Origin of the sequence: Erysipelothrix tonsillarum DSM 14972 (assembly GCF_000373785.1) — a bacterium.
Taxonomy (GTDB): domain Bacteria; phylum Bacillota_I; class Bacilli_A; order Erysipelotrichales; family Erysipelotrichaceae; genus Erysipelothrix; species Erysipelothrix tonsillarum.
This window is the reverse complement of record NZ_KB892378.1, coordinates 384077-441747: the sequence shown is the minus strand read 5'-3', so window position 1 is coordinate 441747 and position 57671 is coordinate 384077. Positions and strand designations below refer to the sequence as shown.

Here is a 57671-nt window from a genome sequence, read left to right as displayed (position 1 = left end):
GGGTGCATCCATCATGCTTGTGACTGATCATCGTTGTACCTTAGCAGCTGTCGGAGTGTATTGTGATGCCCAAGGTTTTTATTGTGATCCGGTTGAGGTAATACCGGGTGTATGGGAAATTACAATTTGTCAAAGCCAATAATTCGACCGAATCAAAATCTTGAGGGGAACTATGAAAGATTTAGAGACTAAACAACGTTACGTTTATCTCGCAGCATTATTAATGCTGCTTTTTATTGTGTTCGTACGAGGTGGGGCACGCATTAAGATGAATCATGATGTGTTGGAATCACCAATCGCGGCAGAAACGGATATTGTGGTTTTCTTGGTCACAGCTGATGATACAACGGGAAAAATTGCGGATCGACTTGAAGCAGAAGGTGTCATTCGTTCGCATTCCTTTTTCCTCAAAGCGATGAACCGTGCGGATGTGACACATGTGAAACCAGGAAACTATTTTCTTGATCGTTCATCTACCTATGATGACCTCGTCCAAAAATTAACTAATCCTGATAATAAAGTGGGGCGGGAAGTAGATATTACCTTCTTGCCCAATGATTGGGCTAAAGACTTTGCAATGAAAATTGGGATGATTACCAACTTAAAAGCTGAGGCTATACTTGAAGCATGGTCGGATGTCGACTATCTACAAACCTTGATTAATGATTATCCATTTCTTACGGATGCGATTTTTAATGAATCATTACATGTGGGTTTGGAAGGATATCTAACTCCAGAAACTTATCGCTTTTTTACCCAAACAACCGTTGATGCGGTCACGCGAAAACTGCTGGATCAAACCAATGCGTTCTATAAGCTTTATCGCGATAAGATTGCCGCTCAACACCTCTCGGTCCATGAGGTATATACACTTGCATCGATTATAAATTTTGAAACGGATGATTTAGAAGATATGAAGCGTGTATCGGGGGTCTTTCATAACCGATTAAAAGCGGAGATGCCTTTACAATCGAGTGTAACGGTTTGTTATGCCCTGTATGAATATGATACGTGGCAACAGTGTGAAGCAAGCACGGATGTCGACTCCCCATTTAATACGTATCTGTATCGTGGTTTACCGGTAGGACCGGTGATGAATCCATCACCGCAGGCACTTCTTGCGGCAGTTGATCCGGAAGTCCATAATTATTATTATTTTGTGGGCGATATGAAGCATCATGATGTTTATTATGCTGAAACATTTGAAGACCATGAATATAATGTCGCAACGTATGTTGATCCATATCGTTAAAAAAGAGTGAGGATTTCCTCACTCTTTTTTAACACTTCGTCGCATCGACTTGATCTTCAATATAGTTCATAATTTCAAGGTGTTCTTCCATATTTTCATCTGTGATATGTTTTCGAATCAAATTATATTCGGACATAAATTCAAATCCTTCGAGGTCAATAATCTTTAACTGTTTATTGTAAACTTCTTTTTTGATTGACATATAAGGAAGGAATGCGAGTCCAAATCCTCGTACGGTGGATGTTTTAATGGATTCGGTGGTATCCAATTCATAAGGGATGCGGAGACGGGATTCGTCAACGGCACACTTCTCAAGCTGTAAACTCAAAAGTTGACGACATTTCTGAGATTTTTTAAGCATTAAAATTTGATAGTTGTATAATTCCGCTACGGACATTGAATCAGGAACATCCAAATCAGTGCTTGCAACAAGATAATAGGGATCTTGAATTAATGGACGACAATAAAGTGAATCATCAAGTGGGGTACCGATAATAAACCCGATATCAGCTTTACCATCAATAATTTGATGTTCGATTTCGATACTTGAGGCAGCCTTCATTTCTAAATCGTATGATTCGAAATTCTCTTTAATACTGTGAATGGTACAAGGCAGTGCGTAAGCATAGACAATTGGCGTCGCCATAATATTAATACGATGATTCTTGTCATGTTTTAGATTTTCGACCTCTTTAATCATTTTATCATGGCATGAAATAAGACGGGTTGCATATTTTAAGACAACTTCGCCTTCTTCGGTTAGAAGGACGCCTTTGTGCGTACGTTCAAAAAGTGTACAGTCGAGGGTGTTTTCCATTGATTTAATCTGTTGGCTTAATGCGGGTTGGGATATGTTCGCAAGTTCTGCAGCCCTTGTGATGCTTTTATATTTCGCAACATCCACAAACGCGCGATAAAAACTTATATTCATGGGGATTCTCCTTGTGTAATTTAGATAATTATATCACAAGGATGTTTGTTTGAATTATTAACAGATAAGTAATTGTTATGACAGAATGGCATTTTTGATAGTTTTAACGCAAAAGGCAAAAACCTTGTGAAAAGTGGCGTTTTCTAACGAATAATTTTCTTTAATGGCTGAAATTGCTGTGAAAAGATTTAAGTTGGGGTTAGTTAGCTGAAATATGTGATGAGATTGCTTTAAGGCAGGTATAGAAGTATCGATAGACGAACTATTGTATAATAAAAGAAAAAGGGAGTATATATGGACAAAAAACGCTGTGAATGGGCAAACCGTAATCCATTAGAAATGATGTATCATGATACTGAATGGGGACGTAAGTCCGAAGATGAACGTTATCTGTTTGAAATGTTGATTTTAGAAGGGCAACAAAGTGGTTTAAGCTGGACCACCATAATCTCAAAACGAGAGGGCATGCGAAAAGCTTATGCAAATTTCGAACCTGCACGTTTAATTCAGTTTACGGAGGCTGATGTTGATCGTCTTGTGGAAAATCCAAATATTATTCGCCATCGTTTAAAAATAAAAGCAGTCATCTCAAATGCACATGCTTACTATCGTCTCACGGATGCGCATGATAGTCTCGCAAAGTTTTTATGGCGCTATGTCGACTATAAACCGATTGTGAACCATTATGAAACAATGAGCGATGTTCCGGCATCAACGCCTTTATCAACGCAAATCAGTAAGGATTTAAAGCGATTAGGCTTTAAATTTGTTGGCCCCACAACAATTTATGCTTTAATGCAAGCAATCGGAATGGTAGATGATCATTTAGAGGATTGTTTTCTGAAGTATAAGGATTAAACAAACAATAATTGTAATAAGATGCACTATGCAAGTGATTAAAACAAAGCAATTTGTTTTCAGAAACGACACATTGCCTGATTGTGAGCATAGAATTATCGAAATGTAAGATAAAAGGACCTACGGTTAGAACGTTGGTCCTTTTATCTGCTAAAGAAAAAAAGCAATAAGGCAAAGAAACATACAATTAAAATCCAGTAGATGACAAGGGCGACACATTGTTTTTTAAAATCACTCCAGTTTTTTGCATCAACATAGAAAATTGCAATGCTACCGATTATAACTTCCATAAATGCTTCAAGCATGGTTCCCCTCCCATATTAATATTTTAAATTATAGTTTAGATAATTTAAAATTTCTAGTTATTCTTTAACCACTAATCCGTGTTTTTATTGACCTTGAGGTAAGCTTCGAGTGCTTTTTGAGTGGTTAGAGTTATTGCATCAGGCAAGTCATCAAGAGGAAACCATCCCATACCACCAAGGGCATCTGGTTCCATCAGACAGGGATTGCCCTGTTCAATGTGAGCAAGAAAGGTTGGCGCCACAAAATGGACGGATTCATTCGGTAAAATATGGTTTGTGACACAGAGCAAATCATCCAATTGAATCTCGAGATTCAGTTCTTCTTTAATCTCACGCTTCACTGCATCTTCTAAGGTTTCATAAAGTTCAACTTTTCCGCCGGGAAGACTCCAATGATCTTTTTCAGGGTTTCTTTTACGATAGACCAGTAATACTTCATCATCTTGCATAATCATGGCTCCAACACCAACACGGGGTTCTGTTTGTTTCATAATAGCCTCCATTCAACTGTGTCTAGTATAACGCAGAACGGTTACACTACTCAAAATAAAATTAGTGATTGGGTGGATATTCTTGTTTGTGAGAAGACCTCACATGTTTAACCCAATCTAAAAAGGCCCAGGGGTACTTTATCCATGGACTCTTTGGTATAATATTCTTAGAACGTTTTCAAGTTCGATTGAAATCAATGAGGAGGATATATGGACTTAAATAATAAAGTAGCGTTAGTCTTTGAAGATTACAAACGTGATTTAGGACGGCTTGTATCAATTGCGAGTGTTCTTGATGAAGAAGGTCAAAAACCTTTTGGACACGAAATTCAAGCAGCACTTGAAGAAGTGCTTGTGATTGCGAAGGAAATGGGTTTTAAAACATTTATCGATCCAGAAGGTTATTATGGCTATGCGGAAATCGGTGAAGGGGAAACGATGTTTGGTGTATTGGGACACATGGATGTTGTGCCCGCGGGCAATATCGCATCATGGAATACCAATCCCTTTGAACTTGTGGAAAAAGATGGGATGTTATTTGGCCGTGGAACATCGGACGATAAAGGACCGACCTTGGCAGCAATGTATGCTTTAAAAATCTTATTGGATGAAGGCAAGACATTAAACCAACGTGTTCGTTTTATCTTTGGAACGGATGAAGAATCACTTTGGCGTTGTATGAATGCCTATGTTGCGAAAGAAGAACTTCCAACACAAGGCTTTACACCGGATTCATCATTCCCATTAATTTATGCGGAAAAAGGATTGATTGAGTTTACGCTTACAACACATCAAATTACGGATATCAAATTCCAAGGTGGTGGTGCTTTAAATGCAGTTCCTGCCGAAGCAATGACATCCTTTGACCCAGAAGTTGTGAAAGCATTGGATGCTTTGGGATATCCTTATGAAGTTAAAGATGATGTGATTACTGTTTTAGGAAAAGCAATGCATGCCCAAGCAGCAGATCAAGGTGAAAACGCCATTACACATCTTGCACATGCGCTTTATACAGCCGGAAAACGCAATGATATGATCGACTTTATTGTGGAAAAATGTCTTGATGCAAATGGTAAACTGATCTTTGGTGATGTACAGGATGAGGTATCAGGGAAACTCATGCTTAACGTTGGGAAAGTAAGTTTTAAAGAAAACATTCAAGAAATTGGTATCGATATTCGTTTCCCAGTTACTTATCCAAAAGAAGATGTGGAAACAAATCTAAAACAAGCAGCCCACGCACATTCCGTGGTTGTGGAATTATTTGATTATCTTAAATCAATTTATGTGGAAAAAGATTCTGAATTTATTCAAAGCTTAATGGGTGCATACCAATCCGTAACCGGTGATATGGAATCCGAACCCAAAACAAGTGGTGGTGCAACCTACGCTCGTGCCATGGATAATGTGGTTGCATTTGGTGCTATTTTACCTGGGGGACTTAAAACCGAGCATCAACCCAACGAATGCATCAGTATTAACGATATGAAAATTGCGATGGCCGTTTATGCCCAAGCATTTTTAAATCTAGTCATTCAATAAATAGAAATTTATAGGGGAAAATAAGTGTATGAGTGAAACAAAAAAACGTTTTAAGATGCCTACATCTTACACGATTGTCTTTTTTGCGTTGATTATCACAGCGGTATTGAGTTATGTAGTACCTCAATCTGTTTTTGATAAAGAGGCAGGAACTATTGTGTTTAATGCGGCATTTGGTGAACAAGGGGAAATAATACGTGGTGTTGGTCTAAGACCGTTTGGTTTTTGGGATGTCTTGATGGCACCCATTCAAGGATTTCAAGCTGCCAGTGATGTTGCCATTGGTATTTTATGTGCCGGTGGGTTCTTAAATGTATTAAACCATGTGGGGGCATTGGATGCAGGAATTGGACGTATTCTAGAACGCTTTGAAGGAAATGTTCTAATTGCAGTGATGATGTTTATCTTTGCGGTTTTGGGAACATCCTTTGGCTTCTGGGAAGAAATTACAGCATTCTCTGTTGTGATTGTTCCGATGTTTGTGCTTGCAGGATATGATGTCATGACCGGCTTGGGGGTTCTCTTTCTCGGAGCAACAATTGGAAATATGTCCAGCCTCGTTAATCCGTTTTCTACGGGAGCGGCCGTTGCGGCCATTGGGAATCCAGAATTAACCATTGGGTCGGGAATTGTACTTCGAGCAATTATTTTCTTAGCACTTTATGTGGTTGGGACGATGATGATGATTCGTTATGCATCTATGGTTAAGAAAAATCCGGATAAATCTGTATTAGCCGATTGCGAAAATATTAATACATTAGTGGATAAAAATGAATCGTTACCTGAGTTTACGAAAGAACGTAAATGGTCAGCGATTGTATTGATTCTGATTGTTATTACTATCATCCTGGGGTATTTCCCATGGGAAGAAATTGCAGGGACACGCGTAGCAAATATTGTGAACAGTCCGTTCACAGCTCTTGCGAAAATACCTGTACTGGGCTCTGTTTTAGGCGCCAGTCATATTTCAAGACTGGGCACATGGGGCTTTAATGAGTTTGCGTTTCTCTTTGTATTAGGGGCATTCTTACTCAAATTTATTAATAAAATGTCGGAGACAGAATTTATAGATGTCTTTATCGATGGAATGAAAGATCTCTTTGGTGTTGTAGTGGTGCTCGCGATTGCTCGTGGGATTGCAATTATCATGGGAAGTTCTACGGAAGGAATGTCAATAACCTTTATTTATTGGATTTCCGGTGCGCTTAGTGCTGTACCAACTTGGGTATTTGGATTATTTGCAATTGCCTCCTATGTTCTGATTGGGGTTTTCCTACAATCCACAAGTGGTGTTGCCGGTATTTCAATGCCAATCCTTGGTGCGGTTGCATCAGCAGTCTTCGCTACAAGTGCAATTGGCGAATCCGGTGGACAAATCATCTTAATTAGTGCATTTGTAGCAGGCGTCAATTTTATGGCGGCAATCTATCCAAGTGCAACGCTTATGGGTACGTTGGAATTTGTAAATGTACCCTACGACAAATATCTCAAATTCTCACTTCGCATTTTATCCGTCTTATTAATTGTTGCGGCAGTTATTATATCTATTGCTTCTGCCGTTGGATTTGTAAACTAGATAGAAGGAAAAAATTATGAACTTAAATTTTAAAAAATTTACAGCAGAGCACATCCCTGCATACTATGAATGGCGTAATGATCCTGAAGTTGCGATCTTTGACCAGTCACAATTCTTGAGACCAATGTCTTTTGAAGAAGTAGAAACATGGAGTCAGATTATGGTGGATGGCATGACCTATGTGATTTGTGATGGGGAAAAACCCATTGGTACTTGTGCTTTTATGAATCTTGACCAACGAAACCGTCATGCAGAACTCGCAATTGTTATTGGGGACAAAAACTATTGGGGAAAAGGGTATGGAAAAGATATCATGGCACAACTAATCGAGTGGGGTTTTGAAGGACTTAATTTACACCGCCTTTACTTGCATGTATTTGATTTTAATAAACGTGCAATTGCACTTTATGAAAAAATGGGCTTTGTACAAGAAGGACGTATGCGTGAAATGTTGTACCGAAATGGTAAGTATCATGATGTTCTCTGTTATGGTTTGCTGAAATCTGAGCATAAGTAAAATAATGTGGCTTTAAATCCACTTTTAAACATTCAAAATAATGAACATAAAAAAGACGCAATTTAATTTAATTCGCGTCTTTTTTATGTTTTAGGTGAAAGCAACCCTGCTATACGATGCAATCTTCCAAAATTCGTACAGAAAGTTCAATGATAAATTCGTCTTCTGTTTTTACGGTAATCTCATTAATTAATAATTTTTCATAAAAGGCTTCATCCAGTTCAAAGCGATGTTTTTCAGCATAGGCAATCATCGCATCATAACCCACATGTAAGGTATCGTATGAACCGTGATGATAATATGTAAGATAAGTACCACTGGGTTTCTCATACAGCTCTACATGCTCCAAATCACCTAAGGAGATGGCATAAAGATAATCCAACTCGCGATAGCGTTTTTCAAGAATCGCTTGCTTTGATGTAATCGAGCCAACATAATTGGTAAACGTGATTCCATTATCAATACAAAAGTTTACATAAGCTTTGAGGAAACTATGCGGATCTGAATTTACGGTTTGGCGGCTAATAATCAAAGATTCTGGCTGTAAAACTTTGATTTCGCAGGTATTTGGCTTCGATTGTGCTGCTAAATCCATCAAATCAAGTGTATGTTTAATGAAACTTTGACTTAGCGTCAATCTCTTAATCTGTTCATCAATTTTTTGACTTCTTTGTGTTAGAATATGGGTAAGGTTCTCGGGGGAACGAACATCCAGATATTCTTTAATATCTGTGAGAGGCATGCCTAAATCTTTTAGGAATGTGATTACAATGAAGGCATAGTATTGATGATAGGCATAGTATCGGTAGCCATTTAAATCGGTGAATTCAGGTTTAAATAAATCGATTTCATCGTAGTAAAACAAAACATGTTTCGGAACATGACAGAGTTTTGCGAATTGGCCGGTGGTAAGTTTATCATTTTTTATGCTCATTGTGCGATTTCTCCTTGACTATAAGGTTACCTTATACCTTATTATAGTTCAGTTGCAAAAAAATGTACAGGAGGTAAAACTATGAGATTAATTATTAGATATTTAAAGAAATATAAACTATTGTTTCTATTAAATATTGTCGCAATTCTGGCCTTTGCGCTTGTTGAGTTGGGAATTCCAACCATCATGGGTACCATGATTAATGAGGGTGTCGGAACGCAGAATATGGACTTAATTAAGAGCCAAGGTTTCTTGCTCCTTGGAGTTGCCATTCTTGGAGGTTTGGGGACTATCTTACTTAATTATACGTCGAGTCGTATTGCTACACGTATCACTCGCGATATTCGTAATGATATGTTTGAAAAATCTCAAGAATTTTCACACTCTGAGTATAATGAAATCGGGGTATCATCTTTGATCACGCGTGTGTCAAATGATGTGTACCAATTACAATTATTTATACAAATGTTATTACGGATGGGGCTTCATGCACCGTTTATGATTTTATTCAGTTCGGTGATGATTTACCGTACCAACCAACGTCTCGCGTTTGTTATGGCGGGAAGTGTTCCTTTTATCTTAATTGTTGTAGGAATTGTTGGTAAGTTATCAGGACCGTTAAGCCGTAAACAACAAAATCTAATGGATACACTAAACCGTGTAACCCGTGAAAATATCACTGGTGTTCGTGTTATTCGTGCATTCCGTAAAGATAAACATGAAACAGCACGTTTCCAAAAAATCAATAAAGATTATGCAGATGTTTCGAAGAAATTATTCCGTGTTATGTCACGTGCAGAACCACTGTTCTTCTTTATTCTCGAATTATCCGTACTTACAATTATGTGGACCGCTTCCGGAATGGTTGAAGCAGGAACGCTTGAAGTCGGATCGATTGTTGCGTTTTTAGAATATCAATTCCACGCATTGTTCTCACTGCTCTTATTCTCAGTCGTGTTTATTATGTATCCACGTGCTGCCGTAAGTGCACGTCGTATCGAAGAAGTGTTGAATACAGATCCAATTATTAAAAATCCTGAAAATGGTGTTCATGAAGGTTCAGAAGAAACTTCAATCGTATTTGAGGACGTTGACTTTGCCTATCCTGATGGAGAAGCAAATGTTCTTGAAAAGATCAACTTCACAGCGAAAAAAGGTGAAACGGTAGCATTTATTGGATCAACAGGATCGGGTAAATCAACGCTTATTAACCTGATTGTTCGTTTCTATGATGTGACCAAAGGTCGTGTCTTAGTCAATGGTGTTGATGTACGTGAATGGGATTTATATTCCCTTCGTTACAAGGTTGGTTTTATTCCTCAAAAATCATTACTCTTTAGCGGAAGTATTTCTCAAAATATCCGTTATGGAAAAGAATTCGCAGATGATAAGGAAGTTGAAGAAAGTGCTCAACTTGCTTCAGCGAAAGATTTTATTGAACAAAAACCGGGTAAATATAATGAGTGGATTAGTGAAGGTGGATCAAACGTTTCAGGGGGACAAAAACAACGTCTAAGTATTGCGCGTGCGCTTGTTCGTAAGCCTGAGATTTATATTTTTGATGATAGTTTCTCTGCCCTCGATTACAAAACAGATGCACTCATTCGTAAAAACCTAAAAGATGAAACAAAAGATGCAATCATGCTTGTGGTTGCTCAACGAATTAGCTCCATTGTGGATGCGGATCGTATTATTGTTTTAAATGAAGGTAAAATTGTTGGACAAGGGACTCACTTAGAATTAATTAAGAACTGTCCAATTTACATTCAAATTGCTGAGTCTCAATTCAGTGAAAAGGAGATGGCAAAGTATGAAAAGTTATAAAAAACTCTGGCGTTTTCTGAAGCCTTATAAACTCAAACTTACAGGTGCTGTCTTGTGTCTCTTTATTGCGGCAATCTTAACCGCAGCGGCACCAATGATCGAAGGGTTTGTAACAACCCAACTTGCAAGTGATGTTAAAGACATCAGTTTAAACATCGCAGGTGCACACATTCAATTTGATGTTATTATTCGTATTATCACGATTCTCTTTGTGATTTATGCAGTGAATGCTTTATCACGTCTGTTCCTTCAATACCTTATCTCAGATGCTATTCAATCAGCAGTCTATGATATGCGTATGGAAGTGAAGGAAAAAATGGAACGTCTACCTGTGAGTTATTTTGACCAACATTCTGCTGGTGATTTAATGGCTCGAATGTCAACGGATATTGAAGCGCTCTCTGGAGCCCTCCAACAATCTTTCTCACAAGTTGTAATGGCCATTTTAGGAATTATCTTCGCGGTTATTTTGATGATTTCAATTGATTTCACCATGTCTCTTGTTGGGATTGCAATTATTCCATTAAGTATTTTGGTAGCACGCTTTATTATGAAACGTTCACAAATTCTCTTTACACGCCAACAAGAAGTCTTAGGAAATATGTTTGGGGTTGTTCAAGAGAAGTTTACAGGATTTAACGAAATTAAACTTTATAACTATCAAGAAAATGCGACTGCAGACTTTAGAAAAGCAAACGAAGAGTTATGTGAAAATGGCTTTAAAGCAAACTTTTTCTCAGGGTTAATGACACCAAGTGTTTCGATGATTACGTATATCGCAATCGCAATTGCAGTCTATATGGGTGCGATTCGTATTATCGAGGGTGCGATGGCTGTTGGGGCATTACAAGCCTTTATTCGTTATATCTGGCAAGTAAACCAACCGCTTTCGCAAATTACTCAAATGGCACCAACCATCCAAGCTTCAATCGCAGCGATGGACCGGGTCTTTGAATACCTTGAAGAACCGGATGATGTGTATGATATTGAACATTCTATTCAAATTGATGATTATGAAGGTTCTGTATCGTTTGAAAATGTATATTTTGGATACGGTGAAAAACCAGTCATTCAAGATCTCTCTGTTGAAATTAAACCAGGGGAAATGGTTGCGATTGTTGGACCTACAGGTGCAGGGAAAACAACCATTATCAACTTACTAATGCGTTTCTACGATGTCAATGATGGATCAATTAAAATTGATGGTGTTGATATTCGTGATATGAAACGGGATGATTTACGTTCTCTATTTGGAATGGTACTTCAAGACACATGGTTATTCAGTGGTAAAATTAAAGAAAATATTGCCTATGGTAAGCCAAACGCAACGGATGAGGAAATTATTGACGCTGCGAAACGAACCAATGTGCACCACTTTATCACTACCTTACCAAATGGTTATGACATGGTTCTAAACGAAGAGTCATCAAACATTTCTAATGGTGAGAAACAATTAATTACTATCGCACGTGCATTGTTGAGTGATCCGAAAATCTTAATTCTGGACGAAGCAACAAGTTCCGTCGATACCCGTCTTGATGCAATGATTCAAGAAGCTATGGCAGAGTTAATGAAAGGCCGTACGAGTTTCGTAATTGCGCACCGTCTTTCAACAATCAAAAATGCTGATAAGATTCTTGTAGTTAAAGATGGTAATATTATTGAAATGGGAAATCATCAGGAATTGATGGCAAAAGGCGGTTTCTATGCTGACCTTTATAACAGCCAATTTGCTGATGGTCAAGAATAGAAATACTTCTTATTGGGAAGTGTTGCTTAAATCGCTATAATATAATTGAAGCCGTCATCACAGCGATGTGATGACGGCTTTTCTCATTTATGTAAAGAAACCTCGATGTATTTCTAAAAGAGGATGATGGGTATTTAAAGTGTGTGTCGATTACGATATTCACTGGGTGAAATGGACTCGGCATTTTTAAAAAATTGAGAAAAATAAGAAGGGGACCGAAACCCAACGATATCTGAAATCTGTGTAATGGATAAATCAGTATTAGTAAGTAATTTTTTTGCTTCAATCATGCGTTTTCGCAAGAGATAATCAATGGGTGATAAGCCTGTTTGTTCTTTAAAAATATGCGATAAATAAAACTTATTGAGAAAGGTCAACGAAGCAAGATGATCCAGTGTTATATTTTCGCGATAATGTAAATTTAAATAGTTTTCTAAGAAAATACAATCCTTATTCTCTCCGGCATTGGCGGTATCCACATCCAAAAGGGAGGTCGTACGACGCATCGTGTTTAGGACTAAAACACGCAGCAAATGATCTACAATAAGTTCAGACATCTCATCATGAGATTTAGATTCTTCTAAGATGGCTTTAAGGTAAAAAAGAATTTCATGTTTGTAATTTTGATAGTTATGAATGGACACCCCTGGGTGTTCATTTTGTTCTGTGGAAAACTCGACACCATCAATGCCAAGCACAATGTATTCAAGACCACCCTCCGCATCACTGCATTCGGTATGCAAGACATTGGGATTGATAATAATTAAATCATCGGTTTGAATGGGTAGTTTAAGGTTATCGGCAAAGCGAAAATAGCCACTTCCCCGAACCACGTACATTAGCTCCGCAAACGGATGCGAATGTAGGGTTGAATGCCAATCAGAATCAAACCGAGAACTATCGATATAAAGCATTTTAAGACGGTTAAGACGTTTCGTTAAATCATGTTTTGTTTCCATTTTTTATCCCCTTTACTGGTTCAAGTATATTATCATTCACCAAAATAAACAAGATAGTATAAGTAAGAACCAATATCTTAATTGCTTTCGGGATGTGGCAATGGTCATAATGAAAAGACAAGGAGGTATCGTAATGAACATACTCAAACAGTTTCAATTTAAGGGGGAAGTCGTAACGTGTGAACCCTATGGCAATGGCCATATCAATGATACATATCGCGTGGAGACAACAGGTGGACTCTATATCCTGCAACGCATTAATACCCATGTTTTTAAACAACCGGATTTATTGATGGAAAATATCGGACATGTGACACGTTTTATTCAAAGTCAGGTACAACGTCAAGGAGATCGTGAAGCTTTGACACTAATCCCAACGAAAGATCAGCAAGACATGGCAATCGACGCGCAGGGGGATTCATGGCGGGCATATCGCTTTATACAGGATGCAATCTCATACGACTTAGTTCAAGATCCCCAGGATTTTTATGAAAGTGGTAAAGCTTTTGGGAACTTCCAATACTTGCTTTCAAAATTCCCGGTTGAGAAGTTGCATTATACCATTGAAGATTTTCATCACACGCCAAAACGTTTTGAACGTTTTAACACTGTCGTCCAAGAAGATATTCAAAAACGCCGTCAAACCTGTGAAAAGGAAATACAGTTTGTGAAAGAGCGGGAAGCATTTATGCATACACTGTGGGATTTAAACAAGAAAGGCTTGTTGGATTTGAAAGTGACACATAATGACACCAAGTTAAATAATGTTTTATTGGATGCAAAGACGGGAGTTGGAGTTTGTGTAATCGACTTGGATACGGTAATGCCGGGCTTTGCTTTGGATGATTTTGGTGACTCCATACGGTTTGGTGCTTCAACCGCCATGGAAGATGAACCCGACTTAAATAAAGTACATTTTGATTTAGACTTATATCGAGTGTATGTTCAAGGATTCTTGGAAGGGGCTCAAGGCAGTCTTACCGATTTAGAAGTCGCATTATTTCCCGTCGGTGCTAAGATGATGACGTTAGAATGTGGGATGCGGTTTCTTACGGATTATCTTGAAGGGGATGTCTATTTTAAAACAGCTTACCCTGAACATAACCTTTTTCGTGCTCGAACACAGTTTAAATTGGTAGCGGAAATGGAGCATGTTTGGGACCGCATGGAAGCCATAGGAAAGACGGTTTTAGAAGATTTAAAATCACGTTAAATTAAAAGAACTATGAAAAACCAATAAAAATAATAAAAGAGCAAGATACCATAAGTTAAGAACAATATCATGAAAGATTAAACGCTTACATTAATCTATAATGAAGTTATCAGGGAGGAACTGGAAATGAAAAAAATATTAGTAGTATGCCTTACTGCATTACTTGTCCTAACAGGATGTGGTAAGAAAGACGATACTTCCGCAGGGGAAGGTAAAGTCTTAAAAGTAGCCGGACTTAATAGTGGATATGGTACTGAAGGATTTAAGAAAGTCGTAGAAGCATTTGAAGAAGCTAAGGGTGACGGTACAAAAGTCGAATTAGTTTTAGAAAAAAATATTGCGGAAGTATTACGTCCTCAAATTCAATCGGGTGATGTACCCGATGTCATCTATCTCGCAATTGGATCCGAAGGAAAATTAACGGATACAATGATTTCTGAAAAGAAACTTATGGATATTTCAGACATTTTCGAAATGAATGTTTATGGTGAAGATGTTAAACTCAAAGATAAAATTAACGTTGGGGTACAAAACACCGTACGTACAAGTCCATACGGCGATGGTAAAACTTACCTCGCACCGGTATTCTATGCACCAACAGGTTTATTCTATAACCAAACATTATTGACTGAAAAAGGCTGGACAGTCCCACAAACATGGGATGAAATGTTTGCTTTAGGCGATCAAGCAAAAGCAGAAGGTATTGCACTCTTTACATATCCAACAACAGGATACTTTGATGCATTCTTCTCATCCATTTTAAATAATATGGTTGGACCTGAAAAATACGAAAAACTAATGAACTTTGATCTTGAAACGTGGAAAGATCCTCAAGTAAAAGAAACCTTTGAATTAGTAGGTAAACTCTTAACTTATACACATGAAGATACAGTAGCCCAAGCAAATGGTGAAGGATTTACCAAGAACCAACAATTGGTTTTAGATAATAAAGCACTCTTCATTCCAAATGGTACATGGTTAGCAGGTGAGATGGCTGAAGCACCTCATGCAGACGGCTTTAAATGGGGCCTAACAACAGCGCCTGTTCGTGCAAAAGGGGATGCAACCTATGCAACTACATTTGCTGAAGAAATGTACATTCCAGAAGGTGCAAAAAATGTTGAACTCGCAAAAGAATTCTTAACCTTTGTGTACTCCGATAAGGCAGTTGAACTCTTTGCAAATAATGGCAATGCAATTCAACCCGTAAAAGGTGCATCCGATCTTATTACTGATGAACTTACAAAAGATTTCTATGCAATCTATGATCGTGGCGTTATCGCTTCATCTGTAGGGTTTGCAGCTAAAGATCCTGTAGAAGGTGTCGACCTAACATCTGGGGATGGTATCTTATACGGTACTGTAAACGATGTTGTATCGGGTCAAAAAACAGCTGAACAATGGTATAACGAAGTTCTTGAAGCTGTAGCTAAATATCAATAATTTGTTTATACAAAAATAAGATGTTTAAGGAGCGATGACACCCGTGTTATCGCTCTTCTATTAAGAAGGTTTGAAATGGAGTGGGAATATGAATAAGAAACAAGCAAAAAGACGGTTTGTGATTGGCTGTTTAACACCAGCACTCATCCTCGTGGGTATCTTTATGGTATACCCAACACTCAACATCTTTATGATGTCGATGTTTAAATGGGGTGGGCTGTCCAGTACGAAAACATTCGTGGGTCTTAATAATTTCAAGATACTCTTTAATGATTTAAAATTTATTCAAGCAGTACAAAACTCAATCTTATTGATTGTGGTTGTAACTTTAATCACCTTTGGATTTGCTGTTATTTTTGCGAACATCTTGGTTCGCGAGAATATCAAAGGGAAAGGATTCTTCCGTGTTATCTTTTACATCCCCAATATTTTATCTGTCGCGATTATCTCGGCCATATTTGCACAGATTTACGCAGTGGATCAAGGGGGTCTTTTAAACAGCATCATACGTTTGTTTAAACCCGATACGTGGAAAAACATCCAATTCCTAGGAGACCCTAATATTGTGCTTTACTCCGTTGCAGGAGCGATGATATGGCAAGCTATTGGCTATTATATGGTTATGTATATGGCAAGTATCAGCAGTATTCCTGAGCACCTATATGAGTCTGCAAAGATTGAGGGGGCTTCACGGACACGTCAGTTTTTCCAAATAACGTTGCCGTTGATTTGGTCGAATCTTCGTACTACCCTTACATTCTTTATTATTAGTACCATCAATATGAGTTTCTTATTTGTAAAAGTTCTCACCAGTGGGGGACCTGGAGGCTCAAGTGAAGTCTTCTTAAGCTACTTATATAAACAAGCTTATGATAATGCATCCTATGGTTATGGGATGGCGATTGGTGTCATGATTTTCTTATTCTCGTTTGCTTTATCCGCAATTGTGAATAAGATTACCGAACGTGACCCAATCCAAATGTAGGAGGCCTTATGAAGAAACATCAAAGTATGAGTGCCGATAAAGCTTATAAATTATTTATTTATGTGGTTTTGATTGCACTCACAATTTCAATTCTGGTTCCAATTGGATGGGTATTCTTAGCATCGCTTAAAGAACCAGCAGAATTTTTTATGAACCCATGGAAATTACCACAAAACGCCAATTTCAATAATTTTATGGTTGCTTTTAAAGAAGCAAAAATGGGAGATTATTTCCTGAATTCAATCTTTGTTACTTTTATGGGAATTGCGATTCTTCTAATAACCGCACTTCCGGCCGCTTATGTCTTAGCACGATTTGATTTTAAATTCAAAAAACAAATTAATGGACTGTTTATGGCCGGTTTATTTATTAATGTAAACTATATCGTTATTCCAATTTTCTTGATGCTCTTAAAATGGAATGAGGGCAGTAAGTCTTTATTGAATATGAGTTTATTTATTAATAATCGTTTTACCCTTGCGGTGGTTTATGCTGCAACCGCACTGCCGTTTACTGTCTATCTTTTATCCGGTTATTTTAAAACTTTACCAAAGGCGTTTGAAGAAGCAGCATCAATTGATGGATGTACTTATTTTCAAACCATGACGAAGATTATGATTCCGATGGCAAAACCAAGTATCGTAACGGTTATTTTATTCAATTTCCTGTCGTTTTGGAATGAATATATTATTGCCTTAACGCTAATGCCGGGTGCCCAAAAGACGTTGCCCGTAGGTCTTATAAACTTACAACAAGCTGCACGTGGAGCCGCAAATCCCGGACCGCTTTATGCAGGGCTCGTCATCGTTATGTTACCAACATTAATTTTATATATATTTGTACAAAATAAACTCACTCAAGGGATGACTTTGGGTGGTGTTAAAGATTAGGAGACTGAAATGAAAAATACAAAAGGGAGAGTCACGCTTCCCAGCCAAAATAATTTCCTAGAGGAAACAAAGGACTTAATGGAACGATGGGGTGCAGATGCCCTGCGTGATAGTGATGGAACGAAGTTGGATGATGATCTAAAAAATCTTGATGCAAATATTTATACTACATATTTTGTAGCACGAGGGCAAAATGAATTTGCCTCCCAACATATTACGGAAGCACAACAGATTTTCTTAATGAGTGATTATAATCTTGCATTGGGGACAACGCTTGAAATTTCATTTATGGAAGGATTCCTTCGTGAGCAATTGACCCCAGATTATGCCCATGACCCGAAAGTTTGGTGGCAAGTTATTGACCGTACCAGTGATACCGTTTTAGATATCGCAACTTGGGATGTCGATAAAACACGTGATGTTGTTACACTTCATCAGGCCGAACCGTTCCACGAATATACGGTCAACTTTCTTTCTTATATGATTTGGGACCCAACACAAATGTATAACTACATTACAAACGACTGGAAAGACCGTGAAAAAGAAATTCCATTCGATGTACGTCAACCACATTCGCAACAGTTTATGATGGAGACACTTCAAGCCTTTCTTGAAACAAATCCCAAAACAGATGTGATTCGATTTACGACTTTCTATTACCACTTTACGTTGTTCTTTAATGATCAACGTAAAGAGAAGTTCGTAGATTGGTTTGGTTATGGATCCAGTGTATCGCCCCGCGCTTTAGAAGCATTTGAAGCAGAGTATGGTTACCGTTTAACGGCTGAAGATTTTATTCGCAATGGATACTATAATTCAACGTTTGCAATGCCAACACAAGCTTATAAAGACTATATTGACTTTCAACAGCGTTTTGTCGCTGAACAAGCCAAAGCAATGGTTGATTTAGTCCACAGTTATGGCAAAGAAGCAATGATGTTTTTAGGGGATAACTGGATTGGTGTTGAACCTTATGGGAAATACTTCCATACCATCGGGTTGGATGCCGTAGTAGGGAGTGTCGGCGGTGGAATGACCTTACGTCTGATTTCTGATATCCCGCATGTGAAATATACAGAAGGTCGTTTCTTGCCTTACTTCTTCCCTGACACATTTTTTGAAGGTAATGATAAAGCAATCTTAAAAGAAGCAAACGATAATTGGATTAGCGCGCGACGTGCACTCATGCGAAGCCCCTTAAATCGAATTGGTTATGGGGGATATCCTAGCCTTGCTTATAAATTCCCAACTTTTGTAGACTATGTAGCGCAAACAGCGGATGAATTTAGAGCGATTATTAACAAAATTGAAGGTGTGAAACCTGAAACTAAAGCGACTGTTGGGATTCTAAGCGCTTGGGGCTCACTTCGAAGCTGGCAAAACTTTATGGTGGCGCACGCATTGCACTATAAACAAATCTATTCATACATTGGTATCTTAGAATCCCTAAGTGGTATGGATGTGGACGTTCGCTTCTTAAGTTTTGATGAGATTCAATCCGGAATTCCAGAGGATATTGATGTATTAATCAATGCGGGTGATGCGAAAACTGCATTCTCTGGAGATACTGTTTGGAATGATCCTGCATATGTCGCAATGATTCGTAAATGGGTTTATGATGGACACGGGTTTATTGGTGTCGGTGAACCAACAGCTTACGAAAAAGGTGGTCACTTCTTCCAACTTCATGATATCTTAGGCGTGGATGAAGAATTAGGATTTACCCTTTCAACGGATAAATACTTTAAAGATGTGGTACCTGCTCACTTTATTACGGAAGATTTGGAAGGAAGCTTTAATTTTGGCGAAGAAATTAATAATGTTTATGCACGCACCGCCGCAACAGAAATTATTGCCATGGAAAATGAAAACGTAACCTTGGCAGCAAAACAATTTGGTAAAGGTCGTGGTGTTTATCTGTCCGGCTTGCCTTATAGTTTTGAAAATACGCGCATACTCTATCGTTCGATTTTCTATGCGATGAACCAAGAAGCTCAGATGAAACGCTTCTTTACCTCAAATATTCATTGTGAAGTCAATGTATATCCGCACTCGATTGCGGTTTTAAATAATACCAATGAGACTCAAACAACCATGTTTTATAATGGGAATGGAGAAGCTATTGAATTAACACTACAACCATCAGAAATTAAGTGGGGTGAACGTCATGAAGAAACTGTTCAATGGGATCGCTAACAGTGTCATCTTTGTATTAGGACTTTGGATGATTATCCATTTTCAAAAAACAATTAGTATGCAGTCACTGTTGATGATGCTTGTCGGATTGGGATTACTGCTTTCCCTGTTGTACCGCTATAATAAACGTTATATTTAGAATTTAAAAATAACACCTGTGATCACAGGTGTTATTTTGGTCTTTAAAATGGATGAAAAGGAAGATAAAAATGGAGAATATTACTGAAGTAATAAATGCTTTTTGTTTCAAGGGTGATGTATTGAGCACAGAGTCTTTTGGAAACGGACATATTAACGACACGTATCGTGTTGTATGCACCCAAGGCAGTTATGTCTTGCAACGGATTAATCATGAAATCTTTTTAAATCCCAATGCGTTAATGGATAATGTGAATTTGGTAACCCAACATATAAAGGAAAAAGTCCTTGCGCGTGGTGGCGATGCATCCCGCGAAGTATTAAATCTCGTACCGACACATCAGAATACGTTTGTCTATCAGACGCAGTCTTGCAATTTTTGGCGTGCTTACGATTTGATTGAAAATTCGATGTCACTTAATCTTGTGGAAAATGCGGAAGAATTCTATAACAGCGGAGTAGCTTTTGGAGCATTCCAAAAAGATTTAGCCGATTTTCCGGTGGATCAACTGCACTACACAATTGAGGATTTCCATAATACTCCGCAACGTTATCGAGACTTCATTGCGTCGGTGGCTCGTAATGCAGCGGGTCGCCGAGATTTAGTTGAAAAAGAAATTGAATTTGTGCTCGGACATCAAGCTTTTGCGCATACGCTATGGGATTTACACCACGAGGGCAAATTACCCTTAAAAGTTACTCATAATGATACTAAGCTTAATAATGTTTTGTTAGATAAAGAGTCAAATGAAGTATTATGCGTGGTAGATTTGGATACGGTAATGCCGGGCTTTTCACTGGATGATTTTGGTGATTCAATTCGTTTTGGCGCAAGTACGGCTTTGGAAGATGAACCTGAACTTGATAAAGTGACCTTAAGCATCCCGTATTATGAAGCGTATACTGCAGGATTTATCAAAGGATCGGCTGGTAGTTTATCGGACTTAGAAATTGAGTTGTTTCCAGAAGGTGCGAAAATGATGACGCTTGAATGTGGATTACGGTTCCTCAAGGATTACCTAGATGGTGATGTTTATTTCAAAACCGCCTATCCAGAACATAATCTTGTGCGAGCACGAACGCAGTTTAAATTAGTACAGGAGATGGACGATGCTTGGGATACGCTTAAGCAAATCAGTCATAAATATCTCAACGGTAAATTATGAAAGTTTTTATGAAAACTATGAATTTTAAGTGATATCAGTTACAATGATTATAAAAAGAAGGTGACATAATGATACGATTGGCTACCATGGATGATTTAGAAGCGATTCGCTTGATTGCATCCATTACGTGGAAAGAGGCCTACAAGGATCTTATTCCACTTGATATAATTAATCGATTTATTGAAGATGCGTACGCACCCACCGTACTTGAGCGTCGGATTGAAACCACAACCCTAGTAGTTGCGGTGCAGGACGATTATATTGTTGGTTTTGGAAATTACGAAATTCGCGATAATGATCTTTATATCGTTGCACTTTACGTGCTGCCAACGCATCAACGTGCGGGCATCGGTTCGGAAATACTCAGTTATATTGAAAAGCGTGTTCCAAATTCGATTGACTATGCTTATGTTGATGTTGAGAATGGCAATGCGAGTGCAGAATCATTCTATAAAAAATATGGATTTGTACAGAAAGTGTGCATTCCTGATACCCTGTATGGTTACCCACTCAAAACCCTACGGATGATCTATGAAGTAAAACGTTGATAATTCAACGTTTTTTCTTTTGTTCTCACCTAAAACTCTTTGACACCCCTATGCGCATTTGGTATTATTAATACATAAAGGGAGTAGAAGCCTATTCTTTAGGTCCACAGTTTCGTCAGCACGACTTTAGAGTCCGGAACGTGTATAAATTCGAGACTTTATCCAAGTTTTTGAGGCACGGATAGGGTCTTTTTATTTTACTTACTATCCAATGTATAAGGAGGAAGCCTGTGAAAGATACAAAATGGTATGCAAAGTCACTTGAAGAAGTGGCATCCGAGACGGATATCGTCAAAGGATTAGATGATGCGCAAATTGAGGCATCACGTCAGAAATATGGCATGAATAAACTCGCTGAGGCAAAAGGCCGAAGCTTTATGATGCGCTTGTTAGATCAATTTAAAGATGTAACAATTGTCATTCTACTCGTTGCTGCTTTAATCAGTGGTATTGTTGGGGAACACGCAGATGCAATCTTAATTTTTGCGATTGTTGCATTGAATGCATTAATTGGGATGATTCAAGAAGATAAAGCGGAAAAATCACTGAAAGCTTTACAAGATATGTCAACACCGACTGCGAAAGTCATTCGTGGTGGGGAAGAACAAACAATTAATTCCCATGATGTAGTAGTCGGAGATTTAGTTGTTATGGATGCAGGGGATTTAGTTCCTGCTGATTTACGTATAACACAATCCAATTCGTTAACTGTGCAAGAAGCATCGTTAACTGGAGAATCTGTTCCAGTAGAAAAACATGCAGATGTTGTATGTGCTGATGATGCAGTATTGGGAGATCGTAAAAATATGGCCTATTCATCAGGAATGGTGAGTTATGGTCGTGGACAAGGTGTTGTTGTTGCGGTAGGGATGGATACAGAAGTGGGTAAAATTGCCACTATGTTAACCGAAACCAAATCAGACCCTACACCACTCCAACAACAATTAAACCAATTGGGTAAAATCTTAGGTATTGGAGCGATTATTGCTTGCGGTATCATCTTACTCGTTGGGGTTCTTAATAATCATGATTTCTTACAAATGTTCTTAACGGCAGTTTCATTAGCTGTTGCAGTGGTTCCTGAAAGCTTACCAGCTGTCGCAACTATCGTGTTAGCACTTGGTGTTCAACGTTTAGTTGAACGTCACGCGATTGTTCGTAATTTACCTTCAGTTGAAACATTAGGATCAGCTACGGTTATTTGTTCCGATAAAACGGGAACTTTAACACAAAATGTTATGACTGTAAAAGAGCATTGGACTGAAAGTGATGTCAATGAATTATCACGCGGTCTACTCCTTTGTAATGATGCGCGTAAAGTAGATGGAAATTGGTTGGGAGATCCAACTGAGACCGCACTTTCTGCATGGGCTGAGGCTTTAGATCTTGATGCAGTCGGACTCATTCAAAAACATACACGACTCAACGAAGTACCGTTTGACTCAGGACGTAAACGTATGAGTACCATCAATGAAATTGATGGCTCATCGATTGTATTCGTTAAGGGTGGCGTGGATGAAGTTCTTTCCGTCGTAACGCAATATCAAGATGAAAATGGCGTTCGTGATATCACGCAAGCGGATATTGATCGCATTCAAAAACATAATCAAGAAATGGGTGTCAAAGCGCTTCGTGTGCTTGCACTTGCGAAAAAAACAGTAACCAATTCCGATTTAGAAGCATCGGAAATTGAAAGTGAACTTACATTTGTTGGATTGGTAGGGATGATTGATCCACCTCGTCCAGAAGTAACAGAAGCTATTAAGACAAGTAAAAAAGCAGGAATCCGAGTTGTTATGATCACCGGTGATCACGCGGTAACTGCATCCGCAATCGGACGTGAGATTGGACTTCTTGAAGAAGGCCAACTCGTACTTACTGGTAAAGAACTGGATGCGATGAGCGATGATGAACTTTATGAACAAGTTCAACAAATCGGTGTTTATGCACGGGTTTCACCTGAGCATAAAATGCGTATTATCTCAGCATGGAAACGTCATGGTGATATCGTAGCGATGACCGGAGATGGTGTTAATGACGCACCAGCCCTAAAACGTGCCGATATCGGTGCTGCAATGGGTATTGTTGGAACTGAAGTTGCGAAAGGTGCTGCGGATATGGTTCTAACTGATGATAACTTTGCAACTGTCGTAACTGCAATTGGCGAAGGTCGTCGTATAAAAGATAATATTATGAAAGCTATCTCATACTTACTATCATGTAACGTCGGGGAGCTTCTCTTATTACTTATTGCAGTCCTCTTGGACTGGGATGCACCACTTTTACCAATTCACTTACTTTGGATTAACCTTGTAACAGATAGTTTGCCAGCATTGGCACTGGGTGTTGATGGTGCTGAAGATGGTATCATGGAACGCCAACCGGATCGTACGGGGTCACTCATCAGTAAATCCATGTTATGGCGCATTGGTTACCAAGGTGTTGTAGTAGGGGGTACCGCACTCTTTGCTTACATGTACGGCTCAGGTCGTCTTTGGGCAGTAGGAGATACAGAAACCGGAACTACAATGGCATTTATCGTGCTTGCCTTCTCGCAATTGATTCATTCATACAGTATTCACTCAAGTGAGAAGTCTGTATTCACATCATTTTGGAAGAATAAATACTTAATTTATGCAACGATTATTAATGGTCTTATGATTCTTGCAGTACTCTTTGTACCGGTACTGAATGACTTGTTCAAACTGGGAACACTAGATGGTCATCACTGGATGATCGTAATTGTACTTATGTTTGTACCGATGATTGTTGTGGAGATTATGAAACTTCTAAAACTCAACGGTAAACACTAAATTTAGGTATAAATTTAAAAAGAGAGAAAACCTCTCTTTTTTTTATCATATTGTGACTTTCACCTTTAAACAAGCGGGTCTATGATATAATAAACCTATAAAAAGGGGATGGGTTTTTGATATGCATATAACGAAAATCTTTAATAATAACTGCGTTGCAACCTTCATTGATGGGGATGACATGGTTGTTACGGGTTCAGGAATCGGTTTCCAACATAAAATAGGGGATGAAATCGATCCAGCACGCATTGAGAAAATGTTTAAAGTGGTGAGCGACAGTCGGGATGATTTTGAACGCTTAGTCAACAAGATTCCGGTTGATTATTTTGAAGTTACACGTGCTATTGTTGAGCATGCAAATACGGTTTTAAATACAGAATTGAGTGATAGCATTAACGTTTCCTTAACGGACCATATTTATTATGCAGTACTCAGACATCAGGAAGGAATCGAACTACCAGGACTTTTTAGCGAAGAAATTAAGATGTACTATCCTGATGAATTTGAGGTAGGGAGCTGGGCATTGAATCATATTAATAAGCGTTTTAACGTGGAATTGGCCGAGGATGAAATTGGTTATATCGTCATGCACATTGTGAATGCAAGTAAGGGTAATATTTCACATCAGGCTCAAAATACGATGATGTTTTTAAAAGATGTTATGGCGATTGTGCAAAGTGAACTTGGGGTTGAAATCAATACCAGTCAACCTGCTTATACGCGTCTTGCGACACATCTAAAGTATCTTGCTCAACGTATTATTGGGAATCAGAGTTCAGGACATCCAATTGATGAAAGTATCGGTGAGTTAAACATCTTTATTGCTGCAAAGCTCAAGCGATACAACGATTGTGTTGCCAAGATTAACCAATATGTAAACAGTCGCTTCGATTACGAACTTTCTATGGATGAACGCATGTACCTTGCGATTCATCTTTATCAAATCATGAAAAATGAAACAAAGAAAAACCGGTGATTTACCGGTTTTTTTCTTTTAGAGCGACTTCTTATTTAAGTACTAAGTTATTTGATTAACTGTTTAAATTCATCAGCAACAAATTGAACATTTGTTCCAACGATAACTTGAAGACTGCTTCCGCCGGGTCTTACGATACCTGCAGCACCTGTTGATTTGATGGCTTTTTCATCAATATCTTGAGTGTTATGGAGTTCAAGACGAAGGCGAGTTGTACAATAGTCAACGCTCTTAACGTTTTCTTTACCACCAAGTGCATTGAGAATGACTTCAGCTTGGTGAGTAAATTTATTGTCGGATGAAGTCAAGACTGAATCATCCATCATCACATCTTCACGACCCGGTGTTTTAAGATCGAATTTAGCAATCAAGAAACGGAACAAGACGTAGTAGAGTGCAAAATAAATCAAACCAAATAGAATAATCATATAAGGTTTATTGGCAAGTGGTAGGCGTGAACTGAGGAAGAAATCCACAAATCCAGCACTAAATCCAAATCCTGCCGTCCATCCAAAGGATGAAACAATAAAGAGTGAAATACCCGTAAGCACAGCATGTACAAAGTAAAGTGCTGGTGCTACGAACATAAATGAGAATTCGAGTGGTTCTGTTACCCCTGTAAAGAATGCTGAGAAACCAGCTGCAAGCATGAGTGAACCGACAACTTTTTTATTTTCAGGTTTTGCGGATTGATACATAGCTAGGGCTGCACCACATAAACCAAACATCATAACAGGGAAGAATCCTGCTTGGTACATCCCGGTGACACCTTTAACTCCGGTTCCACCCCAGAAGTTTCCAATATCGTTAATACCGATTGTATCGAACCAGAATACAGAGTTTAAAGCATGGTGTAATCCAGTAGGAATTAAGAGACGGTTAAAGAATCCAAAGAGTCCGGCACCGACTGGTCCAAGCGCAGAGATGGCAGTACCAAATGCAACTAAACCACCGTATACTACAGGCCAAATATAAAGCAGAGCAATTGAAATTGGCATCATGACCACTGAAGTCATGATCGGTGCAAGACGTTTACCACTAAAGAATGCAAGCGCGGTCGGTAATTCTGTTTTAGAAAATTTATTGTACATCATTGCCCCAACTACCCCAGAGATAATTCCGATAAAGGCATTATCAATTTTACCAAAGGCAGGGTTTACAGCTTCTGGTGCAATCCCCTTTAAGTTTGCAACAGAACCCACAGAAAGCAATGTCGTAATCATTAAGAAACCAACAAGACCACTGAGAGATGCAGCCCCATCTTTATCATCTGATAATCCGTAGGCAATCCCAACAGCAAAGATAATTGGAAGTTTGTCAATAATTGCTTTACCAGATCCGATTAAGAATGCGGCAAGAACATTATTCGCTCCCCATCCAACAGGGTCAATCCAATAACCAATACCCATAAGCAAACTTGCTGCTGGTAATACAGCAACAGGAAGCATAAGAGCACGGCCTAATTTCTGTAAATGTTTCATCATATAATTCACTTCTCCTTTTCTATATGATTGAGGAAATTACTTCAAAGACGTAAAAAGACCTACAAAAATAGCGTAAAGCCATATTTGTAGGTCTTGCCTTCTTCAGTAACAATCCTATCTTACAAGCACATATTAGCACGCGTTGTAACCGCTGTCAATAAAAAGTGAAATAAATGTGTGTATTTATGTGATAGAAAATATAGGCCGAAATCAAAATTATGAGAACTGGGTGGAAATCTCCGAATCGTAATAAGCCTGTGCTAATCTATGACTATAGATTAAGATGTCGACAGTCTTGTTTTGAAATGACCTATTGACGAAAAACAGTGTCGATATCTTTAAACAGTGTTATTAAATGTTTGTTTTTAGCTGTTTTTGTCGAAGAACGAAGAAACTAAGGACGTACGTTCATCCACTTCGTACAATAAAGACAGTTAAAGTCAACATTGGAACAGAAGGAGTGTATATGAACACAAAAGAACAGATTTATCAATATCTTGTTTTAGAAACACAAATACTACTGGATCATGACTTTTCCTTACTCACGACAAGCGTCATTGCGGAATCGCTGCACCTAAGCCGATCGTTGACATCACAGTATCTCAATGAATTGTTTAATGAGGGATTCCTGATTAAAATTGCGTCACGACCTGTATATTATCTTGATAAACATGAGTTTGAAAAATTATATCAAGTCCATGATTTATCACGTGAGTATTTAAGTGTTAAAGAATTATTAGATGAAATTCAAGGCTCGGAAGCCTATGACTCATTCCAAGACTTAATTGGATTTGATGGTTCATTGAGCCATATCGTTCAACAAATTAAGTCGGCATTGCTATATCCGGGACGCGGATTACCGATTGTTTTATATGGTCAGCGTGGAAGTGGGAAGACATACTTATCGCGCATGATTCATAAATTCTGTATTGAGCAAGGTTTGATTCAAGAAGGACAAAATATCGAACATCTCAAGATTATGGAACCTCAATGCGATGCTGAAACTGTACTCTTTGGGAAAGCGGGCAATACCGGTATTTTAGAACGGAAAGATATTGGTATCTTATATATCGAGCATGCAGATCGCATGCGAGCTGATATCCAGTACCAACTATCAAACATTATTAAAGACGGTTATTACCTTAAAGATCGAAAAGTTGTCAAAGTAAATTGTCGGATTGTCTTCGGCACAACCTATGACCCAGAGGATGCTTTTGATTATTCGTTACTTCAGAGTTTACCGATTATTTGTAAGATTCCTCATTTTGATCAGCGCGGTACTCAGGAAAAAGAACAGTTCATTCTCAAGTTTTTTAAACAAGAACAACAGAAACTGGGTATTAAAATTTTTATTTCTTACAAACTTCTCGAAGCCTTATTACAATTGAAATTTGATGAAGATATTCATGAGTTGAAAAAATGTATTACGCGTATTTGTGCAACAGCATTAGAAAGCAATCATCAGGGTGTGATGCATTGTCATATCTACCACCTGCCTGAAGACAAGCTAAATTATACTGTATCTAAGGAAAATGATTTAAAGCAATTACTTGAAATTGATACGTATGTCATTCATGAATCGACTGACAAGATTGTTCAGTTGTTTAAAAACATTCTTAAGGCATTTAATGCTTTTCAACTCAATCAAATATCCTATCGGGACATGTTGGCTCAAGATTATGAGGCAATGCGAAATTATTACGATCTGATGATTTTTGATCAATCCTACAGTCTACAAAGAGTACATGGTTTAGAAAAGATTATTGATGATGTTTTGGAACACGTCAAACAGAAAAATAAGATTAACCTTCCCAGCAATTGTAGTTTTGTTTTATCGCGTGTCTTATTGTCATCATCTCATGAAAAAATTAAGGTGGACCGGTGGGCTTTTAAACATCGAAAAGATATCAACGCTTTGCTTGAATTTTTAAAAGAAGAAATGTATGACATGTTTATGATTTCAAACGAAATTTCTAAAATGATTTATCAAGCTCTGGAGTTGAAACTAAATGACTTCAATCTTATTTTCTTAATTCTTAATATTTATTTCTACAACGACAATATTAAACATAAAGACACGGCAGCGGTGATCGTATCGCATGGATACTCAACTGCTAGCAGCATTGCGGATGCAGCAAATCAATTATTGGGAGAACATATCTTTGATGCTTTTGATATGCCTCTAGATAGTAGTAGTGAAGAAATCATCGTGAAGGTAAACGATTATATATCTCTAAATCCCTATTATAAAAACTTGATTTTACTTGTGGATATGGGTTCTCTAGAATTGATTGGTGATCGAATCCTCAAAGATCTAAACGTGGGTGTTGTGAATAACAGTTCCACAGCCATTGCCCTGCATATTGGTTCAATGGTCCGTCAAGAGTATCCCATTGAGGAAATCCTTGAAAAAGCATCACAAAAAGCAATCACCAAATATAAAATATTGAATCGCGCTGAAAAAACCAAAGCCATGGTATTTGTTAGTGATGCAGGCGTTTCGGTAGCGGATCGAATGGTAAATCTGTTTAAACAATCCTTACCGAAAACAATTGATTTACGATTTATCAGTTATGACTTTAAAGACCTATTAACAAACGGTCTTAATGATCCCTTGTTTGATAAATTTGAAGTGATGCTGATGGTGAAGCCCCATTCGTTACCGCTGGATACAATTCGCTGTGTGAGTTTGGAAGATATTGTAAGTTTTAAAGACATTTCAATCGTTGACCAAGCATTGGCTGATTACTTAGATGAATCAGAAATTGAGATTTTTAATCGAAATCTGTTAAAGAACTTTTCATTGCAGAATGTTATGCAAAATTTAACCATTCTTAATGCAAATAAACTCTTGAACTTTGTCAGTGACTCGACATCACACTTAGAACGTAAAATGGCCAAAACGTTTCAAAGTAAGACCATTGTAGGGATTTACATTCATGTCTGTTTCTTAATTGAGCGCCTTGTAACGAAAACAGCGATTGATGATTATAAGGACGTACAAAGGTTTGAATCCGAACATCAAACCTTCATACGGGATGTAAATGAGAGTTTTGGACCCATGTTAGAACACTATAACGTGGTGCTACCGGTCTCGGAAATTGCGTTATTGTATGACTATATAGAAAACGATAAAAAACGAGATCGAGAGGAGGGGGATGCGTTTTGAAACTTTCAGCCATGAATAGTCATTATCGATACTACAGTTTGAATACATTTTTTAAAACCGTTTCGGATTTAGGTTTTGATGCCTGTGAGATTTGGACCAGTCCACATCATTTCTTCGTGGACTATCAACAATACGATGACCCATTTGCTCTTAAATCTCAGGCAGATTATTACGGACTCAAGATTATTTGTATATGTCCAGAACAAACCAATCCAAAACCCCATAATATTGCAACCGGATCCTTGGAACAACAAGAACGGGTTTATGCTTATTTTAAAAATATAATTGATGTTGCGGACGCAGTCAAATCGAAATTTGTCGTGGTTACTAGTGGTTGGGCGTTCTATGATGAAGATCGTGATACTGCCTATCATCGAAGTATTCGCATGATGCGCCGACTCTGTGTCTACGCCAAGCAAAAAAAGATTACGCTTGCGATTGAAGCACTTCAACCACATGAATCATGCTTAGTGAACACGATTGAGGACCTTAAACAATATCTTAAAGCGGTTGACTCGGAATGTCTGAAGATTTGTCTAGACATGGGTGCAATGCATCGTGCAGACGAATCAATCGAAGCTTACTTTAATGAGTTTGGCTCACGGATTGTACATGTGCATTTTGTAGATTCAGAGCATCAGGCTTGGGGCGATGGTCAGCGCAATATTGCGGAAGACTTAGAAAGTTTTAAACGCGCAGATTACGACGGCTATTTCTCACTTGAAACGGCCAAGCAATGTTATGAAACCAGTCCAGGGAATACAGATGCACAAAGTTTAGCATTATACCAAAAGAATGGAGGGTTGTAATGAAGCATTTTATCATCGCCAGTCATAAACACTTGGCTGAAGGATTCTACAGTGCCGTAAAAGCAATCGTTGGGGAAGTTGAGCATGTATACATCATTTCTGCTTATGTAGATAATACCGACGTAGCCGATCAAATTGAAACCTGTATGCAGTCAATTCCACTTGATGATGACATCATCGTGATGACGGATATTTATGGGGGCAGCGTTAATACGGAGTTTATGAAGTTAATGGGAAAACGGGATTTTCACTTAATTGCAGGGATTAACTTAGCCCTAATCATTTCAATTATGGTTGAAATTCAAGGGGATGTAACCCGCGAAGTACTTATAGAAAAGGTTAATGAATGCCGTATGGCTTTACGTTATTGTAACGATGACCTTGTTGAATCGAACGAAGAAGAAGATTTTTAGGAGGAACTTATGATTGTATTATGTCGTGTTGATCATCGACTCTTGCATGGACAAGTGGCATTTTCTTGGACGAATGCACTCGGAGCAGATTGTATTCTGGTCGCAGATGATGATGTTGTAAATGATGATATGTGGAAAACGACTTTAAAACTTGCGAAACCAGCAAATGTGAAGTTGGTTATAAAGAATGTTGAGGATGCCATCACTGCATTAAACAGTGGTGTCACCGATAAGTATCAATTATTAATTGTTGTACGGACTATAGATGTGGCATATCAACTTGCGCAAGCATGTCCACAAATTAAATCCATTAATCTCGGAGGAACCAAAAAAGAAGGCGATGACGAACAAATCAGTAAAGCTATCTTTGTCAGTGATGCCGATAAAAAGAAATTGAAAGCATTAGTGGATGCTGGAACAGAAGTTGAGATAAGAATGTTATCCAGCGATTCAAAACAGGTTGTAAAACTATAAAAAGGAGGAAGAATTCATGTTACAAGCAATATTAATTGGTTTAGTAGCTGCTTTGGGTGTCTTTGGTGATCAACTCGGATCCTTATATATAAATCGCCCAATTATTCTTGGGCCGATTGTTGGATTGATTTTAGGAGATGTTCAACAAGGGGTCATCATGGGGGCTACATTAGAATTATTCTTTATGGGTGCCGTTTCGATTGGTGCATACATTCCACCCGATGTTATTGTGGGTGGAACCTTGGCGACTGCGTTTGCAATCTCAATGGGATCTGGAACAGAAGCAGCGATTGCCCTTGCAATGCCACTTGCATTAATCTCACTTGCAATTGGAAATATCTTTAATGTTGTGAACTCATTCATTCTGCGTATTGCGGATAAATCAGCAGTTGAAGGCAGTGTTTCTGGAATCAAGATTGCACACTGGAGTATTGGTATGATTACGGTGGTTCGCCGGTTCTTATTGGTATTTTTAGGGTTCTACTTTGGTGCGGAAGCAATGTCGAATGTAATTGCAGCAATCCCTGAACAAATTATTGCGGGAATGGATGCAGCGGCAGGACTTCTTCCTGCACTTGGATTTGCGATGTTAATGCGTATGATCTTAAATAAAAAACTCGTACCGTTCTATTTCTTAGGTTTTGTATTATCAGCGTACCTCAATGTGCCGGTTTTAGGAATCGCCATTATAGGGGTAATTATTGTAATTGAAAAATTCGACTTCTTAGGTGGCTTTAAACCAGCACCTGAAGGCGTAGGCATGGAGGATGATGACGATGACTTCTAAAAATAGTGTAATTACAAAACAAGACATTACCAAAATGGCCTTTAATCCAGGAAGTTTGGGAATGGAGTTTTCTTGGAACTATGAACGACAAATGCATCTCGCATTTGGAATGATGATGGATCCAACATTGAAAAAGATTTACAAAGATGATCCAAAAGGGTATGCGGAAGCATTGGAACGTCACATCGAGTTCTTTAACATTACACCTCAACTTGCACCGTTTGTTGGTGGGATTGTGTGTTCGATGGAAGAGAAACACAAAGATGGTGAAGTAGATGCAACAGCTATCAGTGCAATTAAAACAGCCCTCATGGGTCCACTATCCGGTATTGGTGATTCCATCTTCGTAGGATGTATTCGGGTCATTGCCCTAGGGGTAGGTCTATCCTTGGCGATGAGTGGGAACATTCTAGGTCCAATTGCATATTTCTTAATTTATAACATTCCTGCATTTCTAACACGTTACTTTGGAGCTCATCTTGGATATAATATTGGATTTAATTATCTTGAGAAAATGCAACAAAGTGGCGTAATGGATAAAGTGCTTGCAGCTGCTGGGATTTTAGGAATTATGGTGATTGGCGGTATGTCAAAAGAAATGGTTTATACCGGATTATCGCTCAATATTGGTACCGGAGAAACGGCACAGCCGTTCCAAGAAATATTAGATGGAATCATGCCAGGCCTTGTTGGTCTAGGAACAACATGGCTTTACTACTGGTTACTAAAGAAAAAAGTAAACCCACTTATTTTAATTATTGGAACTATGGTTGTAGGGATTGCCGGCGTATACTTAGGAATCTTTGGATAGGAGAAAAATGATGTTAAAATTTAACGAAGAAGAACAATTAAAAAGTTTTAAAGGTGGACTTGCCCTCCGTCCTGAAATTGAAAAGGCAGCAGATGCTATTTATGATCAAGGTTATGATGGAATTTATTTTGTGGGTATTGGGGGCACGTATGCTTCAGCCCTTCAGGTTGCCCATCATGTTAAAGAAATGAGTACTCTCCCTGTTTGTGTGGAGCATGCAGCGGAATATCTTGTAACAGGAAATAAAAACATTACGAAGAATTCAATTATTGTTTATTCTTCAGTGACGGGTACAACTCAAGAAGTTGTAGATGCAGTTAAGGTATTGAAAGGTCTCGGATGTACAATCATGGCCTTTGTTGATGAACCAAACTCTATTCTAGCAGAGATGGGAGATTATACGATTTCATATGGTTTGAATGAACAACTTAAATTCTTTATGTTTATGGATCGTCTCATGTATCGCAACGGTGATTTTGAAGATTATGATGTGATGTATCAAGAATTCGATCAATATCTTCCACAAGCACTAGTAGATGTAGAAAAAGAAGCTGACGCATTTGGTGAAGCATATGCGAAACGTCATCATGAAGACGCAATGCATTACTTTGTGGGGGCTGGTAATCAGTGGGGAGCGACGTACTCCTATGCAATGTGTTATTGGGAAGAACAACATTGGATTCCAACCAAATCGATTACAGCTCCCGAATTCTTTCATGGAATGTTTGAAATTGTAGAACGAGATACTCCAGTTACAATTTTTGTAGGTGAGGATACATCCCGCCCACTATCAATGCGTGTTGTGAATTTTATTCCACGTATCTGTGCAAACTATGAAGTCATTGATACCAAAGACTATGAATTAAAAGGCATCAGTGAACAATATCGTGGACATATTTGTCATCTTGTGATGATGGCAATTACCCGTCGCATTGATGCACATATTGAGAAAATAAATTGTCATCCAACTGAAATACGTCGTTACTATCGTCAATTGGATTACTAGAAACAACCCACTGGATAACAGTGGGTTTTCTTTCGAAAATTTTCACTTCATAGACATTGTCTTTACCGTTTACATATGGTAAACTTGGTTTCCATGGAGGTTTAGCTCAGTTGGGAGAGCATCTGCCTTACAAGCAGAGGGTCAGCGGTTCGAGCCCGTTAACCTCCACCATTTTTATTCTGGATCACCCACGACGAGGGTGGTTTTTTTTGTGCATTTACAAACAGAACCAAGTATGTTATTCTTTTATTACTTTGATTATCAAAGTATATGAGGTGACAATGAAACATTTAAAAAGAATAGTAGTCTTTGTGGGTATATTAGTCGTGCTGTTAGGCTTTGCGGGAGGGTACTTCTTTAAACTCGCATTGGTACCGGGAGAAAAAGATTTTATAGACGCAGATATTAAAACTGTATGGAAACCAGATCAAGAATGGCTAAAATCGGTTGATAAAGAGTCTAAAGAACTTGTCAGTGATTCCGGTTTGAAACTCAAAGCTTGGTATGTTCCTGCGAAAACTAAAACTAAGGATACAATATTAGTTGCACACGGTTATGGAAATAACAAAGATCGTGTGGGTCATTACATCCGACTCTTCCATGAGATGGGATTTAATGTGCTTGCACCGGATGCACGATCACATGGTGAGAGCGAGGGAAACATTATTGGATTTGGTTGGCCAGAACGCTTTGATATTGAGGCATGGGTCCAAAATATCATTAGTCAAAATGGCAATGACTCTCGAATTGCCTTGTTTGGTCTAAGTATGGGTGCATCAACAGTTATGATGGCAAGTGGTCTTGACCTTCCTGATAATGTCATGGCGGTCATTGAAGATTGTGGTTATACTAGTGTCGCAGATCAATTATCATACAAACTTAAAGATATGTATAACCTTCCAGCCTTTCCAATGATTCCAATTACTAGTTTGATTACGCAAGTAAAAGCAGGCTTTAATTTCTATGAAGCATCTGCAGTCGAGTCTTTAAAACGGAGCACGCTACCAACGTTATTCATTCATGGAGATGCAGATGATTTTGTACCTTTTGAGATGTTAGAAACGTTATACCAAGCGCATCCAAGTCCTAAAGAAAAGATCGTAATAAAAGGTGCAAATCATGCAGAGAGTTATGAAAAAGATCCTGTATATTACAAAAAAACAATTGAGTCATTCCTCAGTCGTTATCTGACCTCAACATCAGACAATTCTTAAAGTTAAAGAATGAAATACGCTCTTTTTTAATTATCAATTCTATGGTATTATATCCATGCATTGATATGCGTCCGTGGCGCAAGGGATAGCGCGTTTGATTCCGGTTCAAAAGGTTGCAGGTTCGATTCCTGTCGGGCGTGCCAATTTATAATTTACAAAGAATCTCAAGATTATATCTTGAGATTTTTTCTTAACATAAAATTATTTGATACAGTTTTTGTAGAGGATTAAACCAATAAAGAATTATTATGTCAATAGTTATATTTTTATGGTACATTTGTTGAAAGGGAGGGGTTTCTTATCAAAAAATTAAACATGGTTTTTACAGTATTGTTAGCAATCTTAATTACTACAAGCAGCTTTCAAGTATTCAATTATGAGTACCAGGTAGGACTTGGGCTTTTAGGTGTGGACCAAATTCATAGAGAACATTCAAAAGCTTACTATATTGATATAACTCCGAGTGAAGTGAATCGTTCGATTGATGATTTGATCGAAGACGTTAGAACTTTTAGTGAGAGATACAAATATGATGTTGCGATTACAACTTCAGAGGATGACTATTCCAATCAAGAAAATGGCTACTTTTATTTTATAAGTGGTAATGAATCGAACCTCTTAAGCCACATTATTGTTAAAGAGGGGATGTTAAAGGAAAGTTTTTTTATTAATGACGATTGGGTTATATCTAATGATCACCTCAAAAAGCCAAGTTATTTAATTGATTATCTTGATCATCGTTTCTATGATTTTGATTCAACTTATAAAGATTCCATTTCAATCTATCCCTTGTCCAAAATAGAAGAATACTATCCATCAAGTGGTATTCAAACTTTAGTAACTATTTTTGTAGATGAATATTCAACTCAGATACAAGAGATGATTTTTGATTATTTTCAAGTTTATAATTATATGAATGGCCCTTCCGGATTTTTTGTATCTGAGTTAGGACAAATGAATGATGTAAGTGTGGATAGAGAATTACAGCCGGCTACTGTTGTTGCTGTTATCGGCGTTCTTATGTTAATGGTACTTACAGTACTTAAAAATGGTAAGAAAATCGGGATACGTTATTTGCAAGGACAGTCAACAATACAAATTATAAAAAAATTATTTTTAAAAGACATTATAGGTCTATCAATTCTATTCGCTCTTACGATTTTTTGTACAGCCTTTGTCATCTCGGATTCTTATGGAACGTTACTATTTATGTTTTTAGTAAAACTGATTCCATTTGTTCTTATTTATGTTTTTAGTATCTTAGGATGTTTATTCGTTACATATTTTTTGGTTGTTAAACGAACGTCTAATGAAATTTTAAAATTGAGCATGTCAATTGTACCGATCTATGTACTAACACTTATTTTGAAAGGTCTCTCCATAGTTATTCTTCTTATTCCTGTTTTTACTCGAATTCAAAGCATTGAATACAAACAGGGCCATATAAATTCATTGACAGAAAATCCAATGGTTTTAAATTCTAAGCGCATTGCTTATGCATCAAAATCTCCTGTGGATAAAGATTATAAGGACTATGAGAAAGCTTTGTTTGAGCTTGTAAGCCAAAATGATATTGCATACGCAAACCATGATGCATATGATTTCTACCTCACCGTGCTAAAACAAGATCAATACAAGAACATTGAATTATCAATGGATGAATATGTACCACCATCCGTTCACATTAATAATGCATATTTAGATTATGTCAGTATCACTGACGAAACAAATCGAATGTTAAATCCTAAAATGTTATCAAAAGATAAAAATTACATCTTGGTTTCTAAGGAACGAGTTAATACTTATTATGATTATTTAGAGCCATATATGAGTAACTATGAGATTCTTTATATTCAACCAAATTCAACTTATGTATCCGCCAATAGAACGATAGCCATTCCAGCAGGGACCATAAATGATCCTATTTACTTTGTAGACAATGTTTACTCAAGAGGGATTGATAACTTTACTGTGAGCTTGTTATACAATGGAGATTCCAATAGCCTTACAAATATCTTGGAACGTATGGATCAAGAATATGATGCGAGCTATCAAGTTGTGAAATCGCGAGATATCTATGAATTAAGTATTTTTGAAATAAAAAATGATTATTTAGTTTGTTTGCAATCGATTGGATTATATTTTTTAATACTCCTAATAGTAAACTATACATCAATTAAAATCTATGTTGATGGCTATAGCAAAGAAATTGCCATTAGATATCTCAACGGTACGAATTATTACCATCGCTATGCCATGCTCATTAATGGATCAGTCTTTTCAACAATTGCTGCTTTTACATATCTTCTCTATCAGGCTTCAGGAGACAAAGCAATTGCTGCAGTATTATTAGGAATATTTGTCGTGACATTAGTCTTGGAATGGATAACCATTAAGGCGAGCATAAGAAAATATGAATCGTCGGAAGTGTCTACAATTTTAAAAGGAGATGACTAAATGGAATCAATTATAAAGTTAGAAGGGATTTCTAAACGGTTTAACGATACACCAATCTTAACTGAAATTAATTTAGAAATGCCATCTCATGAAGTTATTGTAATCTCAGGCCCATCAGGAAGTGGCAAAAGTACATTATTAAATATTATCGGACTCCTTGATACTCCAGACGAAGGCACAGTGACCTTGTTTGGAAAAGAAAATCCTAAACCGTTTTCTAAAGAAGCAACGGCATTATTACGCACAAAAATCGGTTATCTTTTTCAAAATTTTGCGCTCGTCGAGAACAAATCCGTTGAGTATAATTTAATGTTAGCTTTAGAGAATGTTAAGTTAAAGAACAAAAAAGAAAAGGTGAATGAGGCTCTAAAAAAAGTAGGTCTCGATGGATTCAAAAATAAAATTGTTTATCAATGTTCCGGGGGCGAACAACAGCGCATAGCGCTTGCGCGTATACTTTTAAAACCTTGTGAACTGGTCTTGTGTGACGAGCCAACAGGGAGTTTAGATGAGCGAAACAGAGATAAAATCATAGAATTATTGATGATGTTAAAAGATGAAGGAAAAACAGTTATAATTGTTACTCACGATCCATACCTGATGACACTAGCCGACACTCACTTAGTTTTAGAAAAGAATGGAACTAGATCGGGTTTTTCTATCAATAAAAAAAATGACTAAGTCGCTATTTAATATGAACTTTAAATAAACTTAGTTTCAAGTAAGTTTACAAAACTGATAGGATTAGTGTATGTAATGTCCAGACCAATATAATGTATAGGAGGTTCTAGTATGACAAATAGAAATTGGTATGAAAAAAGAGAAGGTGTTGCAGACCATTTAGTTTATCTTGACAATGAAGGTAAAGAACTTGAAAAATTACTAAATGGTGAGAAGACAATGATTATTAGAGGTGCTGCTGCAAAAAAGAGTCCTTTAGGTGGTAGAGCAAAAGAAAACGATGTTTTATACTTTGTTGAAAAAGGTGGAGATATGATGGTAACCCATCGCGGGCTATTGACCAAGGTAATTGAACAGTATAAAATGTCTCCTGAAGAATCAATCGAGTTAATAGAGAAGTACAAAAAAGAACTGAATCTATCAAAAAAACAAACAGAAAGATGGTACGGTAAGAAATGTATTGGATTATATGAAGTCCAACATATTGAAGAAATTGAACCATTCAAATATAATAGAGAAAAAAATATGGATGACTGGATAATCACCGATAATATTGATGATATTAAACTATAATAAATTGGTACAAGCAGCTTGACGAAAGAACAAGTATGCTATCCCTACCTTAAGATAACGGCATTTAAATACCCTTTAACATCAAACTCAGTTTGATGTTTTTTCTTTTCGAAAAAAGACCAGTCAATACAAGTTTCTTCAGTGATTTTACTCCATTATGCTCATCTGCAAATAGACTCTTTAAATATAATTCTTTTAAGTTATATCCATTAAGGTGATTCATTCTATGATTAACATAAATTTCTAAATTGCCTTTTAATCATTGTGCTGTGGTTTGCATACAAAGCAATTAACATTGATTTGATGAACGGATCAGATCTATCATACTTAAAAATCCCAAGATTAGACTCACATGACAATAAGTCTTACCAGTCAAACTGTCGAGTTGATTGATAGTGATTCTACCGGATGGCGTAATGAGCGTTCTAGGACGTTTACACTTCACATAGAATTGATAAACTCGATTTTGGCTGTATCGAAATTTGGAATCCATTTCTACGACAGTTTCTTCAAAGAGTGTACAAGCATTTTCAAAGGTTAGTTCACTGATCTGTTCAACGACCTGAACATAATCAAAGATTCCTCTAAATTAAGATTGAGGATTAGTTATGTTTCTTAAAGAATCTGAAGTTTTATCTATGATAAAATTCATAAACGAAGATAGATTATTGTGCGTTAGAATAGAAATGTGAAGTTTCCTTTCTTTATTATATAATTGGAACTGTATTAGGATTGCTCACGGGTGCTAGTTTATAATTAAAAAAGAGTCTCAAGATACATTCTTGGGACTCTTTTTTCTATAGTTAAACTTGAATGATTTAAGTGTCAATAAATTAAAACTAACTCTTAATAATAAATTTATATATCTTAAATAATACAAGATGTATAATTATTATAATATTAATCGATATGAGAAGATAAGGTATTTGTTTTAGCAAATCCAATTGGACTGAAAGAAGTAATTATTTGAAATCTATGTGACTAGAAATTTTAAATATTATTACGAAACAGATGAGTATCCAACCTATAATAACAAGATACCCTTGTAAAATTGGTGGAGAAAAGAAAGAACATAAGAGATGAACACAGTTTAGGTAGTAAAATGGGGAATATGTTCCTAAGGGAGAATAGAAGGAAAATAAAAGGATTAATCCTGCAATAACAGTTGATACAAGAAATAATTTATTGCTTTTTAACCACGATGTGTAAAGTAACATAACCAAAAGAGTTAAGAATATGATATTAAGAATTATAAGAGGAATTGTTGCAAGTAAAAATATGCTTAGTTTAATAAATACTAAATTTTCAGAATAATAAATTGGATCAAAAAATTCTACCACATTGATTCCTATAGCAGCAGTATCTTTTATGGTTGTTGTTTTGATTGAGTATGTAAACATCATTTTATGTAACTTTGATGAATCAATCATCATGTTCTTATTAATTAATGTAGGAATCTCAAATTGCCACCCAAAGATCAAACCATAATATATAGATAGAGAAGTTATCTGTATGATTACCAAGGACAGAACTATAAGTGATATTGAGATTATTTTACTTGTAAACAAAGTATTTCTCGAAACCGACTGTAAAAGTGTTTCATATATTTTACTATTACGATCTCTTCCGAATACAAAGAGTGAAACTATTAGTATCATAAGGGGAAGAAAAATTGGTAATATATCTCTAATATAATTAAAAATAGAACTGGATCCAGTATTCTGATATGCTTTTATGGGGGTATAATCGAGGGTCTTCCCATACATATTGACATATTGAGAGGCTACTAAATAATCAAACGTTTCTAGGTTGATACCATGCATTTTTTTATGCGTGTTAATTTGATAACCCTTATCATTAATCATCTGGTAAAGTAAATCGACTCTTTGAGCATAGTTTTCTTTTTCACCTTTGCTCATGGAATTATAGACATTTAACAAGTAAGTAAAATCAAATTTTTCCTGGTTCGTTAAATATTCGTCAATATTTTTATCTTGTATATTTTTAGTAATTTCAATATTATACTGATTAAGCTCACTATTCAAATCATCATAGTCTTCAAAAAGCATCATAATAAATTCATTATTCATATGATAATCAAACCTTGAGTTGTTGTTAATATTACCAAAGTATTTATTTTCATAACTATTAAGGATTGTTATGGATAATATAGTAAACAAAATAATAACAATATAAGAAAATGTATTCTTGTAGAAATTTATAAAATCACTTTTTATTATATTAGTCATGTTAACGCTCCCACCTAACTGTGACGAAGACATATAGTCCTATAAACCATAAACAAAATGCAAAGATTATATTATATAAAATATACAAAGTATTTCCCGTTGACAGAAGTGCGTTACTTGGCAAAAAATTAAGCATTTCTATTTTTGTGATGGTAGTGTTTATGTGGAGTACAAAACAATATATAATAGAATAATTTAAAATAGTGTTTTTATTTTTTAATATCAATCCAACTGTTGGACCAATCAGTCCGTTAATCAAAACTAAACCTAATAATTTTAATAAACCAATTCTAATATGAACGATTTGATTTGAATTAAGAGTAACAACAGGGTACTGAGGATTTCCTAGTCCACCCACTACGTAACCAATAATAAATGATGAAACAATTAGAATTATAAGATTCATAAAACAGAACACCAGACCCGTTATTGTTTTCGAAATATATATTTTTCTTAAATTTGCGCCTCTGCAATAATAGGTTTTGTATGCTCCTGACTCAAAATCATCACTTATAAAATCGGAAGAAAACAATAATATCAAAATTATCATTGCAACAATAAAGCCAGGTGATTCGACCATTTGATATAATAAATTAAAACTATTTATTGAGTAAGGAGAATAGTAGGGCTTTATATTTCTTTCTATTAAAAGCTCAGTCAATTCTAAGTCATTATCGAGTTTATCTACCCATTTAGGGTTATTGATCATCACTTCGTCAAATGCTAACGACACTCCGTGACTTTGTTCAATCAAAAAGTCTTTTGTATGATGGAGATCAGCCATGTTTTTAGATTTATTATTGATGCTCATTTCATGTGTATAGATATATTGTCTCATTTTATTATAATAATTATTACGGGAATCCATTTCATCTTTAGAAATAACCTCTATTTTCTTTTGATTTCTATTGATGTCAATCAGCTTTTGATACTCTCTACTCAGGTTCTCATAATAATTATTTTCTGAACTTATAAATTGTTGTTCTTGTATAAACATAAACCCCAAGAATACAGAAATAATTAAAAAACCCAAGAGAATAAAATAAATCATTTTCTTCTGCAATATAGATTTTTTTAATTCTAAAAGTATGAGTTTAGTCATTTTTATTACCTATAATATTTAGATATATGGATTCTAAATTAATCATTTTTTTATCAATACCTATGATAGTATTTTGTTCTTTAATTATTTTATTTATTGCACAGTCTAAATTTTCATTATCTGCTAAGGTCATTCTATAGGAATCGTGGTTAATCTTAGTTACATTGTATTCATTAAAAAAAGCACTAGATTTATTTTGTTTACTTTTAAAATCAATGATGTTCTCGTATTGTGGGATATTTTCCACTTCACCAAGAATTTTTCCATGATCAATAAAGACAAAACGATCAGAGATTTTTGCGACTTCATCAAGTTTATGGGACGACAATAATATACTTGTATTAAAGTTGCTACGAATTAATTCCAAAACCTCTAAAAAATCTGTAATACCCTCGATATCTAATCCGTTTGTTGGTTCATCTAGAATCAACAAATCAGGCTCACTGAGTAAAGCAACAGCAAGACCAATTCGCTGTTTCATACCCATGGAATATGTTGACACTCTTCGGTCTAGATTACTTCCCAATTTAGTTAAATCACTACAAAAGTCAATTTTTTCTTGTGTAACCTTCTTAAGAGATCCGAAAAATTTTAAATTTTGCCGTCCTGTGAGATCTAAATATACGCCGGGGCCTTCTATGACTGAAGATATACTGCAGTTGTAAGTACAAACTGTGCCAGAAGAGGGATTCATTAAGCCACACAAACATTTCATAAGTGTAGACTTTCCAGCACCGTTCGGTCCTAAAAGACCAACTATTTCTTTTTCTTTTATTGATAAATTAACATTATCCAATGCGATGTTATCACCAAAAATTTTGGATAAATTACTGATTTCTATAAGCATATTAAACCTCCTTTTAAAAAAGCAGTGCATTACTTTCTAGCGCTACTTGTTGTGAGATACGATGAGTAAATAAGACTTTATATTTTTATAATTTTAGAACAAAACAATAGAATATTTATCTAGATTTTTCTTAGACAGGTAATAAATATAGCTAAAGTTGTGCATTCATCTATTTATCAATACAATCGAGGAATAATATTATCATTATTATTATTTCACAGAAATTAATATAGTCCCTTCGACAAAACAAAGGAATTAATTATGTAATTTTATAAATATTTTTTTCAGATACAAAAAGTATGAAGTCTGAATATAAGAAATTAAAAACACATATTAAAAGTTTATAGTGACGACATTAGTCGCAAAATTGAAAATATCAAAGTTATGTAGATTAATGTCATATTTTCAAATCATTAATTCAAATATATTCTTCTTATTAGGACTTGTCAATATTGTAAGTTGGAGAGAGATTATCACAAGTAAATTGACTCACTATAAATTGAAAATATTTTGTTTTATTTATGATCTTAAAAAAATTAATGAATTTTTTTCAAACTCTAAGACGGTTAGCAAGCAATTGTTAATCAATATAAGCTTGCTTAGAAAAAGATATAGTTGTAATTTCAAGAAATAAATAGAAATAGTTATGGTACTCAAACGACTTGGATGGGTTTGAGTATCGTTAAATGAACTTAAAGAAAGTGTAATAATATAATCAATTTGCACCGATAGAGAATAACGTCTCTAGTTTTTAGAGTTTCGTGAAGGGTCTATGGAAAATGTTTTAAAAGCAAAGCGGGTATACAGGGTTAGTTTTTAAAATTGACAACATGTTAATTGATAAATTAGTTGATTTTTTTAACAAAACATAAAAAGAGTGGAAGAACATCTATGTAAAGAGAGAGTTTACTTTTGTTATTATATTAACTTCTTTAGCTCATAAAAATAATTTATTAAAGAAGAGAAAATGAAGTGAGACGGATAACTAAAAAAGGAGACAAGGAGAACACTATTTTAGATTATTTAGATTATAGAAATAAATACTATATAATAGGATTGTAAAGGAGAGAAGATAATGTTACATTTTGGAGTCGTTGTTTTACCAGGAAAAAAAGGGTTAAAATTAGTACGAGAAAATTATGCGATTATCAATAAAAGAAGTTCACTATTTAGTGAAAAAAAATATGAATTAATGAAAAATGAAGGTTGGTTTGATCCAAATCAAGAAGTAGTGGTAAATGGAAAAAAAGTGAAAATTTACGAAGATGAGAAAGGGCAATTCTATACTGATGAATGGTGTATTGAACATCAAAAAGAGTGTTTGCAGAATTTTGACTTACATATTAATTTTTTTGCTTCTTTATCCAAAGAAAAATTTAAAAAGGAAACTGATAGTTTTATAAATAAATTTCCAATGTTTGAGGAAGTATCAAATTTGAATGAATACAATGGTAAGTCAGGGTATTATGTGATGATTCTAGACGAATACTGTCAGATTTATACTGGAACATCAGGAAATATTATGAAAAGGATTCGAGAACACTGGTCTCAATCCAAACAATTTGATAGGCTGCTCTACCCAATGGGGGCAGTTGAAAGGTCAATTATGTCTATTGATTCGTATAGAGCATTGGATACAAGTAGAATCTTTGCATATGATACAGAGTATACATTTGAAAGAGAGGATGAGTTTATCTCTTATTTTTCGCCTGAATTTTGTACTAATAGAACTGCTGGAGGAAGAATTGAGGGTGGCTTAATTAATATAATTAATATGGTTAAAGAAAAAAATTTATAGTTTATGACCGAATTATATCGAACATTCATTGCCTTATTTTTCTATAGTGTTCCTCAACCATTAATAGATTCATCAATAGGAAAATATAAGATATAATTGTAGATAAAGATCATAAGTCATTTTGAAAGTGAACAACACATAGAAAGCAAATATATTGCAGTAGAAACGATATAGGTCGGTGTGATATTCCTGGTTTGCAAAGATTCCTGACGAATTTAAAATTCAGTACTAAATAGTGCTGTATCGGGGGGTAGATTTTTTTAAAAGAGGAGCGATGAATTTATATAGTTGTTTTTGGCGAAAAATCGTTACAGAGAATAAAAAAGAGGTAGAATTATGTTGATAGAAGTTTCAAAGTTAAGTGATGAAAATGTTTATCCTTACAATACAATAGATTTTAATACATTAGACTTAGATTCATCTGTGGTGTTTTTCACAGGTGAAAATGGCTCAGGGAAATCTACGTTATTAAGAGCGATAGCACATCAATCCAATAGTTACTCGGTTTCAAAAAAAATAGATTATCAAGCTCATCGTTATGATCGATTTTCTTTGGCATGGCATTCCCGATTAAAACGCGGTTATTACTTTCAATCTGAGGATTTTTATTCATTTCTAAATTGGATATCTGAAGAAGAAATTGAGAATGAAAAAATGTATGAGGATGCTTTAGAGAGACATGGTGAAAATCGCAGCATGGGAGTTTTAATTGAACTTGGAATGCATGAAGGAAATCGAAAACACATGGATAAGATGGTGACAGAACTTAAGGAGGCCTCCCATGGTGAGGGTTATATACGCTTCTTTGCCTCTAAACTTCGTCCAAATACGCTATATTTATTGGATGAACCCGAAACCCCACTTTCTTTTCAGAATCAACTAACACTGATGACACTTATTAATGACTATGTAAAACAAGGGAGTCAGTTTATAATTTGTACGCATTCGCCAATCTTGTTAGCTTATCCTGATGCTAAAATATATTATTTTGATGAGACCATTACATCGATGTCTTATGATGAACACCCTATTGTCAGGGATTACTCATCATTTATGAATAGACCTCAACAGTATCTATATTATCTTTTTGAAGATGAGAACTAAAAAGGAGCAAAAGCTCCTTTTTTTATAAATTAATTTAATTTATATATTTTTTTTGAGACATTTGCTCATAATTTTCGCACGTGTTCCTAATACTTAATTTTAAGTTGAATTCTAGATTATTTCTTGATTTCTATGATGGATATATAAAGCGGTTACATTTTTAACCGTTTTAAAAAAAATTATTAGAATCTAACTGATATAGTTTTAATATAAGGAGGGTTTATTAATGAAAAAAGTAAATGTGGTGTTTGTAGGTGGGGGGAGTACTTATACACCGGATATGTTGGAATTACTGTGTTTGGTTAAAGATAAATTTCATGTAAGGAAGGTTGTTCTATACGATATTGATGCTGCTCGACAAAATATTGTAGGTGATTATGGTGAAGTTCTTTTCCGTGAATATTATCCAGAACTGGAAGAATATATCGTAACAACGGATAAAGAAGTTGCGTTCAAAGAAATTGATTTTGCGTTTGTGCAAATTCGTCCTGGTGGACTGGAAATGCGCGAGAAAGATGAAAAAATTCCACTTAAGTATGGTGTCATTGGTCAAGAAACATGTGGTCCTGGTGGCTTTGCATATGGATTACGCAGTGTTAAAGCAATGAAAGAATTCATCGAGGATTTTAGATATTACTCACCGGAAGCATGGATTTTAAATTACTCAAATCCAGCAGCAATTGTTGCCGAAATGTGTAAAGTTCTTTTCCCAAATGACCACAGAATTATTAATATTTGTGATATGCCTATTTCAATCATGGATGTTTATTGCCCCCTCGCTAATAAAACGCGTTTAGATGTAGAACCACGTTATTATGGCTTAAATCATTTTGGGTGGTTCACTGCAATGTATGATAAAAAAACAGGGGAAGATGTTTTACCCCAAATCATTGACGCATTGTATGAAGGGGATGTTGATGATCGTCTTGGATTTTCGGGAAAGAACGATGAGTATTGGACATTTACCTTCAAGCATCTTGAAAAGATGGTAAGAGATTATCCACACTCATTACCCAATACATACCTCCAATACTATTTGTATCCACAAGATATGGTTAAACACACAGACCCAAATTATACACGGACGAATGCTGTTATTGATGGTCGTGAAAAACGTGTTTTTACCTTCTGTAAGCAAGTGGCAAAAGCGGGGAAAATGCGAGGTACTGAATTTGATTTAGACATCAAATATTCAAATGATACAGATTCAATTAAGAGTGCTTCGATTGCACATAATGATGCGCACGCTACATATATAATTGAACTTGCATTAAGTATTCTTCATAATAGCAACGATATATTTCTGTTGATTGTTCCTAATGAAGGCGTTGTTTCAAACCTTGACGATGGCATGATGCTTGAAGTTGCATGTCGCGTAGGCGCAAATGGAGCTGAGCCTTTACACTTTGGTAAGGCAGGAACGTTTGAGAAAGGATTGCTTGAAGCTCAATATGCATCTGAGAAGCTTGCTGTAGAGGCCGTATTGGAAGAATCTTATGATAAGGCACTTCAATCACTTGTAGTAAATCGTACTGTTGTTGATACGGATATTGCACGTACAATTCTTGATGAGTACATTGCAGTAAACGGTGACTATTTCCCAACTTTAAAAAGAAGTCGATAGACCGAGAAAGAGGAATCTATGCATAAATTAACAAATTTTATTGAACAAAAACTTTATCCGTTATCATTGAAATTTGCGGAGAATAAATACTTAATTGCATTAAGCCATGGATTGATGGTTGCGATGCCCGTTTTAATTTTTGGTTCAATGTGTATTTTGATTGCTGATTTTCCAGTACCAGCTTTCCAAGCATTTATGGAATCCGTATTTGGGGAAATATGGGGTGAATGGGCTTGGTCAATTTTAGTACCAGCAACTATTGGACTCGTATCACTGCTTTCCTTGATTGGTGTTGCAAACTCACTTGCTGAACAAGAACAAGTGGATCGTATATCCGCAATTGTTATCTCAATCTGTGCATTTTTTATCCTACTTGTGCAAACGGATGATGGCGGATTTGCTTCGATAGATTTCGAAGCACGTGGACTCTTCATGGCAATGTTAACAGCTTTAATTACGACACGACTTTATGCTTATTTAATCCACAAAGACGTTCGTATTAAACTTCCAAAATCGGTACCATCTTTTGTCTCAAATCAATTTTCAGCGGTAGTTCCAGCATTTATTATTCTGCCACTATTCTTAATAATTCGCCTTGCCGTAGGTGCGACACCTTATGGTACCGTAACCAATATGATTATAGAATTAATTCAAGCTCCATTAGTCGGTATTGGTACGACACTTGGTGGAACGCTCTTTGCATCATTTTTAAATACGTTCTTATGGGTGTTTGGTATTCATGGAACTTCAGTCACAGGAGCCTTTATGGACCCACTGTGGTATGCTGCACGATTTGAAAACCTTGAAATATTCAAACAAGGTATTAACTTAATTCGCCCGCATATTGCGACGATGGATTATGCGAATTTCTTCATTTTTCTAGGTGGAACCGGATTAACATTCCCCTTAACGGTTCTCATGACCTTTAAAGGAAAATCCGAGCGCATGAAATCACTGGGTAAATTATCCATCGTACCGGGATTATTTAATGTAAATGAACCGGTCATCTTTGGTTTACCAATTGTTCTTAATCCAACCATGCTCATCCCCTTTTTCTTAGCGCCTACAGTATCCATTTTAGTATCTTGGTTCGCGATGAAGACTGGTATTGTGCCTTATCCAACTGGTGTTACAATACCATGGACAACGCCACTCATCGTGGGTGGTTGGTTAATGTGTAACAGTTGGAAAGGTGGTGCGCTTCAATTAGTCGTAACGATTCTAGCGGGTCTTATTTATTGGCCATTCTTTAGAGCTCTAGATCATCAGTATTTAGAAGAAGAAAAAGACAGTCAAACAAGTGATGCTGAAACGATAAGTAACAAAGAAGCTAATACACTATCTAATAATTTATAAGTAAGAATCAACTTAAGCATTAAGCTTGAGTTGATTTTTTTATAAGTGTCTATAGAGTACGAAATACTTTACATCAAGGCTCAATATTTTGATATAATTGACTTAATGGAGGAGTGCTGCATGAATAACAATTATCATCTAAACGAAACACAAAATCGTATTTATGATTATATTATCAATAAATTGAAAGCGCATCATAAGCCTACGATTACCGAAGTTGCTGATCAGACATTTGTATCTACAACATATATTGTTAAAATGACAAAACAATTAGGTTATTCAGGTTATAGTGATTTTTTACATGTAACCTATTGGATCTTAAATAATAATAATATCCAAGACGACCTCGTAATTCGTTTTGATGATGGACAAAAAGAAGGGGTTGAAGTTATGGCCCAGCTTATTGTGAAGCATGCCTTGGATAAAGTGTTTTTGATTGGGACGGGATATTCTGATTTAATTTCGCTTTATTGTACAAAACGTTTTTCAGAAATCGGAATCTTTTGTTATCATGGTTCGCCACTCGATATGAAGATGAATATTGATAATAATCTTGTGATTTTTATTAGTAGAAGTGGAGAAACCGATGACTTGTTAAATATTGCAAAAAAAATAAGTACAAAACATGATAGGGTTTTAATTACGTCGATTGCCCAATGTTCGCTTGCGCAAATTGTAGATGTTGTACATATCGTCCCCAATGAACATCATGGTCATTCCCTACCAATACCCAATTTGTTCGTGAGTAAAGGCATCGCTTTTTTTGAATTGGTCTACCAACGTGTGCGAGAAATTATTTATGAATAAAATTCTAAAAAAGGAAGTTTTATATTTTGGGGTGATGGTCATTTATTTCATAAATACAAAGCATCTTCCCAAGACATCTTGATAATTGCCGACTAATTCTTATGCAAAGTGATTCAAATTGATATTTTCAATCGTAATTTCACCAAACATATTGCAGAAGACCAAGCCTTGGGTTAAAAAAGATTTAAATTAAGATGTAATTTGAAATCGGTGTGATTGTTAATTCAGTTTATGTTAAAAATATAAAAGAAATCTTGATGAATACGATATAATAGAATTAGTTATTAATATTGGAAATGAGGGAATGCGATGCGTTTAGATAAGTTTTTAGCTCATAATGGTTTTGGAACTCGTAAAGACGTCAAGAATATCGTCAAAAAAAAATTAGTAAGTGTCAACGGTGACATCGTTCGGGATGCAGGGTATGTGTTAAATCTGGACACGGATTGTGTCTGCGTTGAGGGTCAAGTTATTGAATATCAAAAAGATATCTATCTGATGATGCATAAACCTGCGGGGTATATTTGTGCACATAATCCGGAGGACTATCCTTCGGTTTTAGAATTGATTCAAGAGTATCACCACGATCTTTTCTTTGTAGGGCGTCTTGATGCGGATACGGAAGGTTTATTATTGATTACTAATGATGGTCAATTTTCTCACCGTGTGGCCCATGGGAAAAATGATGTACATAAAAAGTACTATGTTGAATTGGCGAAACCGTTCGATTCGAAGTTTATTGTGGATTTGGAAACGGGGATACCCATGGATGATGATATGCTTAAGCCGGCACATGTTGAGATTGTGGATGAAACGACAATTCTACTTACCATAGCGGAAGGCAAATACCATCAAGTAAAACGCATGATGCATTACTGTGACAATGAGGTTACTTACCTTAAACGAATTCAAATAGGTGCTTTGGAGCTTGATTCATCACTTAAGTTAGGTGAATATCGAAACCTAAGTCAACAAGAAATTGATCTCTTTAAATAGAAAAGAACGCCTTGGCGTTCTTTTTTGATTTCCTCAGTTGTGAGTGATTTTGTAACACAACAGATACTCTAAGAGCATTTGAAGCAGATCTATTGAGGCCTGTTTTGAAAATCATTAATCCTTAAGTTTTTAATACGGCCATCGCGCATGTCGACGGCATTTTCCAATACCTCACCATAATTATCGAAAATAAATTGATAGAGATAAGGAATAAGACCTTTAGAAATTTGGTAAGATGCACTATCCCATAATAGTGATGGGGTATGATCTACACCATAATAGGTAATGTTACCATGTTTAAACATAGGGCTTTCAAACGTGGTTGGTTTAGCGAATGGGAATCCCATGCCTTCATCACAACTGACATCAATGATAAGACATGACTTTTTGAAGAGTTCCATGTCTTCTTCGTGCATGAACATCACAGGTTTAATCGGGTTTTGGAGAATTCCATTCAAGATAATATCTGCTTGAGCGAATTCATCCACCAAACGTGGTTTGTCTGTCTTATCAACACGTAAAACGTGATGCTTATCAAAAAATAATTGGGCATAATGAATGGCGTGAATCCGATCAGCAATGAGGTGAGTAGGACGCCATGTGTAGACTTCGATATCTGTAAATCCTTTGCTTTGAAGTGCATGAATCGCACCACGACTCACCGAACCAAAACTGATGATCTTAACTTTTTTTTGTGGTCCATAATAACCATCGATTCCTTGTAACGTCAAAGCATGTTCCACTGCACAATAACCAGCTAATTCATTATTAGTTTGGAATAAGTGCACACGGCCTCGTTTTGTTTCATAATACATATTTTCCCAAGCGACAAACGATAATTTTTTTTCAATTCCGACATCCACAATTTCTTTGTTTTGAACGGAATGGATCCATCCAAATAGTGTGGCATGATCTTGCATTTGTTTAATATCTTCAAGAATCGGTTTTGTCATAATGATTTTGGGGCTTGTTTTCAGGAGTGTATTTCTGGTTTGGCATGGATTGCCTGTAAAACTCAAAAGCATGTCATCAGAAACTCCAAATCGCTCACCATAGCCTGTTTCAAAGACAAGGTTTCTAAGTACATCGTCGTTCATTGTTTCAAGTAATGAGGGATGAATGGGTACTCGTTTTTCATTTGGTTTTAAAGAACTACCAATTACTGCTACTGTCATAATAATACCTCCATAATACCCTTAGTATAACATACGCGAAAATATGTCAAAAAATAGGAGCGAGATAACGATGCGTTTTTTTTATTAATTCAGATGAATACATATATGTTATTGCTCTATTGTGTCCGATTTTTGAATACTTTGTGATTTATATATCTTTAATGTTGAAAAGCGTGTAATATCTATGTAATCATTGTGTCCAATATTAAATAGAGAGGAGGATCATGATGAAACAATCGAAGAAAACATTGAATTCGAATAAGCTGAAGTATGTTATTGGGATTGGAATAATTTTAGTTCTTGTTGTTGTAGCGTTTATTGTGCATTTTACGAAAACGGAGAACCCGGTAATCGTCTTTAAAGAAAACCCTCAGCTTGAAAAATATACGTATCTTACAGGTGAAGGCTTGGAAACACAGATTGATACGGAAAAAAGCAACTACGATACCTTTCGAGTTGAGTTCATTCGTAACGGGACGCTTTTAGATGAAGAAACAGTTCGCAAAGAGCAAATTGAACTTTATTTTAAAGAAAATAAAATACCGTATCCAGCTCCGGATAGCGTTGATATCACAGAAATTCTTAGCCTACTTCAAGCCAAGGATGAGATGCCGCTGGTAGGGGATATTGAACTCCGTATTATTGCGATATTTTCAGATGGTAGCGAATCCAGTGTCAATGAAACATTTAAAGTCGTTGATACAATTAGTCCTACTATCTCCTATCTCTTGGATGGAGAATCCATTGAAAATGGTGACCGAATTGTTTTGGATTTGATTGAAGCAAATAATAATGTGGATATGTTTGCGACCGATTTACGATTCGGAGAGGAAATTAAAATCAATGTCAGTTCACATACGTCGAATGCTAAAGAGGCGACTCAATTACACCTTGAAGCTGATGATGGTGTCAATGAGGTTCAAAAAGTACTTTATATTTACCTCGTTGATGAAGCTAATGTTACACCTGAACAAATAAAGATGCTGGAAAAAGCGGGTGTGCGTAATCTTGATCGTGTAAAAAAATCTTAATGTATAAAGCAAACAAAAAGTCGTTATGCGACTTTTTTATTGTGCCTTCATAAATTACATCTAACATCAAGTTAGATAAGTCCTTGACTACCTTGTTCGATGATGTTAGTATTTATCTAACGATATGTTAGACAGAATTAAAGGTCTAGCAAGGGAGGGTACGAAATGATTCAAAAATTAAAACGAACGTGGTCTGAGAGTGGAAGTGTGAAAAGTTTTGTTTTTTTGCTCTTTGTATTTGTGTGTACGGGAATACTGCAACTTATAACTTCACGTGCTTTTGGTGAAGTGACCGAATCGGTAGTCCAACGAAATCTCATACAAACAAAATCAACACTGTTGCTTTTTGTGGTGGGGACCTTGATAACCCTTGTCGTTATTTACGGTGCTAATGTGTATCAAACACGCCTCATTGAACGGATGCGCCAACAGTTTAAGACCAAGACGGTCACAAACCTGCTAGAGAGTTCTTACGATTTTAGCTCGAAGCAAGAACAAGGTGATTTAATTGGTCGTCTTGGCAGTGATGTTTCGAGTATGGTGAGTGCCACCAACATGAGCATCACCCTCCTTAAAGCGTGTATTCTATTAGTGATTCTGTCTTTGGGCATCTTAGCCATCGATTGGCGATTAATGTTGCTTTTTGTAATCCTTTTGCCCATTGCCTTGGGCGTACAGTTTTATGCTTCCAAACAATCAAGCGTTTTAATTCTTCCATGGAAAAAGGCAATGGGTAAAACCAATGCACTCACACAAGACATCATGAACAATCGCACAACAATTCGTACATTTGGTCTATATCAAACAGCAGAATCATGGGTCGAAGATGCATTGGAAACATCTGCCCAAAAAGGTATTCATGGGATTCGATCGCTTTATTTCATTCAGGCACCTTTTTCCATATTAGTAATGCTTCCCCTTTTTCTAATTGGAATTGGTGGTACCTACCTCATTGCGCAAGGACAAATGCAAGTATCGCAAATGGTCAGTGTCTTTATCTTAGTGCAACTGGCTTCCAATGAGTTTAATGTTATCGCAAACATGCTTCAAAACATACCACAGTTATTGGTTTCAACAGAACGCATTTTCCCAATCTGGGATGCACCGCGTGAAGCGTTTGGGCATGAAGTGGGAGACGTGGCTGATGCGCCTTTGATTGCTTTTAAAAATCTAAACTTTCGTTATGCTGAAAGTAAAACAAACGTACTTAATAATTTCAATTTAGAAATTAAGGAAGGCGAGCATCTAGGTATTGTAGGAACCAGCGGATCGGGTAAATCAACCCTAGCAAATCTTTTACTGGGGCTTTATACACCGACAACTGGTACGGTATCATTTAAAGGCACATCCATTCAGCAGTGGGATAAGGAAGTTTTAAGAAATCAACTTGCGGTGGTATCGCAAAATAGTGATCTCATGAATCAAAGTATTCGAGAGAATATACTTTATGGGAATGCGCATGCCCCAGATGCGGAGATTATGGAATGTCTTGAAAAAGTTCAACTCTCCGCATTGGTACAAACACAAGGATTGGATTATGTTGTCGGTGAAAAAGGTAATCGTTTATCCGGTGGGCAAAGACAACGGCTCGCAATTGCACGTGCACTTATTAAAAAAAGTCCGGTTCTACTATTTGACGAAGCAACTTCAGCATTAGATGCGGAAACGGAGCAAGTTATCCAAAGTATTATGGATCAATCAACTCAAACGCAAATTATAATCGCTCACCGTTTATCAACCTTAAGAAACTGCAATCGTATTGTGGTTCTTGACCAAGGTTCTATCGCGGAATCAGGAACTCATGATGAATTGATTCAAAAGCAAGGTATTTATGCGCATTTGATTGCGAAACAAAAAGGAGAAGCAGACGATGAAACAGAAACAATCGATTAAAGAGGTCCTCAGTGTCATTGTACGCATTTCAAAAATTGGCTCATGGGCATTTCTTGTCTCTATTATAGGTGCAAGCCTAGCGAGTCTTGCGAATTTTGGATTAAGTTTTCTTTTAGGGAAAATAACCCAAGTTTCAATTGAACAAGCAACCCTTGGTGTGTTTGAACTCAAGACGTTATTAATCATCACAGGTGCTTTTATCTGTATGTTTCCGCTTTTAATTGCTGGTCAAACTGGAAATCTTGTTGGGGGGCTTCGCGCTGAAAAACGTTTGAAAAAAATCATGATTCATCACATCTTACGCCAAAGAGAAGTTGAAATTCGTGATAGCCATACCGGCGATATGATGACCCTTTTAACCAGTGATGCGGATACAGTGAATAATTATTATTTTCAAGGTTTTAATTATATGTTTATTCATCCAACCGTGGCCGGACTTGCTGCCCTGATTACAACCTTTGTGGTGGATTATCGGTTTGGCCTTATTGCGGTAGCAATTGGTGTCGTGAGTGTTTGGGTTTCAACGCGATATTCCGATGCAATCCAAATGCACTATGTGAATGCCCGTGATCACCAAAATGAAGCAACCAATCATGTCTCCGATATCTTATCGAATGAAACGATGATTCGATTGTTTAACGTTCAAGATAAGGTCGTGTCTGAGTATGATGGATACAATCAATCCTATGCTGATGAAGTAATTGAAGCAGAACAACGCAAGCATCGGGTTACGATGTTGAATGATGGATTTAGCGCTGTGGGGAAAATTTTATTTCTTTGCCTTGGTATTTATCTGTCAATGAATACAGAATTCAAGTTTGCACAGGTGATGTTGCTTTTACCACTTCAAGAATCAATCAGTTATATGTTTGGTAATTTCGGTGTGGCATGGAACTTTTTGCTTGAAGTTGCTACCTCAGCTAATCGTATTACCGCGATGCTTGATACTGAACTTGAAGATCAACGCGAGGGATTGCCTGCTTTACAAACACAAAACGGTGATACAAAAATTGCGTTTAACGATGTCACCTTTGGTTATCAAAAGGAGCAAAATATTTTGAAAACAGTTAGTTTTACCCTTCCACGTTTTACTACGACTGCGTTTGTTGGTGAATCAGGGAGTGGTAAATCAACACTTTTCCAATTATTGCTTGGCTTTTATCAGACCGAACAGGGAAGTATCTCAATTGATGGTCAAAATATTGACCATTATAATTTGATGAGTTTACGGAAACAAATTGCTTATGTACAACAGGAAGCACCTCTTTTCAATCGAAGCATTAAAGAAAACATTGGCTTGGGTGCTTCGAAGTCCGTTACCGATGAAGATATCATCGCTGCAGCAAAAAAAGCAGCCATCCATGATTATATTATGACGCTTCCAGACGGTTATGATACCCATGTTGGCGAACAAGGAAGTCAAATATCCGGGGGACAACGACAACGGATTGCGATTGCCCGTGCCTTAATCAGTGATGCTCCCATCTTGATCTTGGATGAACCCACTTCGGCACTCGATAGTGAGTCGGAAGCCTTAATTCAACGAGCACTTGAGAACATTCGAAATGAGAAAACGGTATTGATTGCAGCGCATCGGTTGAGTACAATTCGAGATGCTGATAAAATTATTGTATTAGACCATGGTATGATTGCTGAAACAGGAACCCATGAATCACTAGTGAATAGTCAAAATGTCTATGCACGTTTTGTACAAGCGCAACAACAATAAGGAGTAAATATGAAACTTGAAAAAACACTGAATTATAATTTTGAAGCTTATGTAATGTTTCGACGATACATTACAGGAGAAGCACGTTATGCCGAGGATGCGCATTCAATTCATGATCGGATTGATGCCGTTTATGCACAATGTGAGCCATCTTTACTTAAAGCAAAAGGAATGTACCCCAATGCGACCGAAATCGTAACGCTATTGGGAAGTAAAAATTCATTGTTTTATTTTATTCCGTATAATAATTATATTAATACGGACCTCACCGATTTAGCGCAAGCAAAGCAACAACTAGTTACAACGTTGGAGGAGGTCATCTTAGAACATTTCAGTGAAGACATCGATCCTGCGACAAGTACTCAAAACATCTTTGCGTTAGTGAATCAAGTTTCGTTGTCCTATGAAGAAAAATGGGCTTTGGTATCGATGGTTGAATCATTCGATGTTATTGCATTAGAGTTTCAAGCCCTCACTCGTGATCTTGGGGCGGAGCTTAAACCACTACTCGAAGTATTTGAACCGGAAATTGATGCGATTTATCATGAATGGAAACTTCGAATTGAAGAAAACACTTATGTTGACTACATTAAAGATACCTTTGGAATTGTTTGGAATCACTATGATGTGGTCGTACGACCGACCGTTATGGGGAATAATTCGTGGGTTGATGTGTCGTATCTTGGTATATCTATGACGGAAGATTTCTTGAAGCGTTTTCGATTAAGCGAAAAGAATGCCTGCAAGATGTTGAAGGATTTAGGAGACCCAAGCA

General features: G+C 36.5%; 49 protein-coding genes and 2 tRNA genes (2 of these 51 running past the window's edge). 41 read left to right on the top strand and 10 right to left on the bottom strand.

What is annotated here, in order from left to right:
* Together B096_RS0105670 and mltG are read left to right on the top strand one after the other, a co-directional pair.
* Positions 1 to 142, top strand: the 3' portion of a protein-coding gene (locus B096_RS0105670) for a sulfurtransferase TusA family protein (protein WP_018579791.1). 80 nt of this gene lie to the left of the window's left edge; only the last 142 of its 222 coding nucleotides appear in the window; its start codon lies beyond the left edge, outside the window; it ends in the stop codon at positions 140 to 142.
* A gap of 30 nt (positions 143 to 172) precedes the next feature.
* Complete coding sequence (mltG, locus tag B096_RS0105665; RefSeq protein ID WP_018579790.1) at positions 173 to 1252, top strand: endolytic transglycosylase MltG; 1080 nt, start codon at positions 173 to 175, stop codon at positions 1250 to 1252.
* Between the two features lie 28 nt (positions 1253 to 1280).
* On the opposite strand, the gene B096_RS0105660 is transcribed toward mltG, so the two are convergent.
* Complete coding sequence (locus tag B096_RS0105660) at positions 1281 to 2183, bottom strand: LysR family transcriptional regulator (RefSeq protein WP_018579789.1); 903 nt, start codon at positions 2181 to 2183, stop codon at positions 1281 to 1283.
* 294 nt (positions 2184 to 2477) lie between these two features.
* On the opposite strand from B096_RS0105660, the gene B096_RS0105655 reads away from it, so the two are divergent.
* Positions 2478 to 3041 carry a DNA-3-methyladenine glycosylase I gene (locus tag B096_RS0105655; RefSeq protein ID WP_018579788.1) on the top strand — a complete coding sequence of 188 codons (564 nt, stop codon included), beginning with the start codon at positions 2478 to 2480 and terminating at the stop codon, positions 3039 to 3041.
* A 143-nt stretch (positions 3042 to 3184) separates the two neighbouring features.
* Here B096_RS0105655 and B096_RS0105650 read toward each other — a convergent pair whose 3' ends face one another.
* Together B096_RS0105650 and B096_RS0105645 are read right to left on the bottom strand one after the other, a co-directional pair.
* Positions 3185 to 3346, bottom strand: a complete 162-nt coding sequence (locus B096_RS0105650; RefSeq protein ID WP_018579787.1) for a hypothetical protein — start codon at positions 3344 to 3346, stop codon at positions 3185 to 3187.
* Between the two features lie 71 nt (positions 3347 to 3417).
* Complete coding sequence (locus B096_RS0105645) at positions 3418 to 3837, bottom strand: NUDIX hydrolase (protein WP_018579786.1); 420 nt, start codon at positions 3835 to 3837, stop codon at positions 3418 to 3420.
* A 210-nt stretch (positions 3838 to 4047) separates the two neighbouring features.
* Here B096_RS0105645 and B096_RS0105640 point away from each other — a divergent pair, with 210 nt between their 5' ends.
* The 3 genes from B096_RS0105640 to B096_RS0105630 are packed head-to-tail and all read left to right on the top strand — an operon-like array spanning position 4048 to position 7472.
* Complete coding sequence (locus B096_RS0105640) at positions 4048 to 5379, top strand: Sapep family Mn(2+)-dependent dipeptidase (protein ID WP_018579785.1); 1332 nt, start codon at positions 4048 to 4050, stop codon at positions 5377 to 5379.
* A gap of 28 nt (positions 5380 to 5407) precedes the next feature.
* The gene (locus B096_RS0105635) at positions 5408 to 6955 is read left to right on the top strand and encodes a YfcC family protein (RefSeq protein ID WP_018579784.1); all 1548 of its coding nucleotides are present in this window, start codon (positions 5408 to 5410) and stop codon (positions 6953 to 6955) included.
* A 16-nt stretch (positions 6956 to 6971) separates the two neighbouring features.
* Positions 6972 to 7472: a GNAT family N-acetyltransferase gene (locus B096_RS0105630; RefSeq protein WP_018579783.1), complete on the top strand. Its 501-nt coding sequence runs from the start codon at positions 6972 to 6974 to the stop codon at positions 7470 to 7472.
* Between the two features lie 109 nt (positions 7473 to 7581).
* On the opposite strand, the gene B096_RS0105625 is transcribed toward B096_RS0105630, so the two are convergent.
* The gene (locus tag B096_RS0105625; RefSeq protein ID WP_018579782.1) at positions 7582 to 8406 is read right to left on the bottom strand and encodes a MerR family transcriptional regulator; all 825 of its coding nucleotides are present in this window, start codon (positions 8404 to 8406) and stop codon (positions 7582 to 7584) included.
* Between the two features lie 81 nt (positions 8407 to 8487).
* Here B096_RS0105625 and B096_RS0105620 point away from each other — a divergent pair, with 81 nt between their 5' ends.
* Together B096_RS0105620 and B096_RS0105615 are read left to right on the top strand one after the other, a co-directional pair.
* A complete protein-coding gene (locus B096_RS0105620) occupies positions 8488 to 10230 on the top strand; it encodes an ABC transporter ATP-binding protein (protein WP_018579781.1) in 1743 nt (580 codons plus the stop codon).
* A complete protein-coding gene (locus B096_RS0105615) occupies positions 10217 to 11980 on the top strand; it encodes an ABC transporter ATP-binding protein (RefSeq protein ID WP_018579780.1) in 1764 nt (587 codons plus the stop codon). The genes B096_RS0105620 and B096_RS0105615 overlap by 14 nt, the downstream gene beginning before the upstream one ends.
* Positions 11981 to 12114: 134 nt before the next feature.
* On the opposite strand, the gene B096_RS0105610 is transcribed toward B096_RS0105615, so the two are convergent.
* The gene (locus B096_RS0105610; RefSeq protein WP_018579779.1) at positions 12115 to 12939 is read right to left on the bottom strand and encodes an AraC family transcriptional regulator; all 825 of its coding nucleotides are present in this window, start codon (positions 12937 to 12939) and stop codon (positions 12115 to 12117) included.
* 133 nt (positions 12940 to 13072) lie between these two features.
* Between B096_RS0105610 and B096_RS0105605 the strand changes: the two genes are divergently transcribed.
* The 10 genes from B096_RS0105605 (at position 13073) to B096_RS0105565 (ending at position 25307) form a co-directional block, all read left to right on the top strand.
* The gene (locus B096_RS0105605; RefSeq protein ID WP_018579778.1) at positions 13073 to 14152 is read left to right on the top strand and encodes a phosphotransferase enzyme family protein; all 1080 of its coding nucleotides are present in this window, start codon (positions 13073 to 13075) and stop codon (positions 14150 to 14152) included.
* A gap of 126 nt (positions 14153 to 14278) precedes the next feature.
* On the top strand, positions 14279 to 15595 hold the full coding sequence (locus tag B096_RS0105600; RefSeq protein ID WP_018579777.1) for a carbohydrate ABC transporter substrate-binding protein: 1317 nt from the start codon (positions 14279 to 14281) through the stop codon (positions 15593 to 15595).
* An 88-nt stretch (positions 15596 to 15683) separates the two neighbouring features.
* A complete protein-coding gene (locus B096_RS0105595; protein WP_018579776.1) occupies positions 15684 to 16580 on the top strand; it encodes a carbohydrate ABC transporter permease in 897 nt (298 codons plus the stop codon).
* An 8-nt stretch (positions 16581 to 16588) separates the two neighbouring features.
* The gene (locus B096_RS0105590; protein WP_018579775.1) at positions 16589 to 17470 is read left to right on the top strand and encodes a carbohydrate ABC transporter permease; all 882 of its coding nucleotides are present in this window, start codon (positions 16589 to 16591) and stop codon (positions 17468 to 17470) included.
* 9 nt (positions 17471 to 17479) lie between these two features.
* Positions 17480 to 19666, top strand: a complete 2187-nt coding sequence (gene gnpA, locus B096_RS0105585) for a 1,3-beta-galactosyl-N-acetylhexosamine phosphorylase (protein ID WP_018579774.1) — start codon at positions 17480 to 17482, stop codon at positions 19664 to 19666.
* Entirely contained in the window at positions 19638 to 19805 is a 168-nt protein-coding gene (locus tag B096_RS09985) for a DUF6903 family protein (protein WP_167317844.1), read from the top strand. The genes gnpA and B096_RS09985 overlap by 29 nt, the downstream gene beginning before the upstream one ends.
* A gap of 70 nt (positions 19806 to 19875) precedes the next feature.
* Positions 19876 to 20970, top strand: a complete 1095-nt coding sequence (locus tag B096_RS0105580; RefSeq protein WP_018579773.1) for a phosphotransferase enzyme family protein — start codon at positions 19876 to 19878, stop codon at positions 20968 to 20970.
* A gap of 68 nt (positions 20971 to 21038) precedes the next feature.
* Entirely contained in the window at positions 21039 to 21518 is a 480-nt protein-coding gene (locus B096_RS0105575; RefSeq protein ID WP_018579772.1) for a GNAT family N-acetyltransferase, read from the top strand.
* A gap of 230 nt (positions 21519 to 21748) precedes the next feature.
* A complete protein-coding gene (locus tag B096_RS0105570; protein ID WP_018579771.1) occupies positions 21749 to 24331 on the top strand; it encodes a calcium-translocating P-type ATPase, PMCA-type in 2583 nt (860 codons plus the stop codon).
* A gap of 121 nt (positions 24332 to 24452) precedes the next feature.
* Complete coding sequence (locus tag B096_RS0105565) at positions 24453 to 25307, top strand: PRD domain-containing protein (RefSeq protein WP_018579770.1); 855 nt, start codon at positions 24453 to 24455, stop codon at positions 25305 to 25307.
* Positions 25308 to 25354: 47 nt separating this feature from the next.
* Here the strand turns inward: B096_RS0105565 and nagE are convergent, their stop codons facing one another.
* Positions 25355 to 26791 (bottom strand): N-acetylglucosamine-specific PTS transporter subunit IIBC, encoded by a 1437-nt coding sequence (nagE, locus tag B096_RS0105560; RefSeq protein ID WP_018579769.1) that lies wholly within the window; start codon positions 26789 to 26791, stop codon positions 25355 to 25357.
* A gap of 466 nt (positions 26792 to 27257) precedes the next feature.
* Between nagE and B096_RS0105555 the strand changes: the two genes are divergently transcribed.
* The 13 genes from B096_RS0105555 (at position 27258) to B096_RS0105495 (ending at position 39185) form a co-directional block, all read left to right on the top strand.
* Positions 27258 to 29960, top strand: a complete 2703-nt coding sequence (locus tag B096_RS0105555) for a PTS sugar transporter subunit IIA domain-containing protein (protein ID WP_018579768.1) — start codon at positions 27258 to 27260, stop codon at positions 29958 to 29960.
* Positions 29957 to 30769: a sugar phosphate isomerase/epimerase family protein gene (locus B096_RS0105550; RefSeq protein ID WP_018579767.1), complete on the top strand. Its 813-nt coding sequence runs from the start codon at positions 29957 to 29959 to the stop codon at positions 30767 to 30769. Before B096_RS0105555 ends, B096_RS0105550 begins: the two co-directional genes overlap by 4 nt.
* Positions 30769 to 31182, top strand: a complete 414-nt coding sequence (locus B096_RS0105545; RefSeq protein WP_018579766.1) for a PTS sugar transporter subunit IIA — start codon at positions 30769 to 30771, stop codon at positions 31180 to 31182. The genes B096_RS0105550 and B096_RS0105545 overlap by 1 nt, the downstream gene beginning before the upstream one ends.
* A gap of 9 nt (positions 31183 to 31191) precedes the next feature.
* Complete coding sequence (locus tag B096_RS0105540; RefSeq protein ID WP_018579765.1) at positions 31192 to 31656, top strand: PTS sugar transporter subunit IIB; 465 nt, start codon at positions 31192 to 31194, stop codon at positions 31654 to 31656.
* A 16-nt stretch (positions 31657 to 31672) separates the two neighbouring features.
* Positions 31673 to 32443 carry a PTS mannose/fructose/sorbose/N-acetylgalactosamine transporter subunit IIC gene (locus tag B096_RS0105535; protein ID WP_018579764.1) on the top strand — a complete coding sequence of 257 codons (771 nt, stop codon included), beginning with the start codon at positions 31673 to 31675 and terminating at the stop codon, positions 32441 to 32443.
* A complete protein-coding gene (locus B096_RS0105530) occupies positions 32424 to 33254 on the top strand; it encodes a PTS system mannose/fructose/sorbose family transporter subunit IID (RefSeq protein ID WP_026254121.1) in 831 nt (276 codons plus the stop codon). The genes B096_RS0105535 and B096_RS0105530 overlap by 20 nt, the downstream gene beginning before the upstream one ends.
* Positions 33255 to 33264: 10 nt before the next feature.
* Complete coding sequence (locus tag B096_RS0105525) at positions 33265 to 34260, top strand: SIS domain-containing protein (protein WP_018579762.1); 996 nt, start codon at positions 33265 to 33267, stop codon at positions 34258 to 34260.
* 95 nt (positions 34261 to 34355) lie between these two features.
* A tRNA-Val gene (locus tag B096_RS0105520) sits at positions 34356 to 34431 on the top strand.
* 110 nt (positions 34432 to 34541) lie between these two features.
* A complete protein-coding gene (locus tag B096_RS0105515) occupies positions 34542 to 35474 on the top strand; it encodes an alpha/beta hydrolase (protein WP_018579761.1) in 933 nt (310 codons plus the stop codon).
* Positions 35475 to 35541: 67 nt separating this feature from the next.
* Positions 35542 to 35617, top strand: a tRNA-Arg gene (locus tag B096_RS0105510).
* 172 nt (positions 35618 to 35789) lie between these two features.
* A complete protein-coding gene (locus tag B096_RS0105505) occupies positions 35790 to 37931 on the top strand; it encodes a bacteriocin transporter (RefSeq protein WP_018579760.1) in 2142 nt (713 codons plus the stop codon).
* Entirely contained in the window at positions 37932 to 38612 is a 681-nt protein-coding gene (locus tag B096_RS0105500) for an ATP-binding cassette domain-containing protein (RefSeq protein WP_018579759.1), read from the top strand.
* Positions 38613 to 38723: 111 nt separating this feature from the next.
* On the top strand, positions 38724 to 39185 hold the full coding sequence (locus B096_RS0105495; RefSeq protein WP_018579758.1) for a hypothetical protein: 462 nt from the start codon (positions 38724 to 38726) through the stop codon (positions 39183 to 39185).
* A 962-nt stretch (positions 39186 to 40147) separates the two neighbouring features.
* On the opposite strand, the gene B096_RS0105490 is transcribed toward B096_RS0105495, so the two are convergent.
* The 3 genes from B096_RS0105490 to B096_RS0105480 are packed head-to-tail and all read right to left on the bottom strand — an operon-like array spanning position 40148 to position 43383.
* A complete protein-coding gene (locus B096_RS0105490; RefSeq protein WP_018579757.1) occupies positions 40148 to 41434 on the bottom strand; it encodes an ABC transporter permease family protein in 1287 nt (428 codons plus the stop codon).
* A 1-nt stretch (position 41435) separates the two neighbouring features.
* Positions 41436 to 42536 (bottom strand): ABC-2 family transporter permease, encoded by a 1101-nt coding sequence (locus B096_RS0105485; protein ID WP_018579756.1) that lies wholly within the window; start codon positions 42534 to 42536, stop codon positions 41436 to 41438.
* Positions 42529 to 43383 (bottom strand): ABC transporter ATP-binding protein, encoded by an 855-nt coding sequence (locus B096_RS0105480; RefSeq protein WP_018579755.1) that lies wholly within the window; start codon positions 43381 to 43383, stop codon positions 42529 to 42531. The genes B096_RS0105485 and B096_RS0105480 overlap by 8 nt, the downstream gene beginning before the upstream one ends.
* 1075 nt (positions 43384 to 44458) lie before the next feature.
* On the opposite strand from B096_RS0105480, the gene B096_RS0105475 reads away from it, so the two are divergent.
* From B096_RS0105475 to B096_RS0105450, 6 genes are all read left to right on the top strand, one after another.
* Positions 44459 to 45181: a hypothetical protein gene (locus tag B096_RS0105475; protein WP_018579754.1), complete on the top strand. Its 723-nt coding sequence runs from the start codon at positions 44459 to 44461 to the stop codon at positions 45179 to 45181.
* 336 nt (positions 45182 to 45517) lie between these two features.
* Positions 45518 to 46285 carry an AAA family ATPase gene (locus tag B096_RS0105470; protein ID WP_018579753.1) on the top strand — a complete coding sequence of 256 codons (768 nt, stop codon included), beginning with the start codon at positions 45518 to 45520 and terminating at the stop codon, positions 46283 to 46285.
* Positions 46286 to 46511: 226 nt separating this feature from the next.
* Entirely contained in the window at positions 46512 to 47909 is a 1398-nt protein-coding gene (locus B096_RS0105465; RefSeq protein WP_018579752.1) for a family 4 glycosyl hydrolase, read from the top strand.
* 18 nt (positions 47910 to 47927) lie between these two features.
* The gene (locus tag B096_RS0105460) at positions 47928 to 49265 is read left to right on the top strand and encodes a PTS sugar transporter subunit IIC (RefSeq protein ID WP_018579751.1); all 1338 of its coding nucleotides are present in this window, start codon (positions 47928 to 47930) and stop codon (positions 49263 to 49265) included.
* A 120-nt stretch (positions 49266 to 49385) separates the two neighbouring features.
* A complete protein-coding gene (locus B096_RS0105455) occupies positions 49386 to 50072 on the top strand; it encodes a MurR/RpiR family transcriptional regulator (protein WP_018579750.1) in 687 nt (228 codons plus the stop codon).
* 309 nt (positions 50073 to 50381) lie between these two features.
* Positions 50382 to 51068, top strand: a complete 687-nt coding sequence (locus B096_RS0105450; protein ID WP_018579749.1) for a pseudouridine synthase — start codon at positions 50382 to 50384, stop codon at positions 51066 to 51068.
* Between the two features lie 89 nt (positions 51069 to 51157).
* On the opposite strand, the gene B096_RS0105445 is transcribed toward B096_RS0105450, so the two are convergent.
* Positions 51158 to 52243 (bottom strand): Rossmann-fold NAD(P)-binding domain-containing protein, encoded by a 1086-nt coding sequence (locus tag B096_RS0105445; RefSeq protein WP_018579748.1) that lies wholly within the window; start codon positions 52241 to 52243, stop codon positions 51158 to 51160.
* A 227-nt stretch (positions 52244 to 52470) separates the two neighbouring features.
* Here B096_RS0105445 and B096_RS0105440 point away from each other — a divergent pair, with 227 nt between their 5' ends.
* From B096_RS0105440 to B096_RS0105425, 4 genes are all read left to right on the top strand, one after another.
* Complete coding sequence (locus tag B096_RS0105440) at positions 52471 to 53274, top strand: hypothetical protein (protein ID WP_018579747.1); 804 nt, start codon at positions 52471 to 52473, stop codon at positions 53272 to 53274.
* A gap of 165 nt (positions 53275 to 53439) precedes the next feature.
* A complete protein-coding gene (locus tag B096_RS0105435; RefSeq protein ID WP_018579746.1) occupies positions 53440 to 55167 on the top strand; it encodes an ABC transporter ATP-binding protein in 1728 nt (575 codons plus the stop codon).
* The gene (locus B096_RS0105430; protein WP_018579745.1) at positions 55145 to 56896 is read left to right on the top strand and encodes an ABC transporter ATP-binding protein; all 1752 of its coding nucleotides are present in this window, start codon (positions 55145 to 55147) and stop codon (positions 56894 to 56896) included. Before B096_RS0105435 ends, B096_RS0105430 begins: the two co-directional genes overlap by 23 nt.
* Positions 56897 to 56905: 9 nt before the next feature.
* Positions 56906 to 57671, top strand: the 5' portion of a protein-coding gene (locus B096_RS0105425) for an ArsR/SmtB family transcription factor (protein WP_018579744.1). It continues 224 nt past the right edge of the window; 766 of the gene's 990 nt are visible here — the first part of the coding sequence; the start codon lies at positions 56906 to 56908; its stop codon lies off the right edge, out of view.

Coding starts and splice junctions, on each gene's coding strand:
- mltG (WP_018579790.1), top strand. CDS start 173: ATGAAAGATTTAGAGACTAAACAACGTTACGTTTATCTCGCAGCATTA.
- B096_RS0105660 (WP_018579789.1), bottom strand. CDS start 2,183: ATGAATATAAGTTTTTATCGCGCGTTTGTGGATGTTGCGAAATATAAA.
- B096_RS0105655 (WP_018579788.1), top strand. CDS start 2,478: ATGGACAAAAAACGCTGTGAATGGGCAAACCGTAATCCATTAGAAATG.
- B096_RS0105650 (WP_018579787.1), bottom strand. CDS start 3,346: ATGCTTGAAGCATTTATGGAAGTTATAATCGGTAGCATTGCAATTTTC.
- B096_RS0105645 (WP_018579786.1), bottom strand. CDS start 3,837: ATGAAACAAACAGAACCCCGTGTTGGTGTTGGAGCCATGATTATGCAA.
- B096_RS0105640 (WP_018579785.1), top strand. CDS start 4,048: ATGGACTTAAATAATAAAGTAGCGTTAGTCTTTGAAGATTACAAACGT.
- B096_RS0105635 (WP_018579784.1), top strand. CDS start 5,408: ATGAGTGAAACAAAAAAACGTTTTAAGATGCCTACATCTTACACGATT.
- B096_RS0105630 (WP_018579783.1), top strand. CDS start 6,972: ATGAACTTAAATTTTAAAAAATTTACAGCAGAGCACATCCCTGCATAC.
- B096_RS0105625 (WP_018579782.1), bottom strand. CDS start 8,406: ATGAGCATAAAAAATGATAAACTTACCACCGGCCAATTCGCAAAACTC.
- B096_RS0105620 (WP_018579781.1), top strand. CDS start 8,488: ATGAGATTAATTATTAGATATTTAAAGAAATATAAACTATTGTTTCTA.
- B096_RS0105615 (WP_018579780.1), top strand. CDS start 10,217: ATGAAAAGTTATAAAAAACTCTGGCGTTTTCTGAAGCCTTATAAACTC.
- B096_RS0105610 (WP_018579779.1), bottom strand. CDS start 12,939: ATGGAAACAAAACATGATTTAACGAAACGTCTTAACCGTCTTAAAATG.
- B096_RS0105605 (WP_018579778.1), top strand. CDS start 13,073: ATGAACATACTCAAACAGTTTCAATTTAAGGGGGAAGTCGTAACGTGT.
- B096_RS0105600 (WP_018579777.1), top strand. CDS start 14,279: ATGAAAAAAATATTAGTAGTATGCCTTACTGCATTACTTGTCCTAACA.
- B096_RS0105595 (WP_018579776.1), top strand. CDS start 15,684: ATGAATAAGAAACAAGCAAAAAGACGGTTTGTGATTGGCTGTTTAACA.
- B096_RS0105590 (WP_018579775.1), top strand. CDS start 16,589: ATGAAGAAACATCAAAGTATGAGTGCCGATAAAGCTTATAAATTATTT.
- gnpA (WP_018579774.1), top strand. CDS start 17,480: ATGAAAAATACAAAAGGGAGAGTCACGCTTCCCAGCCAAAATAATTTC.
- B096_RS09985 (WP_167317844.1), top strand. CDS start 19,638: ATGAAGAAACTGTTCAATGGGATCGCTAACAGTGTCATCTTTGTATTA.
- B096_RS0105580 (WP_018579773.1), top strand. CDS start 19,876: ATGGAGAATATTACTGAAGTAATAAATGCTTTTTGTTTCAAGGGTGAT.
- B096_RS0105575 (WP_018579772.1), top strand. CDS start 21,039: ATGATACGATTGGCTACCATGGATGATTTAGAAGCGATTCGCTTGATT.
- B096_RS0105565 (WP_018579770.1), top strand. CDS start 24,453: ATGCATATAACGAAAATCTTTAATAATAACTGCGTTGCAACCTTCATT.
- nagE (WP_018579769.1), bottom strand. CDS start 26,791: ATGATGAAACATTTACAGAAATTAGGCCGTGCTCTTATGCTTCCTGTT.
- B096_RS0105555 (WP_018579768.1), top strand. CDS start 27,258: ATGAACACAAAAGAACAGATTTATCAATATCTTGTTTTAGAAACACAA.
- B096_RS0105545 (WP_018579766.1), top strand. CDS start 30,769: ATGAAGCATTTTATCATCGCCAGTCATAAACACTTGGCTGAAGGATTC.
- B096_RS0105540 (WP_018579765.1), top strand. CDS start 31,192: ATGATTGTATTATGTCGTGTTGATCATCGACTCTTGCATGGACAAGTG.
- B096_RS0105535 (WP_018579764.1), top strand. CDS start 31,673: ATGTTACAAGCAATATTAATTGGTTTAGTAGCTGCTTTGGGTGTCTTT.
- B096_RS0105530 (WP_026254121.1), top strand. CDS start 32,424: ATGATGACGATGACTTCTAAAAATAGTGTAATTACAAAACAAGACATT.
- B096_RS0105525 (WP_018579762.1), top strand. CDS start 33,265: ATGTTAAAATTTAACGAAGAAGAACAATTAAAAAGTTTTAAAGGTGGA.
- B096_RS0105515 (WP_018579761.1), top strand. CDS start 34,542: ATGAAACATTTAAAAAGAATAGTAGTCTTTGTGGGTATATTAGTCGTG.
- B096_RS0105505 (WP_018579760.1), top strand. CDS start 35,790: ATGGTTTTTACAGTATTGTTAGCAATCTTAATTACTACAAGCAGCTTT.
- B096_RS0105500 (WP_018579759.1), top strand. CDS start 37,932: ATGGAATCAATTATAAAGTTAGAAGGGATTTCTAAACGGTTTAACGAT.
- B096_RS0105495 (WP_018579758.1), top strand. CDS start 38,724: ATGACAAATAGAAATTGGTATGAAAAAAGAGAAGGTGTTGCAGACCAT.
- B096_RS0105490 (WP_018579757.1), bottom strand. CDS start 41,434: ATGACTAATATAATAAAAAGTGATTTTATAAATTTCTACAAGAATACA.
- B096_RS0105485 (WP_018579756.1), bottom strand. CDS start 42,536: ATGACTAAACTCATACTTTTAGAATTAAAAAAATCTATATTGCAGAAG.
- B096_RS0105480 (WP_018579755.1), bottom strand. CDS start 43,383: ATGCTTATAGAAATCAGTAATTTATCCAAAATTTTTGGTGATAACATC.
- B096_RS0105475 (WP_018579754.1), top strand. CDS start 44,459: ATGTTACATTTTGGAGTCGTTGTTTTACCAGGAAAAAAAGGGTTAAAA.
- B096_RS0105470 (WP_018579753.1), top strand. CDS start 45,518: ATGTTGATAGAAGTTTCAAAGTTAAGTGATGAAAATGTTTATCCTTAC.
- B096_RS0105465 (WP_018579752.1), top strand. CDS start 46,512: ATGAAAAAAGTAAATGTGGTGTTTGTAGGTGGGGGGAGTACTTATACA.
- B096_RS0105460 (WP_018579751.1), top strand. CDS start 47,928: ATGCATAAATTAACAAATTTTATTGAACAAAAACTTTATCCGTTATCA.
- B096_RS0105455 (WP_018579750.1), top strand. CDS start 49,386: ATGAATAACAATTATCATCTAAACGAAACACAAAATCGTATTTATGAT.
- B096_RS0105450 (WP_018579749.1), top strand. CDS start 50,382: ATGCGTTTAGATAAGTTTTTAGCTCATAATGGTTTTGGAACTCGTAAA.
- B096_RS0105445 (WP_018579748.1), bottom strand. CDS start 52,243: ATGACAGTAGCAGTAATTGGTAGTTCTTTAAAACCAAATGAAAAACGA.
- B096_RS0105440 (WP_018579747.1), top strand. CDS start 52,471: ATGAAACAATCGAAGAAAACATTGAATTCGAATAAGCTGAAGTATGTT.
- B096_RS0105435 (WP_018579746.1), top strand. CDS start 53,440: ATGATTCAAAAATTAAAACGAACGTGGTCTGAGAGTGGAAGTGTGAAA.
- B096_RS0105430 (WP_018579745.1), top strand. CDS start 55,145: ATGAAACAGAAACAATCGATTAAAGAGGTCCTCAGTGTCATTGTACGC.